40 protein-coding genes (1 of these 40 only partly in view) are annotated in these 40441 nt (G+C 72.8%); 20 read left to right on the top strand and 20 right to left on the bottom strand.

The window, feature by feature from the left end; all coding sequences use genetic code 11:
- From ACIQVT_RS33405 to ACIQVT_RS33420, 4 genes are all read right to left on the bottom strand, one after another.
- Positions 1-925 carry the 5' portion of a glycoside hydrolase family 15 protein gene (locus tag ACIQVT_RS33405; protein ID WP_403763023.1) on the bottom strand. Its footprint begins 866 nt before the window's first position, so the window shows 925 of its 1791 coding nt (coding positions 1-925); it begins with the start codon at positions 923-925; the stop codon falls past the left edge of the window.
- A 71-nt stretch (positions 926-996) separates the two neighbouring features.
- The gene (locus ACIQVT_RS33410) at positions 997-1794 is read right to left on the bottom strand and encodes an SURF1 family protein (protein ID WP_403763026.1); all 798 of its coding nucleotides are present in this window, start codon (positions 1792-1794) and stop codon (positions 997-999) included.
- Between the two features lie 49 nt (positions 1795-1843).
- Positions 1844-2077: a hypothetical protein gene (locus ACIQVT_RS33415; protein WP_121789468.1), complete on the bottom strand. Its 234-nt coding sequence runs from the start codon at positions 2075-2077 to the stop codon at positions 1844-1846.
- A 127-nt stretch (positions 2078-2204) separates the two neighbouring features.
- Positions 2205-3188, bottom strand: a complete 984-nt coding sequence (locus tag ACIQVT_RS33420; RefSeq protein ID WP_403763030.1) for a DEDDh family exonuclease — start codon at positions 3186-3188, stop codon at positions 2205-2207.
- A 485-nt stretch (positions 3189-3673) separates the two neighbouring features.
- Here ACIQVT_RS33420 and ACIQVT_RS33425 point away from each other — a divergent pair, with 485 nt between their 5' ends.
- Positions 3674-4384: a VIT family protein gene (locus ACIQVT_RS33425; protein WP_403763033.1), complete on the top strand. Its 711-nt coding sequence runs from the start codon at positions 3674-3676 to the stop codon at positions 4382-4384.
- 158 nt (positions 4385-4542) lie between these two features.
- On the opposite strand, the gene ACIQVT_RS33430 is transcribed toward ACIQVT_RS33425, so the two are convergent.
- On the bottom strand, positions 4543-5919 hold the full coding sequence (locus tag ACIQVT_RS33430; protein WP_403763035.1) for a CoA transferase: 1377 nt from the start codon (positions 5917-5919) through the stop codon (positions 4543-4545).
- A gap of 58 nt (positions 5920-5977) precedes the next feature.
- Complete coding sequence (locus ACIQVT_RS33435) at positions 5978-7522, bottom strand: S8 family serine peptidase (RefSeq protein WP_403763038.1); 1545 nt, start codon at positions 7520-7522, stop codon at positions 5978-5980.
- 590 nt (positions 7523-8112) lie between these two features.
- Here ACIQVT_RS33435 and ACIQVT_RS33440 point away from each other — a divergent pair.
- The 3 genes from ACIQVT_RS33440 to moaA all read left to right on the top strand — a co-directional run bounded on the left by ACIQVT_RS33440 (position 8113) and on the right by moaA (position 11278).
- Positions 8113-8469, top strand: a complete 357-nt coding sequence (locus ACIQVT_RS33440) for a DUF485 domain-containing protein (RefSeq protein WP_403763041.1) — start codon at positions 8113-8115, stop codon at positions 8467-8469.
- Positions 8466-10121, top strand: a complete 1656-nt coding sequence (locus ACIQVT_RS33445; protein WP_403763044.1) for a cation acetate symporter — start codon at positions 8466-8468, stop codon at positions 10119-10121. Before ACIQVT_RS33440 ends, ACIQVT_RS33445 begins: the two co-directional genes overlap by 4 nt.
- Before the next feature lie 167 nt (positions 10122-10288).
- Positions 10289-11278, top strand: a complete 990-nt coding sequence (gene moaA / locus ACIQVT_RS33450) for a GTP 3',8-cyclase MoaA (RefSeq protein ID WP_403763047.1) — start codon at positions 10289-10291, stop codon at positions 11276-11278.
- Positions 11279-11363: 85 nt separating this feature from the next.
- Here the strand turns inward: moaA and ACIQVT_RS33455 are convergent, their stop codons facing one another.
- Complete coding sequence (locus ACIQVT_RS33455) at positions 11364-12002, bottom strand: NADPH-dependent F420 reductase (RefSeq protein ID WP_403763050.1); 639 nt, start codon at positions 12000-12002, stop codon at positions 11364-11366.
- Positions 12003-12094: 92 nt separating this feature from the next.
- Positions 12095-12907: an inositol monophosphatase family protein gene (locus ACIQVT_RS33460; RefSeq protein WP_403763053.1), complete on the bottom strand. Its 813-nt coding sequence runs from the start codon at positions 12905-12907 to the stop codon at positions 12095-12097.
- Positions 12908-13025: 118 nt separating this feature from the next.
- Here ACIQVT_RS33460 and ACIQVT_RS33465 point away from each other — a divergent pair, with 118 nt between their 5' ends.
- Entirely contained in the window at positions 13026-13958 is a 933-nt protein-coding gene (locus ACIQVT_RS33465) for a LysR family transcriptional regulator (RefSeq protein ID WP_403763056.1), read from the top strand.
- Between the two features lie 31 nt (positions 13959-13989).
- On the opposite strand, the gene ACIQVT_RS33470 is transcribed toward ACIQVT_RS33465, so the two are convergent.
- Both ACIQVT_RS33470 and ACIQVT_RS33475 read right to left on the bottom strand, forming a co-directional pair.
- On the bottom strand, positions 13990-14226 hold the full coding sequence (locus ACIQVT_RS33470) for a hypothetical protein (RefSeq protein WP_403763059.1): 237 nt from the start codon (positions 14224-14226) through the stop codon (positions 13990-13992).
- Positions 14227-14442: 216 nt separating this feature from the next.
- Positions 14443-14811 carry a DUF3099 domain-containing protein gene (locus ACIQVT_RS33475; protein ID WP_403763062.1) on the bottom strand — a complete coding sequence of 123 codons (369 nt, stop codon included), beginning with the start codon at positions 14809-14811 and terminating at the stop codon, positions 14443-14445.
- Between the two features lie 265 nt (positions 14812-15076).
- Between ACIQVT_RS33475 and ACIQVT_RS33480 the strand changes: the two genes are divergently transcribed.
- Positions 15077-15358: a GlsB/YeaQ/YmgE family stress response membrane protein gene (locus tag ACIQVT_RS33480; RefSeq protein WP_403763065.1), complete on the top strand. Its 282-nt coding sequence runs from the start codon at positions 15077-15079 to the stop codon at positions 15356-15358.
- A 15-nt stretch (positions 15359-15373) separates the two neighbouring features.
- Here ACIQVT_RS33480 and tyrS read toward each other — a convergent pair whose 3' ends face one another.
- The 3 genes from tyrS to ACIQVT_RS33495 are packed head-to-tail and all read right to left on the bottom strand — an operon-like array spanning position 15374 to position 19616.
- Positions 15374-16642 carry a tyrosine--tRNA ligase gene (gene tyrS / locus ACIQVT_RS33485; protein WP_403763068.1) on the bottom strand — a complete coding sequence of 423 codons (1269 nt, stop codon included), beginning with the start codon at positions 16640-16642 and terminating at the stop codon, positions 15374-15376.
- A 56-nt stretch (positions 16643-16698) separates the two neighbouring features.
- A complete protein-coding gene (locus tag ACIQVT_RS33490; RefSeq protein WP_403763071.1) occupies positions 16699-18096 on the bottom strand; it encodes a metallopeptidase TldD-related protein in 1398 nt (465 codons plus the stop codon).
- Positions 18093-19616 (bottom strand): TldD/PmbA family protein, encoded by a 1524-nt coding sequence (locus ACIQVT_RS33495; protein WP_403763074.1) that lies wholly within the window; start codon positions 19614-19616, stop codon positions 18093-18095. Before ACIQVT_RS33495 ends, ACIQVT_RS33490 begins: the two co-directional genes overlap by 4 nt.
- A 247-nt stretch (positions 19617-19863) precedes the next feature.
- Here ACIQVT_RS33495 and fabG point away from each other — a divergent pair, with 247 nt between their 5' ends.
- From fabG to ACIQVT_RS33510, 3 genes are all read left to right on the top strand, one after another.
- The gene (gene fabG / locus ACIQVT_RS33500; RefSeq protein ID WP_403763077.1) at positions 19864-20583 is read left to right on the top strand and encodes a 3-oxoacyl-[acyl-carrier-protein] reductase; all 720 of its coding nucleotides are present in this window, start codon (positions 19864-19866) and stop codon (positions 20581-20583) included.
- Positions 20584-20588: 5 nt separating this feature from the next.
- The gene (gene fabI / locus ACIQVT_RS33505) at positions 20589-21356 is read left to right on the top strand and encodes an enoyl-ACP reductase FabI (protein WP_403763080.1); all 768 of its coding nucleotides are present in this window, start codon (positions 20589-20591) and stop codon (positions 21354-21356) included.
- 162 nt (positions 21357-21518) lie between these two features.
- Entirely contained in the window at positions 21519-21869 is a 351-nt protein-coding gene (locus ACIQVT_RS33510) for a hypothetical protein (RefSeq protein ID WP_403763083.1), read from the top strand.
- Here the strand turns inward: ACIQVT_RS33510 and ACIQVT_RS33515 are convergent.
- Positions 21847-22539 (bottom strand): FadR/GntR family transcriptional regulator, encoded by a 693-nt coding sequence (locus ACIQVT_RS33515; protein WP_403763086.1) that lies wholly within the window; start codon positions 22537-22539, stop codon positions 21847-21849. The two genes, ACIQVT_RS33510 and ACIQVT_RS33515, sit on opposite strands and share 23 nt — an antisense overlap.
- Before the next feature lie 123 nt (positions 22540-22662).
- Here ACIQVT_RS33515 and ACIQVT_RS33520 point away from each other — a divergent pair, with 123 nt between their 5' ends.
- The 4 genes from ACIQVT_RS33520 to ACIQVT_RS33535 all read left to right on the top strand — a co-directional run bounded on the left by ACIQVT_RS33520 (position 22663) and on the right by ACIQVT_RS33535 (position 25108).
- Entirely contained in the window at positions 22663-23937 is a 1275-nt protein-coding gene (locus ACIQVT_RS33520) for a CynX/NimT family MFS transporter (protein WP_403763147.1), read from the top strand.
- Positions 23938-23996: 59 nt separating this feature from the next.
- Positions 23997-24116 (top strand): SGM_5486 family transporter-associated protein, encoded by a 120-nt coding sequence (locus ACIQVT_RS33525; RefSeq protein WP_276209447.1) that lies wholly within the window; start codon positions 23997-23999, stop codon positions 24114-24116.
- A gap of 195 nt (positions 24117-24311) precedes the next feature.
- Positions 24312-24518: a hypothetical protein gene (locus tag ACIQVT_RS33530; protein ID WP_403763090.1), complete on the top strand. Its 207-nt coding sequence runs from the start codon at positions 24312-24314 to the stop codon at positions 24516-24518.
- A gap of 71 nt (positions 24519-24589) precedes the next feature.
- Positions 24590-25108, top strand: coding sequence for a SixA phosphatase family protein (locus ACIQVT_RS33535; protein WP_403763093.1), 519 nt, complete (start codon positions 24590-24592; stop codon positions 25106-25108).
- 158 nt (positions 25109-25266) lie between these two features.
- Here ACIQVT_RS33535 and serB read toward each other — a convergent pair whose 3' ends face one another.
- A complete protein-coding gene (gene serB / locus ACIQVT_RS33540) occupies positions 25267-26490 on the bottom strand; it encodes a phosphoserine phosphatase SerB (protein ID WP_403763096.1) in 1224 nt (407 codons plus the stop codon).
- A gap of 572 nt (positions 26491-27062) precedes the next feature.
- On the opposite strand from serB, the gene ACIQVT_RS33545 reads away from it, so the two are divergent.
- Positions 27063-29690: an FHA domain-containing protein gene (locus ACIQVT_RS33545; protein WP_403763099.1), complete on the top strand. Its 2628-nt coding sequence runs from the start codon at positions 27063-27065 to the stop codon at positions 29688-29690.
- 112 nt (positions 29691-29802) lie between these two features.
- Here ACIQVT_RS33545 and ACIQVT_RS33550 read toward each other — a convergent pair whose 3' ends face one another.
- The gene (locus ACIQVT_RS33550; protein ID WP_403763102.1) at positions 29803-30579 is read right to left on the bottom strand and encodes a transglycosylase SLT domain-containing protein; all 777 of its coding nucleotides are present in this window, start codon (positions 30577-30579) and stop codon (positions 29803-29805) included.
- 1433 nt (positions 30580-32012) lie between these two features.
- Here ACIQVT_RS33550 and ACIQVT_RS33555 point away from each other — a divergent pair.
- Positions 32013-33182 (top strand): GAF domain-containing sensor histidine kinase, encoded by a 1170-nt coding sequence (locus ACIQVT_RS33555; RefSeq protein ID WP_403763105.1) that lies wholly within the window; start codon positions 32013-32015, stop codon positions 33180-33182.
- Positions 33175-33816 carry a response regulator gene (locus tag ACIQVT_RS33560; RefSeq protein ID WP_403763108.1) on the top strand — a complete coding sequence of 214 codons (642 nt, stop codon included), beginning with the start codon at positions 33175-33177 and terminating at the stop codon, positions 33814-33816. The genes ACIQVT_RS33555 and ACIQVT_RS33560 overlap by 8 nt, the downstream gene beginning before the upstream one ends.
- 70 nt (positions 33817-33886) lie before the next feature.
- Here the strand turns inward: ACIQVT_RS33560 and ACIQVT_RS33565 are convergent, their stop codons facing one another.
- On the bottom strand, positions 33887-34675 hold the full coding sequence (locus ACIQVT_RS33565; RefSeq protein WP_403763111.1) for a hypothetical protein: 789 nt from the start codon (positions 34673-34675) through the stop codon (positions 33887-33889).
- 151 nt (positions 34676-34826) lie between these two features.
- On the opposite strand from ACIQVT_RS33565, the gene ACIQVT_RS33570 reads away from it, so the two are divergent.
- From ACIQVT_RS33570 to ACIQVT_RS33580, 3 genes are all read left to right on the top strand, one after another.
- Entirely contained in the window at positions 34827-35624 is a 798-nt protein-coding gene (locus ACIQVT_RS33570) for an ABC transporter ATP-binding protein (RefSeq protein WP_403763114.1), read from the top strand.
- A gap of 71 nt (positions 35625-35695) precedes the next feature.
- Positions 35696-36127 carry an NfeD family protein gene (locus tag ACIQVT_RS33575; RefSeq protein ID WP_403763117.1) on the top strand — a complete coding sequence of 144 codons (432 nt, stop codon included), beginning with the start codon at positions 35696-35698 and terminating at the stop codon, positions 36125-36127.
- 123 nt (positions 36128-36250) lie between these two features.
- Complete coding sequence (locus ACIQVT_RS33580) at positions 36251-37216, top strand: SPFH domain-containing protein (RefSeq protein ID WP_403763120.1); 966 nt, start codon at positions 36251-36253, stop codon at positions 37214-37216.
- A gap of 86 nt (positions 37217-37302) precedes the next feature.
- Here the strand turns inward: ACIQVT_RS33580 and ACIQVT_RS33585 are convergent, their stop codons facing one another.
- The 3 genes from ACIQVT_RS33585 to ACIQVT_RS33595 form a co-directional block, all read right to left on the bottom strand.
- Complete coding sequence (locus tag ACIQVT_RS33585; protein ID WP_403763123.1) at positions 37303-37809, bottom strand: HNH endonuclease; 507 nt, start codon at positions 37807-37809, stop codon at positions 37303-37305.
- Positions 37810-37977: 168 nt separating this feature from the next.
- Positions 37978-38517 (bottom strand): YbhB/YbcL family Raf kinase inhibitor-like protein, encoded by a 540-nt coding sequence (locus ACIQVT_RS33590; protein WP_403763126.1) that lies wholly within the window; start codon positions 38515-38517, stop codon positions 37978-37980.
- 44 nt (positions 38518-38561) lie between these two features.
- A complete protein-coding gene (locus tag ACIQVT_RS33595) occupies positions 38562-39344 on the bottom strand; it encodes a sporulation protein (protein WP_403763129.1) in 783 nt (260 codons plus the stop codon).
- A 99-nt stretch (positions 39345-39443) separates the two neighbouring features.
- On the opposite strand from ACIQVT_RS33595, the gene ACIQVT_RS33600 reads away from it, so the two are divergent.
- Positions 39444-40094, top strand: coding sequence for a DNA-3-methyladenine glycosylase (locus tag ACIQVT_RS33600; RefSeq protein WP_403763132.1), 651 nt, complete (start codon positions 39444-39446; stop codon positions 40092-40094).
- Positions 40095-40441 lie beyond the last annotated feature (347 nt).

Genomic DNA, 40441 nt, shown 5'->3' on the forward strand with positions numbered 1-40441 from the left:
CGACGCCGTACATGATCTGGAGGTCGGCCGGTTCGCCGGCGACCGCGCGCAGCAGCCAGTCCCGCCAGGCCTCGGCCTCCTCCTGGTAGCCGGCGGCGAGCAGCGCGCCGAGGGTGAGGGTGGAGTCGCGCAGCCAGCAGTAGCGGTAGTCCCAGTTGCGCACGCCGCCCGGCTGCTCGGGCAGCGACGTGGTCGCGGCGGCCACGATCCCGCCGGTCGGGGCGTAGGTGAGGGCCTTGAGGGTGATCAGGGACCGGACGACCGCGTCCCGGTGGGGGCCGTCGTAACGGCAGCGGCGCGCCCACCGCCGCCAGTCGGTGACGCAGTGCTCCAGCGCCTCGTACGGGTCGATGAGCGGCGGGCGCCTCTCGTGGGAGGGGTGCCAGGTCAGCACGAACGCGAGCCGTTCGCCCTCCGCGACGGTGAACCGGGCGTGGGTGGCGCGGTCCTCGCCCCAGGTGTCGACGGCCGGCTCGGCGCGCAGCCAGACGGAGTCGGGGCCCGCGACGGCCACCCGGTGACCGTCCGCCCGCCGCATCCACGGCACGATCGAGCCGTAGTCGAAGCGGAGACGGAGCGTGCTGCGGACGGTGACCCGGCCGCGGAGGCCCTCCACGATCCGTACGACGTCGGGTGCGCGCCCGCGGTGCGGCATCAGGTCGGTGACCCGCACCGCGCCGTCGGAGGTCTCCCAGTCCGTGTCGAGGACGAGGGTGTCGGGCCGGTAGGCGCGCCGGGTGCAGACGTCCGCCCCCTCGGGTGCGATCCGCCAGTGGCCGTGCTCCTCGTCGCCCAGCAGCCGGGCGAAGCAGGCACCGGAGTCGAAGCGCGGCAGGCACAGCCAGTCGACCGAACCGTCCCGCCCGATCAGGGCCGCACTCTGCTCGTCGCCGATGAGGGCGTAGTCCTCGATGCGCGCGTTCACGGGATGCGGGTTTCCCGCTGGGCCGGGGAACCAACCAGGCGGTGCGCCGCCGGGGTGAGCGGGAGCGGGCCTCAGACGGTGGCCGGTTCGCTCTCCTGGGGGGTCCGCTCGGCCGCGGCCTCCTCCCGGTCCCGGATCTCGCGCCGCACCAGGAACCACCAGCCGACCGGCACGGCCGCCGCGAACAGCCACCACTGGATCATGTACGCGTAGTTCAGCGGGGCGTCCTCGCTGCCCGGGTCGGAGATCTGCTCGGGGGAGCCGCCCCGGGCCGCGGGCGCGGTCTGCTCGACGTAGCCGCCCAGCACCCGGGCGCCCAGCCGGTGCGCCTCCTCCGCGCTGTTGATCAGCATGATCTGCCGGTCGGGGAGGCCCTCGACGTTCTTGATGCCGCTCGCCGCGGTCGTCTCGTCCGCCTTCAGCCGCCCGGTGATCGTGGTCCGGCCGGCCGGTGGCGCGGGAACCTTCGGGAAGGCCGTCTGCACGCCGTTCGCGGGGATCCAGCCGCGGTTGACGAGCAGCACGTCGCCGTCGGTGAGGACCAGCGGGGTCAGGACGTGGAAACCGACCTCGCCGTCGGAGCTGGTGCGACGCCGGACCACGACCTGCCGGGCGGTGTCGAAGGTGCCCGTCGCGGTGACCGTGCGGTACTTCTCCGTGCGGGTCACGGCGTGCCCGGGGGACGTCAGCCGTTCCACCGGGACCGGCCGGGCGTGCAGCGCGGCGGAGACCAGGTCGTTGCGGGCGGTGCGCTCCTGGTACCGGTGCTGCTGCCAGAAGCCCAGCTTGATCATCGTCGGGATCAGCGCGATCGCGACGAGGGTGAGGATCACCCACTGGCGGGACAACAGGAAGCGGTAGCGGTGCACCCCACGACGGTACCTCCGGGCGGCGGGGTGCAATCAGGCGGGTACCGGGTCACACCCGGTCGACGATGCCCGCGTTCCCCTCGGCCCGGGCGCAGTGCGCGCCGCAGAACCAGTGCCCCTCGACCTCCACGCCCTGGCCGATGATCTGCACCCGGCAGTGCTCGCAGATCGGGGCCATGCGGTGGATCGCACAGGAGAAGCAGTCGAAGACGTGCACCGCGCCCTGCGCGTGCACCTCGAAGGTCATTCCGTAGTCGTTGCCACAGACTTCGCATGTCGCCATGGGCCACAGGGTGGTCCGTCGCCGATCCGCGGGCGAGCGGGCAGCGGGTGAGTCGTGTACCAATCACCCGTTCGTACGGTGACCCGCCGGGACGGGGGCTGACCGGCGGACCCGCCGCCCGTCCCGGTCACCCGTCGGCGGGCTCCACGTCCCCGAGCAGCTGCCCGAACGCGGCCTCGTCCACGACCGGTGTGCCGTACTGCCGCGCCTTGACCGTCTTGGAGGTGCCCGAGTCGGGATCGTTGGTCACCAGCAGGCTCGTCAGCCGGGAGATGCTGGTGGCGACGTGCAGGCCGGCCTCGACGGCCCGGTCCTCCAGCAGATCCCGCTCGGTGGACGTATCACCCGAAAAGGCGACCCGCATGCCCTGTTTGAGGCGTTTGCCCTCTTCGTAACGACCCGGGTTGGGGTGCGGGCACGCGGGGCGCCTGCGGGCGGTGCGCCAACTGCCGGACGGGTGACCGCCGTAGCCGCCCGACGCCTGCCGGGGCACGGACCGCTCGGACCACTCGGTCAGCGGCCGGCACTCCAGCAGTGGCAGCCGCACGCCGCCCGCCGCCGCGGCCCGCAGGCTGGGCCGGAACGCCTCCGCCAGCACGCGCGCGTCGTCCAGCGCGTGGTGCGCCCGCTGCTGCACCACCCCGAAGTGCGCCGCCAGCGACTCCAGCTTGTGGTTGGGCAGCGGCAGGCCCAGTTCCTTGGAGAGCGCGATGGTGCACAGCCGCTGCCGCACCGGCGCCTCGCGCCGCGCGCGCGCGTACTCGCGGGCGATCATCTGCCAGTCGAAGACGGCGTTGTGCGCCACGAGGACCCGGCCGTCCAGGCGGGCGGCGAACTCCTCGGCGATGTCACCGAACAGCGGCGCCCCCGTGAGCACGTCACTCGTCAGGCCGTGTATCCACACCGGCCCCGGGTCGCGCTCCGGGTTGACCAGCGTGTACCAGTGGTCCTCGACCTCACCCCGCCCGTCCAGCCGGTACACGGCCGCGGAGATGATGCGGTCGTCGCGGGCCAGACCGGTGGTCTCCACGTCAACGACCGCGTATCCCCGCGGATACGCGGCCGGCCACGGGGTGGGGGAGGACACTGCGGTCGCACGGTCTTCGAGCATGGTTCCTGAGGATACGGGCCCCGACTGACAGCACCCTCCGCCAGGTGCCGCCCGCGCCACCCGGTCGCGCCCCGCATCCCCGTGGGCGTCGCAACATCGCGTGCGCTCGGTCGGGTTGGGTCCGCGCCCAGGGGCGCTCCGCTTCACCGTCGCGAGGCCCGCCGCGGGAACACCCCGAGCCTTCGGCGACGGTGACGGTCCCCCAGCGCGGGCGCGGAGCCGGGCGCGACGATATGCCCCCTATGGGTCTTCGATGCCCTTTCCGGCAGGAGCGGGCGTACGACGACGAAGGCCGGCCCCTTCTCCCCGCGGCGGGTTGGGCGGGCGGAGCACGGGCGCCCGGTGAACTCACGTGACGGGAAGCGCGGTACACGGGCCCGGCCGACGCAGCGCCCGTCCCGCCACCGCGGGGCGGGCCTCGCCGCACGGCACCGGCAGGGCGTCGGTGCGGTCGCCGCGCCCCTCGGGATGGCATCCTCCGTGCTGTGACGGAACCCATCCACGACGAGCCCCACGGCGGCGCCCTCGGCTCCCGGCTGAACTGGCTCCGGGCCGCGGTGCTGGGCGCGAACGACGGCATCGTCTCCACCGCGGGACTGGTCGTCGGCGTGGCCGGGGCGACCGGGAGCCGGGCCGCCCTGCTGACCGCCGGACTGGCCGGCCTGCTCGCCGGCTCCATGTCCATGGCGGCCGGCGAGTACGTCTCCGTCTCCACCCAGCGCGACTCCGAGATGGCCGCGCTGGCCGTGGAGCGCCGCGAACTGCGCGAGCAGCCGGAGGCCGAACTGGAGGAGCTGACCGAGCTGCTGGAGGTACGCGGCCTGTCCCGGGAGGTGGCCCGCGAGGCCGCCGAACAGCTCACCGCGCGGGACGCGTTGAGGGCCCACGCCCGCGTGGAGCTGGGCATCGACCCCGACGAGCTGACCAACCCCTGGCACGCGGCCTGGGCGAGCTTCCTGGCCTTCACCGTGGGTGCCCTGCTGCCGCTGCTGGCCATCGTGCTGCCACCGGCCGGGCTGCGGCTCGCGGTCACCGTGGTCTGCGTCCTGGCCGCGCTCGTCCTCACCGGCTGGAGCAGCGCCCGGCTCGGCGAGGCGGATCCGCGGCGCGCGGTCCTGCGCAACGTGGCGGGCGGCGTGCTGGCGATGGGGGTCACCTACGCGGCGGGAAGCCTGCTGGGCGCGGCAGGCGTGTGACGCCCCCGCCCGGCAGCGGACGTCCATCTCCGGTTCGAGGTCGGTGTGGTGGGCAGGCGAACGCCGCGCCGGACCGCCGGGCGGCGCCGCTGTACCGCGCTCCCCGACGGGGGCGCACGTCCGGCGGTCGGCACGGTGGTGCCGAGGGTGCTCGGGTGTCACTGCCAGTGGGCCGGGTCCGCGCCCCAGCGGCCCGGCGGCCGGGCCCAGTCGGTGGGGCCGCCGGTGAAGGAGACGGCCGGGCGGGTGTGCCGCAGCCGGCCCAGGGGGCCGTCGGTCGAGGCGAGCCGGTCCTCCGGACCCGGGTACGGCGCCCCCTCCGCCGGGTCCGGGCCGATGTCCGTGGTCAGCCAGTGGGCCGTCCGGGCCAGCGCGACCCGGACCAGCCGGCTCCCGCCCTCGTACGACTGCTCGGTCAGCGCCCGCAGGACCGCCGCCGCCAGCAGGTAACCGGTGCCGTGGTCCAGGGCCTGCGCGGGCAGGGCGCCCGGTTCCCCGGCCGAGCCCTCGGTCACCGCGATGCCGGTGGCGGCCTGCACCAGGCTGTCGAAGCCGCGCCGCCCGCCCCACGGCCCGTACGCGCCCCACGCCGAGACCTGTGCCACGACGAGGCCGGGACGCCGCGCGGCCAGCTCGCGCGGGCTCAGTCCGAACCGGTCGAGGGCGCCGGGCCGGTACCCGGTCACCACCACGTCCGCCGCGCCGAGCAGTTCCTCGAAGGTGTCCCGGCCGGCCGCCAGGTCGAGCGTGGCGGACCGCTTCCCGAAACCCGTGTCGGCGTGCTGGTCGGGCAGTTCGGGCAACCACGGGGCGTCCAGGCGCAGCACGTCCGCGCCCAGCAGGGCGAGGGTGCGGGTGGCGACCGGGCCCGCCAGGACCCGCGTCAGGTCCAGTACGCGCAGTCCGGCGGCGGGCAGCAGGGGCCCGGTGTGCGGGTCGAGCGGGGGGAGCACGCGCGTGCGGGCCGCGTCCAGCCGCTCGCGCTCGACCAGCGGCCGTCGGGCCACCTCGGCCGCCTGCTCGTGGGCGCGCCACGCCGCGGGCGTGCGCAGGGCCACCGCGAGGCCGCCCGCGGCGCAGACCGTGTCCTCCACCTCCGGGGCGGACAGCGCGGCGAGCCGGCCGGCGACCCTCTCCACGGTGGCCTCCCGCGGCAGGTCGAGGGCGTCCAGCAACCGAACCCGGTGGTGCGGGTAGTTGGCGTGGGTGCGCACCCAGCCGTCAGCCGTCCGCCAGAACCGGGACAGCGGCGCGAAGAGGGCGGGCGCCCGTCCGTCGACCCGCAGGAGCCGCTCGCTGTGGAAGGCGGCGGCGACCGCGCCGTCGTCGACGCGGACGCCCGGCACCTCGCCGGATCCGGTCCGCCGGGCCGCCAGCTCCGCGGCGGCCAGCGCGCACGCGCCGACGCACGCCCGGGCCAGCCGCCGCACGGGGAGGCGGGCCGGGAGGGCGCCGTCCCGTACGACGGTGGTGACCCGGGGGAGCAGGGCACGATCGCCGCCCACCGCCGACCATGCCGACTTGATCTCAGTCATGACTGCACTATGCAGTATTGATTGGATCAATATATGCAGGAGGGAGGATCGCTTGGGTCTACTTCGTCACCGCGGCCAGCGCGTCCGCCGTGCCCCAGCCGTAGAAGCCGTTGTGGTTCCTGGTCCCCTCGCACACGGCGTCCACCTTGCCGTCACCGTCGATGTCGTACGGGTCGGTGCACGGCGTGGCGTCGGCCTCCGCGTACAGCAGCGCCTTGACGAGGGCGGCGGACGCGTGCGGATGGGTTGACTTGATCAATGCGGCGACCCCGGCGACGTGCGGCGTCGCCATCGACGTGCCCGCCATGTAGCCCCACTTGCCGCCGGGCAGCGGACCCAGGATGAGGCCGCTGGTCGCCGGCGGCTGCGGCGCCTGGTAGGCCGTCGAGTCACCGCCGGGCGCGGCGATGTCGATCACACCGAGACCGTAGTTCGAGAAGGACGACTTCAGGCCCTTGGCGCCGGTCGCCGCGACCGTCACGACACCCGGCAGCTGGGTCGGTATGTCGTAGCAGGTGTGCGGGTCGATCACCCGCTGCGAGGGCGTGCCGTCGTTGGGGGAGACGGGGTCGGTGATCGAGTGGGACGCGAGGTCGTAGCTCTCGTTGCCCGCCGCCGCGACATTGACCGTGCCCTTGCGCTCCGCGTACCGCGAGGCCCGGGTGACGGCGTCCACGAGCGCCCTCTGATCGGGGTCGGTGGTGCAGTTGAAGTACCACGGGTCGGTGTAATAGCTGTTGTTGGTCACGTCGACGTGGTGCTCGGCCGCCCACACGAAGCCGCAGACCACGGCCTCCGTGTAGAAGAACCCGTCCGGGTTGCCCACCTTGATGCCGGCGACCCGGACGCCCGGTGCCACACCCGTGACGCCCACCCCGTTCTTCGCCGCCGCTATCTCGCCGGCCACATGCGTGCCGTGCGGGCTCTCCGACGCGCTCGGCCGCCAGGCACCGTCCGTCGTGTCCGGCTTGCCCGACACGCAGTTGGCGGACGCCTCGCGGTCGAAGTTGGGCGCGATGTCCGGGTGGGTGTCGTCCACGCCGGTGTCGATGACGGCGACCGTGACCTTGCGGCTGCCCAGCGTCTTCTCGTGCGCCTTGTCCGCCTTGATGGCCGGCAGGTCCCACTGGAGCGGCTCCAGCGGATCCTGACCGTCGACCGCGCGGGCGCTCGCCTCGGCGGTCTCCCGCGCGCCGAGCACCTTCGGCGCGCCGGTGTCGGTGGTGGACTGGGCGGGCAGCGGCGCGGTGCGCGTGGCACCCGCCGAGTCGACCCCGCGCACCTTGCGGACGGCCTCGGCGAAGGTGGGGTTCGCGGAGTGGGCGACGATCACGCCGATCCGGTCGTAGGCGATCACCACCGAACCCCCGGCCTCGGTGATCGCCTCGCGGACACGGCGCTCGACACCGTGCCCGGGGCCGACGTTGACGACGTAGCTGAGCACGGGGCCGTCGGCGGACACCGGGGTGCGGGCGGCGACGGACACCGGGGTGCCGCCGGCGGCGGACGCGGTGGTGCCGGGCAGGAACGCGAGCGCCGTGGCGAGGGCCATCCCGGCCGGGAGGGCGAGGGTACGGCGGCGTCGGGGTGTGAACGCGGTCATGGGCGGGTTCTCTCCAGTTCGTTCGCGGTACGGGTGGGTCGCGCGGGACGCCGCGGCGCAGTGCCGCTCCCGCCCTGGGTGCCCTGGAGGAAGCCGTACCGGCCGCCGGGCCGGGGCCGTGGCCGGCGTCCGGGACACAGATGAGCCATGGGGTCTCCACATCATCCGGGTACAGAACCGCCCGGGGCACGAGTGGTGCCCGGGCAGGTACATGACGAGTGGTGCAGGGCGAAGCTATCTGCCGTGCCCGTTTCCCGGAAGAGCACGACCTCCCAGCAGGACCTTTCGAGCACAACTTCCCGAACACGGCTTTTGGAGCAACGACTTCCCGGACGAGCGCGACGCGGGCCACCAAGGGGCCGCGACGCGGGTCGCGAGGGGCCGCGCACCCGCGCACTCCCACGCGCGTGCGCCCGCGCGACGGAACCGGCGTGAACCGTGGCGGGCGCCGCGCCGTGACCGTGATCAGGGGGGCCGGCGCGATCACGCCCCCCGGGAGACACGGAGGCGGGGCGCCGGCCGGCACCCGCCCGCGTGGCTCCCGTCCAGCCAGTCAGACAACGCGCAGGTCCGTCACCCGAGGAGACTCCGTGGCCACCGAGACACCGCCCCCCGCGACACCGGGGGCCCCACTTCCCTCCACCGAGGAGTTCACCGAGGTGCAGCAGAGCGCCGAGTTCGGTGAACTGCGCCGCGCACACCGCTCCTTCGCCTTCCCGCTCACCGTCGGCTTCATCGCCTGGTACCTGCTGTACGTCCTGCTGTCCAACTACGCGGGCGGCTTCATGGGCACCAAGGTGGCCGGCAACGTCAACGTGGCCCTCGTCCTGGGCCTCGCCCAGTTCCTCACCACGTTCCTCATCGCCTGGTGGTACGCGCGGCACGCCGCCACCGAACTCGACCCACGGGCCGAGGCCATCAAGTCCCGGATGGAGGGCGGCGCATGAACCTCGCCCAGCACACCCTGCCGGCCACCGGCCGGGCGTCGCACACGCTGCTGGCCGCCGGCGAGGCGAGCGAGCACCGGACACTGATCGTCACCCTGTTCGCGGTGTTCGTCGCCGCGACCCTCGTCATCACGGTCTGGGCCGGCCGGCAGACCAAGGACGCCGCCGACTTCTACGCCGGAGGACGGCAGTTCACCGGCTTCCAGAACGGACTGGCCGTCTCCGGCGACTACATGTCCGCCGCGTCCTTCCTGGGCATCGCCGGCGCCATCGCCCTCTTTGGCTACGACGGCTTCCTGTACTCCATCGGCTTCCTCGTCGCCTGGCTCGTCGCGCTGCTGCTGGTCGCCGAGCCGCTGCGCAACTCCGGCCGCTACACGATGGGCGACGTCCTGGCCTACCGGATGCGCCAGCGGCCCGTCCGCACGGCCGCCGGCGTCTCCACCATCGTCGTGTCGATCTTCTACCTGCTGGCCCAGATGGCGGGCGCCGGCGTCCTCGTCTCGCTGCTGCTGGGCATCACCAGCGACGGCGGCAAGATCGGCATCGTCGCCCTGGTCGGCGTCCTGATGATCGTGTACGTCACCATCGGCGGCATGAAGGGCACCACCTGGGTCCAGATGGTCAAGGCGGTGCTGCTCATCCTGGGCGCCCTGCTGCTGACCTTCCTCGTCCTGCTGAAGTTCCACTTCAACGTCTCGGACCTGCTCGGGAAGGCCGCGGCCAACAGCGGCAAGGGATCGGCGTTCCTGGAACCCGGCCTGAAGTACGGCGCCACCGGCACCACCAAGCTGGACTTCCTCTCGCTCGGCATCGCCCTGGTCCTCGGCACCGCGGGCCTGCCGCACATCCTGATCCGCTTCTACACGGTCCCCACCGCCAGGGCGGCCCGCAGATCGGTCTTCTGGGCGATCGGCCTCATCGGCGGCTTCTACCTGATGACGCTCGCCCTCGGCTTCGGAGCCGCCGCCCTGATCGGACCGGAGGAGATCACCGCCTCCAACAAGGCGGGCAACACCGCGGCACCCCTCCTGGCGCTGCACCTGGGCGGCCTCCACTCCGACTGGGGGGCCGTACTGCTCGCCACCATCTCCGCGGTCGCCTTCGCCACGATCCTCGCGGTCGTCGCGGGCCTCACCCTGGCCTCCTCCTCGTCCTTCGCGCACGACATCTACGCGAACGTCATCAGGAGGGGACAGGCCACCGAGAAGCAGGAGATCGGCGCCGCCCGCTGGGCCACCGTGGGTATCGGCGCCGTCTCCATCCTCCTGGGCGCCCTGGCCCGCGACCTGAACGTCGCCGGCCTGGTGGCGCTCGCCTTCGCGGTCGCCGCCTCCGCCAACCTGCCGACCATCCTCTACAGCCTGTTCTGGAAGCGGTTCACCACCTCGGGCGCCCTGTGGTCGATCTACGGAGGTCTGGTCACGGCGGTCGGCCTGGTGCTGTTCTCACCGGTCGTCTCCGGCAAGGAGTCCTCGATGTTCCCCGGCGTCGACTTCCACTTCTTCCCGCTGGAGAACCCCGGGATCATCTCCATCCCGGTCGGCTTCCTGCTCGGCGTGGTGGGCACCCTGCTGTCGAAGGAGACCCCGGACACCGGCAAGTACGCGGAGCTGGAGGTGCGGTCCCTGACCGGCACCGGAGCGCACTGAGAGCAGTACGGCCGGCCGCGTCGTGGGGGACTGTACGGTCCTACGACGCGGCCGTGCCGTACCTCGTGGGATCGGGCCGCCCTCGATGTCGGTGGGGTCACGTAGGCTCGCAGGTGACAGGAGACACGCTGCCGACACGGAGTGTTCCGGAGAGGGAGGGGGCCCACGTGCTCATCGACACCTACGGCCGGGTGGCCACCGACCTGAGGGTCTCGCTGACCGACCGGTGCAATCTGCGCTGCACGTACTGCATGCCGGAGGAGGGCCTCCAGTGGCTGGCCAAGCCCGACCTGCTCACCGATGACGAGATCGTCCGGCTCATCGACATCGCGGTCCGCGCGCTGGGCATCGAGGAGGTCCGCTTCACCGGCGGCGAGCCGCTGCTGCGCCCGGGCCTGACCGGCATCGTCGAGCGCGTCGCGGACCTCGCCCCGCGCCCCCGGATGTCCCTCACCACCAACGGCATCGGCCTCCGGCGCACCGCCGCGGCGCTGAAGGCGGCGGGCCTGGACCGGGTCAACGTCTCCCTGGACACCCTCCGCCCGGACGTGTTCAAGACCCTCACCCGCCGCGACCGCCTCAAGGACGTGCTGGAGGGCCTGGCCGCCGCCCGCGACGCCGGTCTGACCCCCGTCAAGGTCAACTCGGTCCTCATGCCGGGGCTGAACGACGACGAGGCCCCCGACCTGCTCGCCTGGGCGGTGGAGCACGACTACGAGCTGCGCTTCATCGAGCAGATGCCCCTGGACGCCCAGCACGGCTGGAAGCGCGAGGGCATGGTCACCGCCGGGGACATCCTCACCTCCCTGCGCACCCGCTTCGAACTCACCCCCGAGGGTGCCGAGGAGCGCGGTTCGGCACCGGCCGAGCGCTGGCTGGTGGACGGCGGCCCGCACAGGGTGGGCGTGATCGCCTCGGTCACCCGCCCGTTCTGCGCGGCCTGCGACCGCACCCGCCTCACCGCCGACGGCCAGATACGCACCTGCCTGTTCGCCACCGAGGAGACCGACCTCCGCGCGGCCCTGCGCTCGGGCGCGCCGGACGAGGAGATCGCCCGCCTGTGGCGTCAGGCGATGTGGGGGAAGAAGGCCGGCGCGGGCCTGGACGACCCGTCCTTCGTGCAGCCGGACCGCCCCATGTCCGCGATCGGCGGCTAGCCCCTCCCGCCCCGACCGCGCCCGACCCGCACCGAGGTCCCTGCCCGTCCCGGGCTCCCGCCGCGCGGCGGCCCGGGTACGCGGGTCAGCGCGCGAGGGAGACGGCGAAGGGCTCGAAGCCGTGCCGGCGCAGGACGTGGGGCACGACCAGGATCATGGCCTCGGTGGCGCGGGCCGTGGTGATGTCGCCGAGGTCCTCGATCCACGCGGGCCGCCAGCCGAGGTCGCCGAGCAGAGCGGCCACGGTCGCCTTCGCCGGCGCGTCGTCGCCCGAGAGGTAGGCGGTCGGCGGGGTGGCCAGCGCGCCCGGGGCGGTCATGACCATGAACAGCATGGTGTTGAGGGTCTTCACCACCCGGGTGTCCGGGAGGGCGGCCTGAAGCTGTTCGGCGAGGCTGTCACCGGGGTAGCACAGTTCTCCGGGCAGGCCGTCGGCGGCGTCACGGGTGGCGTTGGAGACGTCGAGGAGTATCTTCCCGGCGAGTTCGGCGCGCAGTCCGCCGAGGCGCTCCAGGGCGCTGTCACCGGGCGTCGCGTTGATCACGACGTCCGCGGTGCGCGCGGCGGCGCGCTGGTCGGAGAAGGAGACACGGGCGCCGGTGAGCGCCGGCGGTCGCTTCTCCGGGTCGCGGAGGCCGAGGACGACCTGGTGTCCGGCGGCGGCGAGCGCGCCGGCGAGGCCGGCGCCGACGCGGCCGCCGCCCAGGATGCCGATGCTGGTCATGAGGTGATGCTCCTTGCGGTGTCGGGCGGGGGAGGAGCGGGAGCGGGGTGGGGGTCGCTCCCGCGGACGGACGGCCGGCGGCCGTCGCCCGGTCAGGCGATCGGCGACAGGACGTCGAGCGTGGCGGCGTGGATGCCGGGAGCCGCGGCCAGGAAGTTCCGGCTCGCCGTGCTCCACGGCTCGCCCGCCAGGTCGGTGACGGTGCCCCCGGCCTCGGCGACCAGCAGGGCACCGGCGACGAGACCGGACCGGACGTCGGAGAACTGCCAGAAGGCGTCGGTGCGCCCGGCTGCGACGTGGATGAGCTGCATCGTGGCGGGAACGGACACCCGCACGACGAGCCCGGCCTCGAGCATGGCGGTGACCGACTCGCCGATGCGCCGGAAGGTCGTGATGTCCTCCCGCGGGCTGGCCTGACCGGTGCCGGTGAGCGCGGCGCCCAGGTCGGTCTTGGCGGACACCTTCAGCGGCCGGTCGTCCAGGTGGGCCCCACCGCCGGCGACAGCGGTGTAGGTGTCGCCGGTCAACGGCAGGTGGACGACGGTGAGCACCGGCCGGTTGTCGCGGACCAGGGTGGCGGTGACCGCCCACTCCGACATGGCGTGCACATGGTTGATGTTGCCCTCGGCGGGGTCGACGACCCACCACTCGCCGGGCGGGAGCGCACCGCCGGCCAGCTCGTCCTCGGCCCACCGCGAGCCGGGCCGGGCGGTCAGCAGTGGTTCCCGCAGCACCGCCAGCACCGCCTCGTCGTTGGCGTCGATCTCGGCCACGATCTCCTCCAGGCCGGTGCCCCGGACGTGCGGGGTGGAGCGGTCGAGCAGCGTGCGGCCGGCGGCCCGCACCGCGGCCGTCACGTCGGACAGCAGCGTCGTGTCGGCGGCGAACGGCATGGCTGTGCTCATGGCGGGCTCCCTGGGGGGTTCGGCTGACGCGGGGCGGCTGTTCCGCGCCCGCTCCTCGAAGGTAGGGGCCCGCATCATTAACAACAAGTGCATGGTGATCACTCGTAGAGTTACTGTCATGCAACTGGATCTGAACCTGCTCACGGCCCTTGACGCCTTGCTCGAAGAGGGCAGCGTCGCCGGCGCTGCGGCCCGCCTGCACGTCACCGCGCCGGCGATGAGCCGCTCACTGGGCCGCATCCGCAAGGCCACCGGCGACCAGATCCTGGTCCGCGCCGGCCGCGCGATGATCCCCACCCCACGTGCCCTTGCCATGCGCGCCCAGGTGCACGCGCTGGTGCACCAGGCCCACCAACTGCTGTCCCCGCGGCAGGAACTCGACCTCGCGACGCTGGAGCGGGTCTTCACCGTGCGCTGGCACGACGCCCTGACCACCGCCTGCGGCACGACCCTGATCAGCACCGTCCACCGCCTGGCCCCCGGCGTCCGGCTGCGCCTGCCCGCCGAGACCGGCACGGACACGCCCGACCTGCGGCGGGGGGAGGTCGACCTGGAATCCAGCTCCGCCCGGCCGGCGTTCGCCGACATCCGGCACCGTCTCGTCGGCCGCGACGAGCTCGTCATCGCCGTGCGGCCCGGCCATCCGCTCACCGAGGGGACGCCGAGCGTCGAGCGCTACGCCGCCGCCGAGCACCTCACCGTCTCGCGGCGCGGGCGCCTGCGTGACCCGGTCGACGACGCCCTCACCCCGCACGGCCACGAACGCCGCGTCGTCGCGACCGGCCCCACCCTGGCCTTCGCGCTCGAACTCGCCGCCGAGACCGACCTGGTGCTCACGCTCCCCGACGTGGTCACCCGCGCCGCCCGGGAACGGCTCGGCCTGGTCACGCTGCCGCTGCCGTTCCGGATGCCGGCCATCCCGCTCCACCTGCTCTGGCACCGGCGCCACGACGACGACCGGGCCCACGCCTGGCTGCGCGACCTCGCCACGGAGACCGTCCAGGCACTCTTCCCGTCACCGCCCGCCGTACCACGGGACACCACTGCCTGAACAACGGGTCAGGAGGGGAGGAGGCGCGGCGTCAGCCCGCCGCGGTCGGCCCGGCCTCCTCGGACGCCCGCCACTGCCCGAGCGTCACCACGTCCTTGAGGAAGCCCCGCACCCCGAGGAACTGCGACAGGTGTTCGCGGTGTTCGTCGCAGGCGAGCCACGTCTTGCGCCGCTCCGGGGTGTGGATCTTCGGGTTGTTCCACGCCAGCACCCACACGGCGTCGGTGCGGCAGCCCTTGGCGGAGCAGATCGGGGTCTCGTCACTCACGGTTCGTCTCACGGGAACGGGGCGGGAACAAGGCGACGCCGAGCAGCCACGGGGGGAGCTGCCCGGCGTCGGTCTGTCGCTCCGACGGGGGATGCGGAGCGCGTACGCAGTATGTCACGCATACCCCACCGCCCGGCACCGGAACAGCAGGATTGATCTGAGGTTTTCTTGAGCTTGGCACACGGTCGCGTTCCGCTTCAGCGGCGTCCGCCGTGCTCAGACCGGACCCGGGCGTTCACCGGGGGTTCCGGTCGGCTCCGCCCGTTCGTCCTCGCTCTGTGGCGGCGGCGTGATCATCGGCCGTACGGGCGCCATCACGAACGTCGACGGCAGCGACGGCGGCCTCTCCCGGCCCGCGTTCGCGATCACCACGGCGATGTAGGGCAGGACCGCGCCGAGCACCAGCGCGACGACGGCCACGTACCGCTCGACGTTCCACAGGGCGACCGCGAGGATCACCGAGGCGGTCCGGATCGACATCGAGATCACGTACCGCCGCTGCCGGCCCCGTACGTCCTCGGCGAGACCCGTCCGGGCCCCGGTGATCCGGAACACCTGGGCGTCGTCGCCGTGCTGTTTCCGCATCGCATTCCACCATCCGCCCGCATCGGACTTCCCCGGCTCGCGCCGCCGTCCACGCCCGGCGGGGGAACCGGAGGGCTACCGGACCGGGGCACCGTCAGCACTGCCAACGGTACGCCGCGCCCACGCGGTCCACGAGACCGGGTCTCCCGCAACCTGCGGCGATGCCGGCCGTCCCGCCGCGTCCGGCGGTACCCGGCATGCACCGCGCGGTGCGCGGCCACACACTGACCGTAATGCTCACGTCGAGCCGTACGAGGAGGCAGCCATGGGCTGGTTGTGGGCGATCATCGTGGGATTCGTGCTGGGCCTCATCGCCAAGGCGGTCATCCCGGGCAAGCAGCACAGCCCCCTGTGGCTGACCACCATCTGCGGCGTGCTCGGCGCCATCGTGGGCAACGCCGTCGCCCGCGCGCTCGGCGTGGCCGCGACCCGCGGCATCGACTGGAGCCGGCACGCCTTCCAGCTGGTGGCCGCGATCATCATCGTCGCCGCCGCGGACGCCCTCTACATGGCGACGCTGGGCAAGCACAAGCACCAGCGTGCCTGAGCCCGCCCCGCGCCCTCAGCCCCCGGTGACCTCCACCGCGGCCAGGTTCTTCTTCCCCCGCCGCAGCACCAGCCACCGCCCGTGCAGCAGCGCTTCGGGCCCCGGGACGAAGTCCTCGGCGGCGACCTTCACGTTGTTCACGTAGGCCCCGCCCTCCTTCACGGTCCGCCGGGCGGCCGACTTGCTGGCCACCAGACCGACCTCGGCGAACAGGTCGACCACCGCGGCCGGCTCGGCGACCCGGATGTGCGGCACCTCGGACAGCGCCGCGGTCAGCGTCCCCTCGTCCAGCTCCGCCAGCTCGCCCTGGCCGAACAGGGCTCTCGACGCGGCGATCACCGCGGCCGTCTGGCCGGCGCCGTGCACCAGCGTGGTCAGCTCCTCGGCGAGGGCGCGCTGCGCGGCCCGGGCCTGCGGACGCTCCTCGGTCTGCCGCTCCAGCTCCTCGATCTCCGCCCGGGACCGGAAGCTGAAGATGCGCAGGAACTTGGAGACGTCCCGGTCGTCCGCGTTGACCCAGAACTGGTAGAACGCGTACGGCGTGGTCATCTCCGGGTCGAGCCACACCGTGCCGGACTCGGTCTTGCCGAACTTGGTGCCGTCCGCCTTGGTGATCAGCGGGGTGCCCAGCGCGTGCACCCCGGCGCCCGGCTCGACCCGGTGGATCAGGTCGGTGCCGGAGGTGAGGTTGCCCCACTGGTCGCTGCCGCCGGTCTGGAGCGTGCAGCCGTACCGCCGGTACAGCTCCAGGAAGTCCATGCCCTGGAGGATCTGGTAGCTGAACTCGGTGTAGCTGATGCCGGCGTCGGAGTTGAGCCGCCGGGAGACGGCCTCCTTGGCGATCATCTTGTTGACCCGGAAGTGCTTGCCGATGTCCCGCAGGAACTCGATGGCCGACATGCCCTGGGTCCAGTCCAGGTTGTTGACCATCACCGCGGCGTTCGGCCCGTCGAAGTGGAGCAGCGGCTCGATCTGGGCGCGCAGCCGCTCCACCCAGCCGGCCACGACCTCGGGCGCGTTCAGCGTGCGCTCGGCCGTGGGCTTGGGGTCGCCGATCAGCCCGGTGGCGCCGCCGACCAGCGCCAGCGGACGGTTGCCCGCCTCCTGGATGCGGCGCATCGTCAGGATCTGCACGAGGTTGCCCAGGTGCAGGCTGGGCGCGGTCGGGTCGAAGCCGCAATAGAACGTGACGGGACCGTCCGCGAACGCCTTGCGCAGTGCGTCCTCGTCGGTGGAGAGGGCGATGAGCCCCCGCCACTTCAGTTCGTCGACGATGTCCGTCACGGTTCTCGTGTCTCCTCGCAGCTGTGGCGGCGGTCGGGTGACAGCCGCCTACGAGGTTATACGCCCTGGCTGACAGAGCTCATGTTGAAATCGGGGATGCGCAGCGGGGGCATCGCGGTCCGGGTGAACCAGTCGCTCCACTCGCGCGGCAGCGTCTTCTCGGTCCGCCCCGCCTCCGTGGCCCGGCCGAGCAGGTCCACCGGCGACTCGTTGAACCGGAAGTTGTTGACCTCCCCGGTCACCTCGCCGTTCTCCACCAGGTAGACGCCGTCCCGGGTCAGGCCGGTCAGCAGCAGCGTCGCCGGGTCGACCTCGCGGATGTACCACAGGCAGGTCAGCAGCAGAGCGGGCCCCCGGGTGTCCGCGACCATCTCCTGAAGGGAGCGGTCCCCTCCGCCGTCCAGGACCAGGTTGCCCAGGGCCGGGGCGACCGGCAGGCCGGTCAGGGCGGCGGTGTGCCGGGTGGTGGTCAGCCGCTTGAGCACGCCCTCGCCGATCCACTCGGTCGCGCCGGCCGGCAGCCCGTTGTCGAACACGGAGCGGTCGCCGCCGGAGGAGTGCGCGACCACGAACGGCGAGCACTCCAGGCCCGGCTCGTCGGGGTCGCTGCGCAGGGTCAGCGGCAGCGCGCTCAGCTTCTCGCCGACCCGGGTGCCGCCGCCGGGCCGGGAGAACACCGTCCGCCCCTCGGCCGCGTCCCGGCCCGATGCCGACCACAGCTGGTAGATCAGCAGGTCCGCCACGGCGGTCGGCGGCAGCAGGGTCTCGTACCGGCCCGCGGGCAGTTCGACCCGCCGCTCGGCCCAGCCGAGCCGTACGGCCAGCTCGGCGTCGAGCGCCCGGGGGTCGACGTCCGTGAAGTCCCGGGTGGACCGCCCGGCCCAGGCGGAGCGGGTACGGTCCGGTGACTTGGCGTTCATCTCCAGGGTGCCGCTGGGCTGGTCGTGCCGCAGCCGCAGTCCGCCGGACGTGCCGAGGTACGTCGACACCAGCTCGTGGCTGGCGAAGCCGTACAGCTCCCGGCCGCCCGCACCCGCGCGGGCGAAGGCCTCGCCGAGCGCCGGGGCGAAATCGGCGAACACGGCGGAGGAGGTCTCCGCCGGCGCGTCCGTGAAGTCCGGGGACCGCGGCACCCCGCCGATCAGCGGCTGCGCGTCCTCGGCGGGCCCGGCGCCGCGCGCGGCCGCTTCGGCCGCCCGCACCAGCGGCTCCAGCTCGCCGGGGGTGACCGCCGAGCGGGACACGACACCGGAGGCGGTGCCCTCCCGGCCGTCCACGGTCGCGATCACGGTGAGCGTACGGCCCCGGGTGACCCCGTTGGTGGTGAGCGCGTTGCCCGCCCAGCGCAGGTTGGCGGTGGAGTGCTCGTCGGCGATGACGACGCAGCCGTCGGCGCGGGACAGCGCGAGGGCCTGCTCGACGATCTCGTGCGGCTTGCTGGTGCGGGCGCTCATCGACCGGCCTCCTGCGTGGTGTTGAGGATGTTCACGGACCGGAACAGGGCGGACGGGCAGCCGTGGGACACGGCGGCCACCTGGCCCGGCTGGGCCTTGCCGCAGTTGAAGGCACCGCCGAGGACATAGGTCTGCGGGCCGCCGACGGCGGCCATGGACCCCCAGAAGTCGGTGGTCGTCGCCTGGTAGGCCACGTCCCTGAGCTGTCCCGTGATCCGCCCGTTCTCGATCCGGAAGAAGCGCTGCCCGGTGAACTGGAAGTTGTAGCGCTGCATGTCGATCGACCAGGAGCGGTCGCCGACCACGTAGATGCCCCGGTCGACGCCCCCGATCAGGTCCTCGGTGGACAGCCCGGCCGGGTCCGGCCGGAGGGACACGTTGGCCATGCGCTGCACCGGCACGTGGCCGGGCGAGTCGGCGTAGGCGCACCCGTTGGACCGCTCGAACCCGGTCAGCCGCGCGATGCGCCGGTCGAGCTGGTAACCCACCAGCGTGCCGTCCCGCACCAGGTCCCAGGACTGCGCCTCGACGCCCTCGTCGTCGTAGCCGACGGTCGCGAGGCCGTGCTCGGCGGTGCGGTCGCCGGTGACGTTCATCAGCTCGGAGCCGTACCTCAGCGTGCCGAGCCGGTCGAACGTGGCGAAGGAGGTCCCGGCGTAGGCCGCCTCGTAGCCGAGCGCGCGGTCCAGCTCGGTGGCGTGCCCGATGGACTCGTGAATGGTCAGCCACAGGTTGGACGGGTCGACCACCAGGTCGTACAGGCCGGGTTCCACGCCCGGTGCCCGCATCTTCTCGGCCAGCAGCGCCGGCATCCGCTCCAGCTCGGCGTCCCAGTCCCAGCCGGTGCCGGTCAGGTACTCCCAGCCGCGGCCCGCGGGCGGCGCGAGGGTGCGCATGGAGTCGAACTCGCCGCTCGACCCGTCGACAGACACGGCCGTCAGCTCGGGGTGCAGCCGCACCCGCTGCTGGGTGGTCACGGTCCCGGCGGTGTCGGCGTAGAACTTGTTCTCGTGCACGGTGAGCAGGGAGGCGTCGACGTGGTCGACGCCCTTCGCGGCCAGCAGCCGCCCGCTCCACTCGGCCAGCAGCGCGGCCTTCTCCTCCTCCGGCACCGAGAACGGGTCGATCTCGTACGACGAGATCCACGTCCGGTCGGCGTGCACCGGCTCGTCGGCCAGCTCGACCCGCTCCTCGGACCCCGCCGCCCGGATCACCTGCGCCGAGAGCTTGGCCATCGCGACCGCCTGCGAGGCGACCCGCGCGGCGGCGTCCATGGTCAGGTCCACGCCGGAGGCGAAACCCCACGCACCGCCGTGCACCACCCGGACCGCGTACCCGAGGTCGGTGGTGTCCGACGTCCCGGCGGGCCTGGTGTCCCGCAGCCGCCAGGACGCGCTGCGCACCCGCTCGAACCGGAAGTCCGCGTGCTCGGCGCCCAGGGCACGCGCGCGGGCCAGCGCGGCGTCGGCGAGGGGCCGTAGCGGAAGCGCCGTGAAGGCTTCGTCGATGGAATGGGGCACGGAGGTCTCCCTGCTGTCGTGGCCTGTCGTTCCGATCATGTCGTGCGCGCGGTCCGGTGGACCACACCCACGGGTCACGGACCGGCCGAATCTGTAGGGATCCGACAGTGGCGCCCCCGCGCCACTGTCGGTGCCCGAATGCCCGCGCCGGAAAGCGGACCGATAGGTTTCTGGTGAAGCCGCCTGTCATCCAGGTGTCCGGGCGGTTTGTCCGACCGCATGAGACCGCTATCGAAAGGGTGATCCGTTGAGCCGCTCGGTTCTCGTCACCGGAGGCAACCGGGGCATCGGCCTCGCCATCGCCCGCGCGTTCGCCGACGCCGGCGACAAGGTCGCCATCACGTACCGCTCGGGTGAGCCGCCCGCCGCCCTGACGGAACTGGGCTGCCTGGCCGTGAGGTGCGACATCACCGACCCGGAGCAGGTGGAGCAGGCCTACAAGGAGATCGAGGACCAGCACGGCCCGGTCGAGGTCCTCGTCGCCAACGCCGGTGTCACCAAGGACCAGCTGCTGATGCGCATGTCCGAGGAGGACTTCACCTCGGTCATCGACACCAACCTCACCGGCACCTTCCGCGTCGTCAAGCGCGCCAACCGCGGCATGCTGCGCGCCAAGAAGGGCCGGGTCGTCCTGATCTCCTCCGTGGTCGGTCTCCTCGGTTCGGCGGGCCAGGCGAACTACGCCGCCTCCAAGGCCGCCCTGGTCGGCTTCGCGCGTTCCCTCGCCCGGGAGCTGGGCTCGCGCAACCTCACCTTCAACGTCGTCGCGCCCGGCTTCGTCGACACCGACATGACGAAGGCGCTCTCCGACGAGCAGCGCGAGAAGATCGTCTCGCAGGTGCCGCTCGGCCGTTACGCGCAGCCGGAGGAGATCGCCGCGACGGTGCGGTTCCTCGCCTCGGACGACGCCTCGTACATCACTGGAGCCGTCATTCCCGTTGACGGCGGACTGGGAATGGGTCACTGATCACCATGAGCGGAATTCTCGAGGGCAAGCGCATCCTGGTCACGGGTGTGCTGATGGAGTCCTCCATCGCCTTCCACGTCGCCCGGCTCGCCCAGGAGCAGGGCGCCGAGATCATCCTGACCGCGTTCCCGCGGCCGACGCTGACCGAGCGCATCGCCAGGAAGCTGCCGAAGCCCGCCAAGGTCATCGAGCTGGACGTGACGAACGAGGAGCACCTCGCGCGCCTGGCCGACGTCGTCGGCGAGGAGCTGGGCGGCCTCGACGGCATCGTGCACTCCATCGGCTTCGCCCCGCAGGACGCGCTCGGCGGCAACTTCCTCAACACGCCGTTCGAGTCGGTCGCCACCGCCATGCACGTCTCGGCGTTCTCGCTGAAGTCGCTGACCATGGCCTGCCTGCCGCTGATGCAGAACGGCGGCTCGGTCGTCGGTCTCACCTTCGACGCGCAGTACGCCTGGCCGCAGTACGACTGGATGGGCCCGGCCAAGGCCGCCCTGGAGGCCACCAGCCGCTACATGGCGCGCGACCTCGGCAAGCAGAACATCCGCTGCAACCTCGTCTCGGCGGGCCCGATCGGTTCCATGGCCGCCAAGTCCATCCCGGGCTTCAGCGACCTGGCCGCCGTGTGGGACACCCGCTCGCCGCTGGAGTGGGACCTGAACGACCCGGAGCCGGCCGGCCGCGGTGTCGTCGCCCTGCTGAGCGACTGGTTCCCGAAGACCACGGGCGAGATCATCCACGTCGACGGCGGCCTGCACGCCATCGGCGCCTGACCCGCGGCGCACCCACCGACGCCCCGTCGCCCGCCGTCACCGGCGGGCAGCGGGGCGTCACCCGTTCGGCCCACCCGTGGGGCCGCCCCGGACGCGGCGGCGCACCCTGGACTACGCCGTCCCCCGCAGGTCCCTCCGCAGCCCGGCCGAGGAGGTTCCCTTGTGCGCCTGTCCCGCAGTTTCGCCCCGGTGACCGTGGCCCTGGCCCTCGTCCTGTCCCTGCCGTACGACGCGCTGCCGCACGCGCGCGTGAGCGACGGGAAACCGCCCGCGCCGAGCCGGTTCGGCTCCTCCTGCCGCACGTCCGTCCACGGCTCCCGCGTGGTGGCCTACTGCCACAACCCCTACGTCGACACCGACCGCGTGCGGCTGCACATCGAGTGCGCCCGCTGGTGGGACATCGACACCGACAGCGCCCCCGTGGACGCCGGGCCCGCCCTGACCGTACGGCTGACCGGCCGGTGCTGGAAGGAGGTCGGTACCGTCTGGATCAGCCACCAGAAGGCGCGGTGAACCGGTCCGGCCGGCACAGGAACGGGTAGCTCGCGGCCTCCGTCGCCGCCGACTCCGCGTCCCCCGTGCGGATGGCGTCCAGCAGCCGCGTGTGGTCCATGTGGGTGCCGGGCGTCAGCTCCGCGCCGACGTCGGCGCGCAGCCAGTCCCGCAGCACCTCGCCCAGGTCGGCGTACATCGCGGTCATGACGTCGTTGTGGGAGGCCGCCACCACGGCCAGGTGGAACGTGGCGTCCGCGGTCACGAAGGCCTCCGTGTCGCCGGTCTCCCAGGCCTCCTCGCGCCGCGCCAGCAGCCCGTCAAGCTGCTTGAGGTCCTTCTCGGTGCGCCGTTCGGCGGCCAGCTTCGCGGCGGCCGACTCCAGCGTGGAACGCAGCTCGGCGATGTGCCGGGGGTCGGCCCCCGCGAACCGGCGGTGCATCACGCCGGCCAGCTCGCTCGTCGCCGCGACGTACGTGCCCGAGCCCTGCCGGATATCCAGCAGACCGTTGTGCGCCAGCGCGCGGACGGCCTCGCGGACGGTGTTGCGCGCGACCCCGAGCTGCTCGACCAGTTCCGTCTCCGTCGGGATGCGCGAGCCGACCGGCCACTCGCCGGAGGTGATCTGGTTCCGCAGTTCCGCGATGACCTGCTCGGACAGCGCCGAACGACGGGGGTGGCTCAAGGGCATGGCACACCTTCCCACGCGAGGCCGGGACGGGGACGGCCCGGGGATGGACAACCAATCATCCCATGATTCTATGATGTCCCCATGGTGAGTGAGGAAACGCGGACAGCGGACACCCGTACGGCGATGTCCCCGACGGAACACGGCACGGCCGCCGAGGCCTCCCCGCACGCGGCGGCACCCGGCGCGCCCCCCACACGCGCGTGGGCGGTCCGGCTGGTCGTCGTCGGTATCGTGCTCTCCGCGCTCAACCTCCGCCCGGCCATCACCAGCCTCGGCGCGCTCCTGGAGGAGGTCCGAGACGGTCTCGGCATGAGCGGCGGCGTGGCCGGCCTGCTCACCTCCGTGCCCCCGCTGTGCTTCGCCGTCTTCGGTGTCGCCGCCCCGCGCCTGGCCCGCCGGTTCGGACCCGCCGCCGTGGTGTGCGCCGGCATGGCCGCCATCACCGCCGGCCTGCTCGTGCGCCCCTACGCCGGGGGCACCGTCGGCTTCCTGGCCGGTAGCGCCCTCGCCCTGATGGGCATCGCCGTCAGCAACGTCCTCATGCCGGTCATCGTCAAGCGCTGGTTCCCCGACCGTGTCGGCTCCATGACCGGCCTGTACTCGATGGCCCTCGCCCTCGGCACCTCCCTCGCCGCCGCGGTCACCGTGCCCCTGACCGGCGCCCTCGGCGGCGGCTGGCGGCCCGGGCTCGCCGTGTGGGCGACCATCGCCGCCGTCGCCGTGCTGCCCTGGCTGCCGCTCCTGCGCGACCACGGCCCGGCCCCGGCCGTGGCACGCCGCGAGACGCCGCCGGAGCCGGTGCGGACCGCCCCGCTGCGGATCTCCCGCAGCCGCACCGCCTGGGCCCTCGCCGTCTTCTTCGGCCTCCAGGCCACGGCCGCCTACATCACCATGGGCTGGATGCCGCAGATCTTCCGGGACGCCGGTGTCCCGGCCGGCACCGCGGGCGTGCTCCTCGCCGTCACCATGGTGATGGGCGTGCCGCTGGCCTTCGTCATCCCGCGCGTCGCCGGCCGGCTGCCCCACCAGGGACCGATCGTGCTGCTCCTGGGCGTCTGCGGGCTCGCCGGCTACGCCGGGCTGTACCTCGCCCCGGCCGGCGGCGCCTGGGCCTGGGCGGTGCTCCTCGGCGTCTCCAACTGCGCCTTCCCGCTGGCACTGACGATGGTCGGGATGCGGGCCCGCAGCGGCGCGGGCGTGGCCCAGCTGTCCGCGTTCGCCCAGAGCACCGGCTACCTGATATCCATCCCCGGCCCCCTGCTGGTCGGCGTGCTCTACCAGCACAGCGGCGGCTGGGGCCTGCCGATCGCCCTCATGGCGGGCCTCATGGTGCCGCAGATGGTGGTGGGCTTCCTCGCGGGCCGCGACCGGACGGTCGAGGACGAGGCGGCGCGCTGACCCACCCGTCCGGGTGCCCCGACGCCCGGATCCGGGGCGCGGGGTGCGAGACTGGGCGCATGCAGCCTGTGCTCGACCCGAACCCGCAGAACGGCCAGAAGAAGATGCTGCTCGTCTTCGGCTCGTTCTTCGCCATCTTCGTGATCATCGCCATCATCGCGATCATCGCCTCACCCTGACACCGGCCCCGCCGGCCCGCGCGAGCCGCCTCCGCACGACCGGAGGGTGGGGCTGGCACCCCCATCCCCTAGGGGGCCAGGGTCAGGGTGAACTGGGTGGGATTCCGGATGGGCCGGCGGCCCCGGATTCCGTAGCTTCGAGTGGTGACCGCACCCGGAGGTGACGGACCCGCTCGAGGTACCACGGAGGCGATCATGCCGACCCGCACCCACCCCCGGCCCCACCCGGCCGGCCCAGGGGGCGTCGACACCAGGCTGCCCTGGTGGGCGCTGGCCCTGCCCGCCCTCGCGTTCCTCGCCCTGCTGGCGCTGATAGTGAACCCGTCGGACGCCCACGCGGCCGGCGGTGCCCCGGCCACGGCGCGGCTCCTGGAGCACGCCCACCGGCTCCTCGCCCGCTGACCGGCCCACCCGGTGAAACCGCATGTCAACTCCCTGAGCCGGGTGGCCTGTTTCATGCGAAGCTGGATTCCATGAGCGCCGCAGACTCCCGCAGGATCGCCCTCTTCCGGCACGCGAAGGCCGACTGGCCCGACGTCTTGGACCACGAGCGCCCGCTCGCCGAGCGGGGCCGCCAGGACGCCCCGGTCGCCGGACGCAGGCTGGCCGATACCGGCATCACCTTCGATCTGGCCCTGTGCTCCACGGCGACCCGGACCCGCGAGACCTGGAAGCTCGCCGTCCACGAGCTGTCGCACCGGCCCAGAACGGTCTACGAGGAGCGGGTGTACGACGCCTCGCCCGGCGAGCTGATCGCCGTGCTCAACGAGATCCCGGACGACGTGCGGAACGTGATCCTGATCGGTCACAACCCGGGCGTCCACGGCCTCGCCGAGATCCTGGCCGGCTCGGCCGGGGGCGACGCCCGCGAGCGGATGAACCGCCGGGGCTTTCCCGCCGCCGCGTTCGCCCTGCTGGCCTTCGACGGCCCCTGGAAGAGCGTGGAGCCGGGCGTGGCGACCCTCACGGACTACTGGGCCCCCTCCGAGTGACCCCTCCCGGTCGCCCGCCCGGCCGCTGACCACCGGCCGGCCGGTGCGCCGCAGGCCCGTGCGCCGAAGGGCCCGGCACCGCACCGGCCGCCGGACCCTCGGGCGGGCGCTCCCGGGCGGCCGGTCGCTCCCGGCCGGGTCCTGCGGGGAGCGGGGGGTCAGCTCTCGTCGTGGGTGTCGGCCGCCTCGACCTCGTCGCGGGTGATGCCGAGGAGGTACAGGACCGTGTCGAGGAAGGGGAAGTTCACCGCCGTGTGCGCGGCCTCGCGCACCACCGGCTTGGCGTTGAAGGCCACGCCCAGCCCCGCCGCGTTCAGCATGTCCAGGTCGTTGGCGCCGTCACCGATCGCCACGGTCTGCGACAGCGGGACCCCGGCCTCCGCGGCGAACCGGCGCAGCAGTCGCGCCTTGCCCGCCCGGTCCACGATCTCGCCGACGACCCGCCCGGTAAGCTTCCCGTCGACGATCTCCAGCGTGTTGGCCTGCGCGAAGTCCAGCCCGAGCCGTTCCCTCAGGTCGTCGGTGACCTGGGTGAAGCCGCCGGAGACCACGCCGACCTGGTAGCCGAGCCGCTTCAGGGTGCGGATCAGGGTGCGCGCCCCCGGCGTCAGCCGGACCTCGGCGCGGACCTTCTCCACCACCGACGCGTCCAGCCCCTCCAGCAGGGCCACGCGCGCGTGCAGCGACTGCTCGAAGTCCAGCTCCCCGCGCATCGCCGCCGCCGTCACCTCGGCGACCCGGTCCTCGCAGCCCGCGTGCGCCGCGAACAGCTCGATGACCTCGTCCTGGATCAGGGTCGAGTCCACGTCCATGACCACCAGCCGCTGGGCCCGCCGGTGCAGGCCCGCGGAGACGACCGCTATGTCGACGCCCAGCGCCGCCGCGTCGGAGACCAGGGCCGTGCGCAGCGGTTCGGTCTCCACACCGGACACCGCGAACTCCACCGCCGTGACCGGGTACTTGGCGAGCCGGAAGATGCGGTCGATGTTGCCCCCGGCCTTGGCGATCCGGGCGGCGATCGCGGCCGTCGACTCGGCCGTCAGCGGATGACCGAGGACGGTCACCAGGGAGCGCCCGAGGCCACGCGGGCGGTTGTCGCCGTGCCCGGAGAGGATCTCCGCCTGCATCTTCATCGACTCGGCCCAGCTGTGCACGGTGGCCCGCAGGTCGCCCTCCAGACCGGCCGGCGGCTGCGTCACCAGCGCGCACAGCACCAGGCGGCCCCGGGTGACGACCTGCTCGATGTCGACCACGTCGACGAGGTAGGCGGCAAGGGTGTCGAAGAGGCCGGCGGTGATGCCCGGCCTGTCCTTGCCGAATATCTTGACGAGGAGAGTGGGCACCTCGGGGGTCTGCGAAGCGGGGATCTGCGAAGCGCTCATGGTGTCCACCACCGTATCCGGCACGCAGTGCCTCCCGCCGCCCCGGTCCGCCTGACGGACACGGCCTCCCCACGAGCATCCCACGGCCCTACCGGGACGGCAGATCCGGGCGAGGGCGGGGCTCCGCGGGGCGGCGGGGGAGGAGCCCCTCCTCCCGTCGGACGGCCACGACCGGCGACACCGGCTCGACCGGGAACAGCGCCGGAACCACGGCCGCGGCCGACGTCACCGGGGCTCCGTGCGCGGGGAGTTCGGCCGGTGCGGTGACAACTCCGGCCGGGCGCGCGGCCGCAGGGAGGACCACGACGGCGGCGGGGCCTCGGTCCCGCCCACAGGCGGCGGCGCGAACCCGACGCGGGGAGCGTCCCCGACACCGGGTGCCCCGGGGGCCGCCCACGCCCGTCACCTGGGGACCGGCGCCCCGGCGAGGAGAGCGGGAGCGCGCGCCGGGCCCTTGGCAAGGCCCGGATTTCGGTCAGGGGGCCGAGCCTGAAATAGTGCCCCACGATGTTCGACATCCCTAGACTCCCCGCGACGGGGGCAATTCGGGGGACAACTCAGTGGGGCATGGAGTGCCGGAACTCGTACTCGAAACAAACGGACGTACCTGGACGCTCGATCCGTCCAGGACCTACACCCTCGGACGTGATCCGCAGGGAGACATCGTCTTCGACGACGCCAGGGTGTCCTGGCGGCACGCCACGGTCAGCTTCGACGGACGCGGCTGGACCGTCGAGGACCACGGCAGCACCAACGGCACGTTCGTGCAGGGCCGGCGGATCCAGCACATGGAGATCGGCCCCGGCGCGTCGCTGCACCTGGGCAACGCGACCGACGGGCCGCGGCTGACGCTGTCCGGGGCCGCCGCGCCGGCCGGCGACCCGGACCGGCAGCCCGCGCCCTACGCGTCGGCCGGCGCGGCCGGCCGGCCCCAGCAGGCCCCGGCGCACCCGCAGCCCGACCCGCACCAGGTGCCCGCGCACCCGCAGCCCGAGCAGCACCAGGCGCCCGCGCACCAGCCGTCCGTCCCGCACCAGGCGCACGCGCACGCGCAGGCCGCCGGGCCGGAGTGGCAGCAGGCGCCCGCGTTCCCGCAGCAGCAGGGCGGTCCCGCCGAGCAGTACGCGCAGAAGACGCCCGGTGGTGGCGCGGGGGCGCCGCCGGTCCACGGCGACCGCAGCCCGACCACGTTCCACCAGTTCTCCCTCGGCCGCGTGATGCGCATCGGCCGCGCCCTGGAGAACGACCTCGTCGTCTCCGACCTCCAGGTCTCCCGCAACCACGCGGAGTTCCACGCCACGCCCGACGGCCGCCTCGAGATCCGCGACCTGGGCTCGCACAACGGCACCTACGTCAACGGCCAGCCGATCGCCAAGGGCGGCAGCGCGCTGCTCGGCCCGACCGACATCGTCGGTGTCGGCCACTCGGCCTTCCGGATCGTCGGCGACCGCCTCGAGGAGTTCGTCGACACCGGTGCGGTGTCCTTCTCCGCGCGCCACCTGACCGTGACGGTCGACGGCGGCAAGCAGATCCTGAAGGACGTCTCCTTCGGCGTCCCGGAGAAGTCGCTGGTCGCGGTGATCGGCCCGTCCGGCTCCGGCAAGTCGACCCTGCTCAAGGCGCTCACCGGTTACCGGCCCGCCAACCAGGGCGAGGTCCTCTACGACAACCGGAACCTGTACAAGCAGTTCGCCGAGCTGCGCCAGCGCATCGGTCTGGTCCCGCAGGACGACATCCTGCACAAGGAGCTGACCGTCAGGAAGGCCCTGAAGTACGCGGCCAAGCTGCGTTTCCCGGCCGACACCACCGCGCAGGAGCGCAACGCCCGCATCGACGAGGTGCTGCGCGAGCTGAAGCTCGACATCCACAAGGACAAGAAGGTCACCTCGCTCTCCGGTGGCCAGCGCAAGCGGGTGTCGGTGGCCCTGGAGCTGCTCACCAAGCCGTCGCTGATCTTCCTGGACGAGCCGACCTCCGGCCTCGACCCGGGCATGGACCGGGACGTCATGCAGCTGCTGCGCGGCCTCGCCGACGACGGCCGCACGGTCCTCGTCGTCACCCACTCCGTGGCCGAGCTGGCGCTGTGCGACAAGCTGCTGGTCATGGCGCCGGGCGGTGCGGTCGCCTACTTCGGTCCGCCGGAGGAGGCGCTGAACTTCTTCGGCTACGACAGTTGGGCCGACGTCTTCTCCGCCTTCGAGAACTACCGCGACTACGACTGGGCGGGCCGCTGGAAGGGCTCGCAGCACTACCAGATGTACGCGGCGGACCTCGACTCGGTCGCCCCGCAGTCCGCGCCGGTGCCGGTGCCCCAGGCCATCAGGCCGCCCAAGCCGCAGGGCTGGGGCTCGCAGCTGATGACCCTGATCCGGCGCTACGTGTCGGTGATCGCCTCCGACAAGGGCTTCCTGGCACTGACGGTGATCCTGCCCGCCGTGCTCGGCGCGGTCAGCCTGCTGATCGACCACAGCCGGGGCCTGCTGGTCAACGAGGCGATCAACCCGAGGACCGGCACGCACGTCCCGAACGGCACCGCCACCACCGTCCTGCTGATCCTCGCCGTCGGCGCGTGCTTCGCGGGCGCCGCGAACTCGGTCCGTGAGCTGATCAAGGAACGGGTGATCTACGAGCGGGAACGCGCGACGGGTCTGTCCCGCTCGGCGTACCTGATGTCGAAGGTGGTCGTGCTGGGCGCGGTCACCGTGCTCCAGGGCCTGATGGTCGGCGTGATCGGCTTCGCCAGCCGGGAGATCCCCGCGAAGGGTCTCGTCCTCGGCGGTTCGACGCTGCTGGAGCTGTGCCTGCCGATCATGGCGCTGGGCTTCACCTCGATGATGGTCGGCCTGGTGATCTCCTCGCTGGTGAAGACCGCCGAGAAGACGATGCCGCTGCTCGTCATGTTCGCGATCATCCAGGTCGTCTTTACCGGCTGCCTGTTCGCGCTGCACGGCACGCTCGGCGTCAACGAGTTCTCGTACCTGATGCCGTCGCGCTGGGCGGTGGCCGCCGCCGGTACGACCCTGGACCTCAACAACATCGCGCCCAACACCGACGACCCGGGCAGCACCGACCCGCTGTGGGACCACACGGCCGCGGCCTGGGGCATGGACATGGTCGCGCTGATCGCGCTCGGCGTGGCCTGCGGTTTCTTCGTGGCCCGCTTCCTGCGCCGCCACGAGCCGGAGGTCATGCGCAAGTAACCGCTCCCCGGACGCGCCGCGAGCGGCCCGCGCCGGGGGACACCGAAGGGCGGCGCCCCCAGCAGTGGGGGTGCCGCCCTTCGGCGTCGTCACCGAGGGTCCGCGCCGGCCCTCAGTACGCGCTGTTGACGTTGTCGATCGAGCCGTACTTGTCCGCCGCGTAGTTGGCGGCGGCGGTGATGTTGGCGACCGGGTCGTAGATGTTCCAGGAGGTGCCGGACACGTGGTACGCGGTGAAGGTCGGCGGGATGACCTGGAGCAGGCCCTTGGACGGGATGCCGTTGACGGCGTTGACGTCCCAGTCGTTGATCGCGTAGGGGTTGCCGGAGGACTCCCGCAGGATGTTGCGGTGCAGTCCGTTGTAGGAGCCGGGGATGCCCTTGCTGTGCATGATGTCCAGGGCCTGCCGGATCCAGCCGTCGAGGTTGTTGGCGTACGTCTTCGCGGCGACCGGCTGCATCTGCGGGCGCTGCGCGGAACGGTCGGCGGCCGGGCGGGCGGCGTGCTGGCGCGCGGCCTTGCGGGCGGCGGCGGCCTCGGCGGCCCTCTTCTGCGCGGCGGCGTCGGCCGCCTTCTTCTGCGCGGCGGCGTCGGCGGCCTTCTTCGCGGCGGCCGCGTCCACGGCCTTCTTCTGTGCCGCGTACGTGTCGAGCTTGACGTTCGTGCCGGCCAGCTGGTCGGTGAGCGTGCCCGGCACGTTCTTCAGGGAGGTGCCGGCCGCGACCTGCGCGGTGATGGCGGGGGCGCCGGTGGTGACGGTCCCGGTGTTGCCGGGGACGGCCGAGAAGGCGAGGGCGGCGGTACCGAGCGCGGCGACGCCGGAAAGGGCGATCCGGTGCTGCTTCGTCAGGGCACGACTGCGAACACGGCCGAGGATGTTCTTGGGCATGGCTGATGGACCTCTTCGATAGCGCGGAGGCCGCTCTGCGTCCGCCGGGGGAATCGGCTCCTCCCGCACGAACGCCGCGGGCGGAACCCGCGGCGCTGAGCGACGAAGCAATTCTTAGCTGGCGCAAAATTCCCAGGCAAAGGTGTGACGTACGATGCCGGGTAGTGGATCAGGGAGGGGCAAAATAGGACAGACAGGGCCGTCTGTCCCGTTCATGCGGGCCGGTTCGTCTCCTATGCCCGTTCGTACGTGATGCAGGCCCTATGTGCGGGCTCACACCCCGCTCGACGCACTCTCACGATGCGTTGCCGCCGCAACGCTATGGGTGAGGCTCGGCCCGGTCAGCACCCCGGCACCACGCCTACCCCGCTTCCCGCCCCTCACCACCCCATCCGCCACCCCGCCCGCACGGCCGCCACCCACGGCGATATCTCACCCTCCGCCCGCCCGCGCACCAACCCCCTGCGGCCCGGCGTCCGGCTCTACGACCCGTACGGCTGCCCTGAGCCACTGCCTGCCCGGCGCCGTGTCGCCCCGGGCGCTGCTGGACGCAGCGCACACAGGACCACCGGGCCGCTGCCCAGCTGCTGGCCGGCACCGCCCCAGCGGCGACGCCTCGCCCTTCGCCCGCCCACGCGCCAACCCGTGCGGCCCGCAGCGGCTCCATGGCCAGTACGGCCGCCGTCCACCGGACACCTCGCCCTTCGTCTGCGCCCGCGCACCCCGCCGTGCGGCCCTGCGGTCGGGTCCACGGCCGTACGCCTCTGCGTACCGTGACGCCCGCCCGCTCTCCATCCACGCCCGCGCCCGCGGCCACCCCGTGCGGCCCTGCGGTCGGTTCCAGGGCCCGTAGGCTGCCGCCCACCCGCGATGCCTCGCCCTCCGTGCCCGCCTCCGCACACCATCTCGTGCGGTCCGCGGCGGGCTTCACGGCCCGAACGACCGTCGCCCACCCCGACGCCTCACATCTGCCCGGCTCCGCCGTCCGTACGGCCGCCGTCCACCGCGACGCCCCCGCCCGCCGTCCGTCCCCGCGGCCCGTACAGCTGCCGCGCACCCGCGATGCCTCGCCCTCCGTCCGCCCGCCTCCATGCGCGCCCCATCCCGTGCGGTCCGCGGCGGGCTTCACGCCCCTACGGCCGCCGTCCACCGCGACGCCCCCACATCCGTGCGGCCCCGGCGACCCGCTCCACGGCCGGTACGGCCGCCGTCGACCGCGACGCCCCGTCCTCCCGTCGCCCGCACGCCGCCGAACGGCCGCGCCGGCCCGTACTGACCGAGAAGCCGCCCCCCGTACTGACTGACCGAGAACCTGGACGGTGTTCCGGCGCCCCGGGCCGGTGGCCTACGCCGACCGGCCTAGGTCGGGCGGACCGGGCGCCGGCGGCGGCGGACCGATCCGCGTCGGTGCCGCCCGCCGGTACCGTGAGCCCATGACCAAAGGCCCCCGGTCCGGCCTCGACGCGGTGAGCTCCGCGCTGCTGGCCATGAGCAGGCACCTGGAGGTGCGCGACGTCCTCAAGACGATCGTCGCCTCCGCCCGCGAACTGCTCGACGCCGAGTACGCCGCCCTGGGCGTCCCCGACGACCACGGGGGCTTCGCCCAGTTCGTCGTGGACGGCGTCAGCGACGAGCAGTGGCGCGCCATCGGCCCGCTCCCGCGCCAGCACGGCATCCTCGCCGCGATGCTCCGCGAGGCGAGGACCGAGCGCCTCGCCGACGTGCGCGAGGACCCCCGCTTCGAGGGCTGGCCGCCCGCCCACCCCGACCTCGCCGACTTCCTGGGCCTGCCCATCCGTGACGGCGACGAGGTCATCGGCGCGCTGTTCCTCGCCAACAAACTGTGCGCCGCCGGGGAGCCCCACCGCGGTCCCCGCGCCGAGGGCGGGTGCGGCTTCACCGAGGAGGACGAGGAACTGCTCGGCATCCTCGCCCAGCACGCCGCGATCGCCCTGACCAACGCCCGCCTCTACGAGCGCAGCCGCGAACTCACCATCGCCGAGGAACGCTCCCGGCTCGCCCACGAGCTGCACGACGCGGTCAGCCAGAAACTCTTCTCCCTGCGGCTGACCGCCCAGGCCGCCGCCGCGCTCGTCGACCGCGACCCGGCCCGCGCCAAGGAGGAACTGCACCAGGTCGCGGCCCTGGCCGCCGAGGCCGCCGACGAGCTGCGCGCCGCGGTCGTCGAGCTGCGCCCCGCCGCACTGGACGAGGACGGCCTAATCGCCACCCTGCGCACCCAGATCCAGGTCCTCGACCGCGCCCACACCGCGCGCGTGACGTTCACCGGAGACGGCGTGCGCGCCCTGCCCGCCGCGCAGGAGGAGGCCCTGCTCCGCGTCGCCCAGGAAGCCCTGCACAACGCCCTGCGCCACTCCGGCGCCGCCCACGTCGACGTGAGCGTGCGCCGGTGCGGCCGCGGAGCCGTGCTGCGCGTCACCGACGACGGCGGCGGCTTCGACCCGACGGCGGTCCGCCGTGCCGGACGCCACCTCGGGCTCGTGTCGATGCGGGACCGGGCGAGCGGGGCCGGCGGCACGCTGACCGTGGAGTCGGCGCCCGGGAAGGGCACCACGATCGAGATGGAGGTACCCGGTGGGTGAACCGATCAAGGTGCTCCTCGTCGACGACCACCAGGTCGTCCGCCGGGGCCTGCGCACCTTCCTGGAGGTCCAGGACGACATCGAGGTCGTCGGAGAGGCCGCCGACGGCGCCGAGGGCGTCGCCCGCGCCGAGGAGCTGCGGCCCGACGTCGTCCTGATGGACGTCAAGATGCCCGGTACGGACGGCATCGAGGCCCTGCGCCGGCTGCGCGACCTCGACAACCCCGCGCGCGTGCTCGTCGTCACCAGCTTCACCGAGCAGCGCACGGTCGTCCCGGCACTGCGCGCGGGCGCCGCCGGATACCTCTACAAGGACGTGGACCCCGACGCCCTCGCCGGCGCCATCCGCTCCGTGCACGCCGGCCACGTCCTGCTCCAGCCGGAGGTCGCCGACGCCCTGCTCTCCCAGGAAGAGGCCGGCACCGGAAACGGCAGGGGCGGCACGCTGACCGAGCGGGAGCGCGAGGTGCTCGGCCTGATCGCCGACGGCCGCTCCAACCGTGAGATAGCCCGCGCCCTCGTCCTGTCCGAGAAGACCGTCAAGACGCACGTCTCCAACATCCTCATGAAGCTCGACCTCTCCGACCGCACCCAGGCCGCGCTGTGGGCCGTGCGCCACGGCATGGCCGGCTGACCCCCGCCCCGCGACCTCGCCCGCGGCCCTCTCCGGAGGTCCGCCACCCCGAGCCGATCACGCGCCGCGCTCAGCGCACCCCGCGCTCCCGCTCCTCCACGACCGCGTTGTACGCCGCCACCTGCGCCCGCCGAGCCGTCCGCTCCACCGGCCGGAGCGCCTCGGCACGCGCCGTCATCTCGGCGGAGCTGACCGCGCCCCCGTGCCCGTGGTCGTACGCCAGCGACACCAGCAGCCCCACCCGCTGCGCCAGCTCCAGCACCCGCACCGCGCGCGGCGGATATCCCGGCGCCAGCACCTCCCGGCCGCGCTCGGCCCGCGCCCGGTACGCGCCGATCGCCGCCTCCGCCACCGGCCCCGACCCGGCGACGTCCAGCCCGGACAGCACCTCGGTCGCCTCCCGCAACGCCTCCGCCAGCTCGCGCTCGGCCTCGCCCAGCGACGGCACGTCCGCGGGCGGCGCCTCCCGCACCGGCAGCACGCGCCACACCACCTCCACGTGCACATCGCCCTCGGGCCCGGCCTCGGACACCTCGGGCACCAGCCCGCACGCCCCGCCGTGGCAGACCACCGCCTCCCCGGCCTCCAGCGCCCGCGCGTTGAACTCCACGGGCCCGCTCAGCCCCAGCGGGTGCCCCGGCGCGGGCAGCGCCACCCGCAGCCCGGCCACCCCCAGCGCGCGCAGCCGTCCCAGCGCCAGCGTCAGCCCCACCGGCCCCGTCTCACCGGGCAGCCCCTCCACCCGGTGCACCGCGTCCCCGCCCACGACGGCGAGCACGGCGTCGTCCGGAGAGACGAGTCCGGCCAGAAGAGCGTTTCCCCAAGCGGCGAGGCGTCCTGAACGCGGTTCCGTGAGCATGCCCCCACCCTAAGGACCGGACCGATGGAATGGTCCGGGACGCTCGTGGCGTAGATTTCATATGGGCTGCGCCCACGGGCGCGGCGGACCCGTGCCACAGGCGTACGCGACAGCCGAGACCGGCGACACTGCAAGGGGAGACAACACGCTCATGAGCGATGTTCTGGAGCTTCAGGACGTATCCGTGGTCCGGGAGGGCCGGGCTCTGGTGGACCAGGTCTCCTGGTCGGTGAAGGAGGGCGAGCGCTGGGTCATCCTCGGTCCCAACGGCGCCGGCAAGACCACCCTCCTCAACGTCGCCTCCAGCTACCTCTACCCCAGCAAGGGCACCGCCACCATCCTCGGCGAGACCCTCGGCAGTCCCGGCACCGACGTCTTCGAGCTCCGCCCCCGCATCGGCATGGCCGGCATCGCCATGGCGGAGAAGCTCCCCAAGCGCCAGACGGTCCTCCAGACGGTCCTCACCGCCGCCTACGGCATGACCGCCGGCTGGCAGGAGGAGTACGAGGCCGTCGACGAGCAGCGCGCCCGCGCCTTCCTCGACCGCCTCGGCATGAGCGACTACCTGGACCGCCGGTTCGGCACCCTCTCCGAGGGCGAGCGCAAGCGCACCCTGATCGCCCGCGCCCTGATGACCGACCCCGAGCTGCTCCTGCTCGACGAGCCCGCCGCCGGCCTCGACCTCGGTGGCCGCGAGGACCTCGTGCGCCGGCTCGGCCGGCTCGCCCGCGACCCCATCGCCCCCTCGATGATCATGGTCACGCACCACGTCGAGGAGATCGCCCCCGGCTTCACCCACGTCCTCATGATCCGCCAGGGCAAGGTCCTCGCCGCCGGCCCGATCGAGCTGGAACTGTCCTCCCGCAACCTCTCCCTCTGCTTCGGCCTTCCGCTTGTCGTGGAGCAGATCGGCGACCGCTGGACCGCTCAGGGCCTTCCCCTGTCCTGACCCGTCCTCAACCCGGTTCCGCTCCCGTTCGCGCCCTGTCCGCCGCCCGGCCGCGGTCCTACCATGACCATGTGAACGACATCGGCGCATGGGTGTGGTGGCTCGTCGGCGCGGCGGCGCTCGGAATCCCGCTGGTCGTCACCGCCATGCCCGAGTTCGGCATGCTCGCGGTGGGTGCCGTCGCGGCGGCGGTCGTCTCCGCCCTCGGCTTCGACGCGGTCGTCCAGGTCCTCACCTTCGTCGCCGTCTCCGTCGCCCTCATCGCGGTCGTGCGCCCCATCGCGGCCCGGCACAGCAGGCAACGCCCCCAACTCGCCACCGGCATCGACGCGCTGAAAGGCCGTCAGGCCGTCGTCACCGAGCGGGTCGACGGCTCCGGCGGCCGCATCAAGCTCGCCGGGGAGATCTGGTCGGCCCGCGCGCTCGACACCGCCCGCGCCTACGAAGTCGGCCAGGAGGTGGACGTGGTGGACATCGAAGGAGCCACCGCGGTCGTCATCTGAGGACAACTCACCGAGAACCACTCACGAGTCGTGCGACGGTCTGTCAGACTCGACCAGCAAGATCCTCAACAGTCATGAGATCTGCCGAAGGCGCCGAAGCGGAGAAGGGTACGGGGAGCGACGTTGGAACCGGTCATCATCGTATTGATCATCCTGGTGGTGTTGGTCTTCATCGCCCTGATCAAGACGATCCAGGTCATCCCACAGGCCAGCGCCGCCATCGTCGAGCGCTTCGGCCGCTACACGCGGACGCTGAACGCGGGCCTCAACATCGTGGTCCCGTTCATAGACACCGTCCGCAACCGCATCGACCTGCGTGAACAGGTCGTCCCGTTCCCGCCCCAGCCGGTCATCACCCAGGACAACCTGGTCGTGAACATCGACACGGTCATCTACTACCAGGTCACCGACGCCCGGGCCGCCACCTACGAGGTCGCCAGCTACATCCAGGCGATCGAGCAGCTCACCGTCACCACGCTGCGCAACATCATCGGCGGCATGGACCTGGAGCGCACCCTGACCTCCCGCGAGGAGATCAACGCGGCGCTGCGCGGCGTCCTCGACGAGGCCACCGGCAAGTGGGGCATCCGCGTCAACCGCGTCGAGCTGAAGGCCATCGAACCGCCCACCTCCATCCAGGACTCGATGGAGAAGCAGATGCGCGCCGACCGTGACAAGCGCGCCGCCATCCTCACCGCCGAAGGCACCCGCCAGGCCGCCATCCTCACCGCGGAGGGCGAGAAGCAGTCCCAGATCCTGCGCGCGGAGGGCGAGGCCAAGGCGGCCGCCCTGCGCGCGGAGGGCGAGGCCCAGGCCGTCCGCACGGTCTTCGAGGCCATCCACGCCGGCGACCCGGACCAGAAGCTCCTGTCCTACCAGTACCTCCAGATGCTCCCCAAGATCGCCGAGGGTGACGCCAACAAGCTCTGGATCGTGCCCAGCGAGATCGGCGACGCCCTCAAGGGCCTCTCCGGCGCCATGGGCAACTTCGGCCCCTTCGGCGGCGGCCCGGGCAACGGCGGCGCCTCCGTCCCGCCGCAGAACACCGGCACGGCCACCGAACGCCGCGAGAAGCCCAGCATCGACTGAGCCCGTCGACCGGCCCGCCGCGGAGCGGGACCGCCGCGCCCCGTCGAGGGGGGCGGCTCCCGTCCGCGGCACCGCCCGGGACGCCTTTAAGCGGCGTCCCGACCGAGCCAGTCGGGAAGCGCCTCGAAGTCGTCCTGTCCCAGGGCCAGGAGCATCGCGTCCGCCGGCGTCGGCTCGAACGGCTCCCGCAGCAGCACCATCCCGGCCTCCTCCGGAGTCCGGTTCGCCTTGCGGTGGTTGTCCTCCGCGCACGCGGCCACCGTGTTCAGCCACGTGTCCCGCCCGCCCCGCGACCGCGGCAGCACGTGGTCCACGGTGGTCGCCCGGCGCCCGCAGTACGCGCACCGGTGCCGGTCCCGGACCAGCACACCCCGCCGCGACCACGGCGCTCGTCTTCGGAACGGCACCCGTACGTACCGGCACAGCCGGATCACCCGGGGCGCGGGTATGTCCACGTCCGCACCCCGCATGCGCAGTTCGGAGTGGGCCTGCTCGACCACGGCCTTGTCCTGGAGCACCAGGACGACGGCCCGGTTCACCGTCACCGTCGACAGCGGCTCGAAGCTCGCGTTCAGCACCAGCGTGTCACGCATCCGGCCCACCTCCCGTGCGCACCCGGCCCACCCCCCGGCGGGCTCGGACCAACTCTGGACGGGCACGCCGAGATGGACAACGCAATAAAACTGCCCGCCTCCGATCACTTCCAAGACCGGAGACGGGCAAATCTTCCATGAACGCCGGGCCGCGCCGAGGCGGTGCGCTCAGCCCTCGGCGGGGTTCTCGTACTCCCCGACGAGCTGGGCGCGCGCCAGCGTGTGGAACCGCAGGTTGAACCCGACGACGGCCGGTGAGGCGTCCGCGTCCGGGCCCAGCTTCTCCTGGTCCACCGCGTACACCGTGAAGACGTACCGGTGCGGGTCGTCCCCGGGCGGCGGAGCGGCACCGCCGAAGTCCCTCGTCCCGTAGTCGTTGCGTGCGTGGACGGCGCCCTCGGGCAGCCCCTCGAACCGTCCGCCGCCCGCACCCGCCGGCAGCTCCGTCACCGAGGCCGGGATGTCGAACAGCACCCAGTGCCAGAACCCGCTGCCCGTCGGCGCGTCGGGGTCGTAGCAGGTCACGGCGAAGCTCTTGGTCTCCGGCGGGAACCCCTCCCAGCGCAGCTGCGGCGAGGTGTTCCCCTCCGCCTGGACCTGGGCGCCCTTCAGCGTCGCACCCTCCTGGACGTCCTCGCTCGTCACCGTGAACGACGGCACGGGCGGATGGAAGTCGTGGGGGAGCGGCCGCCGCTTCAGCTCGGTCACCTCGGTACCCTCCTGGTCGATGACTGGAATCAGCAGGTCCGAGCCTAGAACCAGTTGCGCCTGCTGCCGACCTCGGACAGCCACTGGTTGAGGTAGGCCGCCCAGTCGGTCCCCTGCCAGTCGCCCAGACCCACCTGGAAGGACCGGAAGGTGTCCGAGCCCTCGCTGAACAGACCCGGCTTCTTGTCCATCTCCAGCACGACGTCCATCGCGTACTCGTCCGCGACGAAGCTCAGCTCCACCTGGTTCAGCCCCCGGTACTGCGACGGCGGGAAGAACTCGATCTCCTGGTAGAACGGCAGCTTCTGCCGCGTCCCCCGGATGTGGCCCCGCTCCATGTCGGCGGACTTGAACCGGAAGCCAAGCTGGATGAAGGCGTCCAGGATCGCCTTCTGCGCCGGCAGCGGGTGCACGTTGATCGGGTCCAGGTCGCCGGAGTCCACGGCCCGCGCGATCGCCAGTTCGGTGCTCACCCCGATGTGCATCCCGCGCAGCGACTGCCCGTCGATCATCGTGACGGGCGTCTCCCAGGGGATCTCCAGCCCGAACGGCACCGCGTGCACGGCCCCCGCCTCCAGCTCGAAGGCACCCCCGAGCCGCACCTTGGTGAACTCGATGTCCTGCTTGTACTCATGGTCGCCGCTCTCCACCTCGACCTTGGCCTGGAGACCGACGGACAGCCCCTCGATCGCCTGGTTCACGGACCCGCCCTGGATCCGCACCTCACCCTGGACGACGCCACCGGGTACGACGTTGGCCTCGGTCAGCACCGTCTCGACCGAGGCACCGCCGGCCCCCAGGCTCGCGAGCAGCTTCTTGAACGCCATGACTCTCCCTTTACGAACGGACCTCGACCCCTACGAACGCGATCCGGCGCCGGCCGGTTCCGCCGGTGCGGTGCTCCGTCTGGGCTACCCTCGGAAAGCATGATCGCGCCCCCGGACCGTACGCCACTGCCCCGCGACTTCTTCGACCGCCCGGTGTTGGAGGTCGCACCGGATCTCCTCGGCCGCATCCTGGTCCGGACGACACCCGACGGCCCGATCGCCCTCCGCCTCACCGAGGTGGAGGCGTACGACGGCGCGAACGATCCCGGCTCCCACGCCTACCGCGGCCGCACCCCGCGCAACGCGGTGATGTTCGGCCCGCCCGGACACGTGTACGTCTACTTCACCTACGGCATGTGGCACTGCATGAACCTCGTCTGCGGCCCCGAGGGGCGCGCCTGCGCGGTCCTGCTCCGCGCGGGCGAGGTCGTCGAGGGCATCGAGTCGGCCCGCAAGCGACGCCCCTCGGCCCGTGCCGACCGGGAGCTGGCCAAGGGCCCGGCCCGGCTCGCCACCGCCCTGGAGGTCGACCGCGCCCTGGACGGCACGGACGCGTGCGCCCCGGGAGAGACACCGCTGAGGATCCTGGCCGGCGCGCCCGTCCCCGCCGACCGGGTACGCAGCGGACCTCGCACCGGGGTCGCCGGCGAGGGCGGGAACGGGGAGCTGCACCCCTGGCGTTACTGGGTGGCGGACGACCCGACGGTGAGCCCCTACCGGGCTCACGTGCCGAAGCGGCGACGTAGTTGACGCGGCCCGCCAAGTTGCGTAATGTGGCCCGAGCCGCTGAACCGGGTACGGCGATCGCCTGCAGCCGGAGCGGCCAAACCTCCACTCAGCTACGCCCCCTCGGCGGGGTCGATTCCGACGCGCCCGCGCGTCCGAATTCGAACTCGCGGGACTCGATTATGAGTCGCCTAGGGATTCGGCTAAAGTAGTGGATGTCGAAAGGCCGGAGGCGAAAGCCGAAAGCCCGCAGACAAAGCCCACCGACGGGAATCGGACACCGAAAGGGTCTGATAGAGTCGGAAGCGCCGGAAAGGGAAACGCGGAAGCGGGAACCTGGAAAGCACCGAGGAAATCGGATCGGAAAGATC

It is taken from the genome of Streptomyces sp. NPDC100445 (assembly GCF_044759735.1).
Classification (GTDB): domain Bacteria; phylum Actinomycetota; class Actinomycetes; order Streptomycetales; family Streptomycetaceae; genus Streptomyces.

What these genes read in the sequence shown, in the direction of transcription:
- ACIQVT_RS33415 (WP_121789468.1), bottom strand. Translation starts at nt 2,077, where the DNA reads ATGGCGACATGCGAAGTCTGTGGCAACGACTACGGAATGACCTTCGAG.
- ACIQVT_RS33420 (WP_403763030.1), bottom strand. Translation starts at nt 3,188, where the DNA reads ATGCTCGAAGACCGTGCGACCGCAGTGTCCTCCCCCACCCCGTGGCCG.
- ACIQVT_RS33430 (WP_403763035.1), bottom strand. Translation starts at nt 5,919, where the DNA reads ATGACTGAGATCAAGTCGGCATGGTCGGCGGTGGGCGGCGATCGTGCC.
- ACIQVT_RS33435 (WP_403763038.1), bottom strand. Translation starts at nt 7,522, where the DNA reads ATGACCGCGTTCACACCCCGACGCCGCCGTACCCTCGCCCTCCCGGCC.
- ACIQVT_RS33445 (WP_403763044.1), top strand. Translation starts at nt 8,466, where the DNA reads ATGAACCTCGCCCAGCACACCCTGCCGGCCACCGGCCGGGCGTCGCAC.
- ACIQVT_RS33455 (WP_403763050.1), bottom strand. Translation starts at nt 12,002, where the DNA reads ATGACCAGCATCGGCATCCTGGGCGGCGGCCGCGTCGGCGCCGGCCTC.
- ACIQVT_RS33460 (WP_403763053.1), bottom strand. Translation starts at nt 12,907, where the DNA reads ATGAGCACAGCCATGCCGTTCGCCGCCGACACGACGCTGCTGTCCGAC.
- ACIQVT_RS33465 (WP_403763056.1), top strand. Translation starts at nt 13,026, where the DNA reads ATGCAACTGGATCTGAACCTGCTCACGGCCCTTGACGCCTTGCTCGAA.
- ACIQVT_RS33475 (WP_403763062.1), bottom strand. Translation starts at nt 14,811, where the DNA reads ATGCGGAAACAGCACGGCGACGACGCCCAGGTGTTCCGGATCACCGGG.
- ACIQVT_RS33480 (WP_403763065.1), top strand. Translation starts at nt 15,077, where the DNA reads ATGGGCTGGTTGTGGGCGATCATCGTGGGATTCGTGCTGGGCCTCATC.
- ACIQVT_RS33490 (WP_403763071.1), bottom strand. Translation starts at nt 18,096, where the DNA reads ATGAGCGCCCGCACCAGCAAGCCGCACGAGATCGTCGAGCAGGCCCTC.
- fabI (WP_403763080.1), top strand. Translation starts at nt 20,589, where the DNA reads ATGAGCGGAATTCTCGAGGGCAAGCGCATCCTGGTCACGGGTGTGCTG.
- ACIQVT_RS33515 (WP_403763086.1), bottom strand. Translation starts at nt 22,539, where the DNA reads ATGCCCTTGAGCCACCCCCGTCGTTCGGCGCTGTCCGAGCAGGTCATC.
- ACIQVT_RS33520 (WP_403763147.1), top strand. Translation starts at nt 22,663, where the DNA reads ATGTCCCCGACGGAACACGGCACGGCCGCCGAGGCCTCCCCGCACGCG.
- ACIQVT_RS33525 (WP_276209447.1), top strand. Translation starts at nt 23,997, where the DNA reads ATGCAGCCTGTGCTCGACCCGAACCCGCAGAACGGCCAGAAGAAGATG.
- ACIQVT_RS33530 (WP_403763090.1), top strand. Translation starts at nt 24,312, where the DNA reads ATGCCGACCCGCACCCACCCCCGGCCCCACCCGGCCGGCCCAGGGGGC.
- ACIQVT_RS33535 (WP_403763093.1), top strand. Translation starts at nt 24,590, where the DNA reads ATGAGCGCCGCAGACTCCCGCAGGATCGCCCTCTTCCGGCACGCGAAG.
- serB (WP_403763096.1), bottom strand. Translation starts at nt 26,490, where the DNA reads ATGAGCGCTTCGCAGATCCCCGCTTCGCAGACCCCCGAGGTGCCCACT.
- ACIQVT_RS33550 (WP_403763102.1), bottom strand. Translation starts at nt 30,579, where the DNA reads ATGCCCAAGAACATCCTCGGCCGTGTTCGCAGTCGTGCCCTGACGAAG.
- ACIQVT_RS33555 (WP_403763105.1), top strand. Translation starts at nt 32,013, where the DNA reads ATGACCAAAGGCCCCCGGTCCGGCCTCGACGCGGTGAGCTCCGCGCTG.
- ACIQVT_RS33565 (WP_403763111.1), bottom strand. Translation starts at nt 34,675, where the DNA reads ATGCTCACGGAACCGCGTTCAGGACGCCTCGCCGCTTGGGGAAACGCT.
- ACIQVT_RS33570 (WP_403763114.1), top strand. Translation starts at nt 34,827, where the DNA reads ATGAGCGATGTTCTGGAGCTTCAGGACGTATCCGTGGTCCGGGAGGGC.
- ACIQVT_RS33585 (WP_403763123.1), bottom strand. Translation starts at nt 37,809, where the DNA reads ATGCGTGACACGCTGGTGCTGAACGCGAGCTTCGAGCCGCTGTCGACG.
- ACIQVT_RS33595 (WP_403763129.1), bottom strand. Translation starts at nt 39,344, where the DNA reads ATGGCGTTCAAGAAGCTGCTCGCGAGCCTGGGGGCCGGCGGTGCCTCG.
- ACIQVT_RS33600 (WP_403763132.1), top strand. Translation starts at nt 39,444, where the DNA reads ATGATCGCGCCCCCGGACCGTACGCCACTGCCCCGCGACTTCTTCGAC.